This window comes from Arthrobacter sp. ERGS1:01 (assembly GCF_001281315.1).
In the GTDB taxonomy this organism is placed as follows: Bacteria; Actinomycetota; Actinomycetes; order Actinomycetales; family Micrococcaceae; genus Specibacter.
The window spans coordinates 516,556-574,226 of sequence record NZ_CP012479.1 but is presented as its reverse complement, the minus strand read 5'-3'; the positions used below and the strand labels follow the sequence as shown (position 1 = coordinate 574,226).

At 67.5% G+C, this 57,671-nt stretch carries 49 protein-coding genes (2 of these 49 only partly in view); 33 read left to right on the top strand and 16 right to left on the bottom strand.

Going from position 1 to position 57,671, the window contains the following annotated elements; translation table 11 throughout:
• The 5 genes from AL755_RS06520 to ppgK form a co-directional block, all read left to right on the top strand.
• Positions 1–981, top strand: partial view of an ABC transporter substrate-binding protein gene (locus AL755_RS06520; protein ID WP_082369525.1) — the 3' portion only. 291 nt of this gene lie to the left of the window's left edge; the window shows 981 of its 1,272 coding nt (coding positions 292–1,272); its start codon lies beyond the left edge, outside the window; the stop codon is at positions 979–981.
• Between the two features lie 17 nt (positions 982–998).
• The gene (locus tag AL755_RS06515; protein WP_054010315.1) at positions 999–1,943 is read left to right on the top strand and encodes a carbohydrate ABC transporter permease; all 945 of its coding nucleotides are present in this window, start codon (positions 999–1,001) and stop codon (positions 1,941–1,943) included.
• Entirely contained in the window at positions 1,943–2,866 is a 924-nt protein-coding gene (locus AL755_RS06510; protein ID WP_107503819.1) for a carbohydrate ABC transporter permease, read from the top strand. Before AL755_RS06515 ends, AL755_RS06510 begins: the two co-directional genes overlap by 1 nt.
• A 56-nt stretch (positions 2,867–2,922) precedes the next feature.
• Positions 2,923–4,611 carry a glycoside hydrolase family 13 protein gene (locus AL755_RS06505; RefSeq protein ID WP_054010313.1) on the top strand — a complete coding sequence of 563 codons (1,689 nt, stop codon included), beginning with the start codon at positions 2,923–2,925 and terminating at the stop codon, positions 4,609–4,611.
• A 259-nt stretch (positions 4,612–4,870) separates the two neighbouring features.
• Complete coding sequence (ppgK, locus tag AL755_RS06500) at positions 4,871–5,662, top strand: polyphosphate--glucose phosphotransferase (protein WP_054012903.1); 792 nt, start codon at positions 4,871–4,873, stop codon at positions 5,660–5,662.
• Here ppgK and AL755_RS06495 read toward each other — a convergent pair.
• The 3 genes from AL755_RS06495 to AL755_RS06485 all read right to left on the bottom strand — a co-directional run bounded on the left by AL755_RS06495 (position 5,655) and on the right by AL755_RS06485 (position 8,189).
• Positions 5,655–6,392 (bottom strand): hypothetical protein, encoded by a 738-nt coding sequence (locus AL755_RS06495; protein ID WP_054010312.1) that lies wholly within the window; start codon positions 6,390–6,392, stop codon positions 5,655–5,657. The genes ppgK and AL755_RS06495 overlap by 8 nt on opposite strands.
• A gap of 96 nt (positions 6,393–6,488) precedes the next feature.
• Positions 6,489–7,361: an alpha/beta hydrolase family esterase gene (locus AL755_RS06490; RefSeq protein WP_054010311.1), complete on the bottom strand. Its 873-nt coding sequence runs from the start codon at positions 7,359–7,361 to the stop codon at positions 6,489–6,491.
• 3 nt (positions 7,362–7,364) lie between these two features.
• A complete protein-coding gene (locus tag AL755_RS06485; protein ID WP_082368971.1) occupies positions 7,365–8,189 on the bottom strand; it encodes an SGNH/GDSL hydrolase family protein in 825 nt (274 codons plus the stop codon).
• Between the two features lie 303 nt (positions 8,190–8,492).
• On the opposite strand from AL755_RS06485, the gene AL755_RS06480 reads away from it, so the two are divergent.
• Entirely contained in the window at positions 8,493–9,923 is a 1,431-nt protein-coding gene (locus AL755_RS06480) for a reverse transcriptase family protein (RefSeq protein WP_082368970.1), read from the top strand.
• Between the two features lie 287 nt (positions 9,924–10,210).
• Here the strand turns inward: AL755_RS06480 and AL755_RS06475 are convergent, their stop codons facing one another.
• Positions 10,211–11,536, bottom strand: coding sequence for a hypothetical protein (locus AL755_RS06475; protein ID WP_054010309.1), 1,326 nt, complete (start codon positions 11,534–11,536; stop codon positions 10,211–10,213).
• Between the two features lie 125 nt (positions 11,537–11,661).
• Complete coding sequence (locus AL755_RS06470) at positions 11,662–12,048, bottom strand: hypothetical protein (protein ID WP_237762612.1); 387 nt, start codon at positions 12,046–12,048, stop codon at positions 11,662–11,664.
• A gap of 94 nt (positions 12,049–12,142) precedes the next feature.
• Between AL755_RS06470 and AL755_RS06465 the strand changes: the two genes are divergently transcribed.
• The gene (locus tag AL755_RS06465; RefSeq protein WP_054010307.1) at positions 12,143–14,080 is read left to right on the top strand and encodes an HNH endonuclease signature motif containing protein; all 1,938 of its coding nucleotides are present in this window, start codon (positions 12,143–12,145) and stop codon (positions 14,078–14,080) included.
• A gap of 99 nt (positions 14,081–14,179) precedes the next feature.
• On the opposite strand, the gene AL755_RS06460 is transcribed toward AL755_RS06465, so the two are convergent.
• The 3 genes from AL755_RS06460 to AL755_RS06450 are packed head-to-tail and all read right to left on the bottom strand — an operon-like array spanning position 14,180 to position 16,806.
• Positions 14,180–15,259, bottom strand: a complete 1,080-nt coding sequence (locus AL755_RS06460) for an adenylate/guanylate cyclase domain-containing protein (RefSeq protein ID WP_054010306.1) — start codon at positions 15,257–15,259, stop codon at positions 14,180–14,182.
• Positions 15,243–15,857, bottom strand: coding sequence for a PH domain-containing protein (locus tag AL755_RS06455; protein WP_054010305.1), 615 nt, complete (start codon positions 15,855–15,857; stop codon positions 15,243–15,245). Before AL755_RS06455 ends, AL755_RS06460 begins: the two co-directional genes overlap by 17 nt.
• Entirely contained in the window at positions 15,850–16,806 is a 957-nt protein-coding gene (locus AL755_RS06450) for a biotin--[acetyl-CoA-carboxylase] ligase (RefSeq protein ID WP_054010304.1), read from the bottom strand. Before AL755_RS06450 ends, AL755_RS06455 begins: the two co-directional genes overlap by 8 nt.
• A 224-nt stretch (positions 16,807–17,030) precedes the next feature.
• Between AL755_RS06450 and AL755_RS06445 the strand changes: the two genes are divergently transcribed.
• Together AL755_RS06445 and AL755_RS06440 are read left to right on the top strand one after the other, a co-directional pair.
• Positions 17,031–18,614 carry an acyl-CoA carboxylase subunit beta gene (locus tag AL755_RS06445; RefSeq protein ID WP_054010303.1) on the top strand — a complete coding sequence of 528 codons (1,584 nt, stop codon included), beginning with the start codon at positions 17,031–17,033 and terminating at the stop codon, positions 18,612–18,614.
• Complete coding sequence (locus AL755_RS06440; protein ID WP_054010302.1) at positions 18,611–18,862, top strand: acyl-CoA carboxylase subunit epsilon; 252 nt, start codon at positions 18,611–18,613, stop codon at positions 18,860–18,862. Before AL755_RS06445 ends, AL755_RS06440 begins: the two co-directional genes overlap by 4 nt.
• A 24-nt stretch (positions 18,863–18,886) precedes the next feature.
• Here AL755_RS06440 and AL755_RS06435 read toward each other — a convergent pair whose 3' ends face one another.
• Positions 18,887–21,019, bottom strand: a complete 2,133-nt coding sequence (locus AL755_RS06435) for an FUSC family protein (protein WP_054010301.1) — start codon at positions 21,017–21,019, stop codon at positions 18,887–18,889.
• 78 nt (positions 21,020–21,097) lie between these two features.
• On the opposite strand from AL755_RS06435, the gene AL755_RS06430 reads away from it, so the two are divergent.
• Positions 21,098–22,813, top strand: coding sequence for a DUF885 domain-containing protein (locus tag AL755_RS06430; RefSeq protein ID WP_054010300.1), 1,716 nt, complete (start codon positions 21,098–21,100; stop codon positions 22,811–22,813).
• Between the two features lie 101 nt (positions 22,814–22,914).
• Here the strand turns inward: AL755_RS06430 and AL755_RS06425 are convergent, their stop codons facing one another.
• Both AL755_RS06425 and AL755_RS06420 read right to left on the bottom strand, forming a co-directional pair.
• The gene (locus AL755_RS06425) at positions 22,915–23,751 is read right to left on the bottom strand and encodes an SDR family NAD(P)-dependent oxidoreductase (RefSeq protein WP_054010299.1); all 837 of its coding nucleotides are present in this window, start codon (positions 23,749–23,751) and stop codon (positions 22,915–22,917) included.
• Positions 23,748–24,494 (bottom strand): hypothetical protein, encoded by a 747-nt coding sequence (locus tag AL755_RS06420; protein WP_054010298.1) that lies wholly within the window; start codon positions 24,492–24,494, stop codon positions 23,748–23,750. Before AL755_RS06420 ends, AL755_RS06425 begins: the two co-directional genes overlap by 4 nt.
• An 84-nt stretch (positions 24,495–24,578) precedes the next feature.
• Between AL755_RS06420 and AL755_RS06415 the strand changes: the two genes are divergently transcribed.
• The 9 genes from AL755_RS06415 (at position 24,579) to AL755_RS06375 (ending at position 34,993) form a co-directional block, all read left to right on the top strand.
• The gene (locus AL755_RS06415; protein ID WP_054010297.1) at positions 24,579–25,046 is read left to right on the top strand and encodes a MarR family winged helix-turn-helix transcriptional regulator; all 468 of its coding nucleotides are present in this window, start codon (positions 24,579–24,581) and stop codon (positions 25,044–25,046) included.
• A 145-nt stretch (positions 25,047–25,191) separates the two neighbouring features.
• A complete protein-coding gene (locus AL755_RS06410; protein ID WP_054010296.1) occupies positions 25,192–26,616 on the top strand; it encodes a dicarboxylate/amino acid:cation symporter in 1,425 nt (474 codons plus the stop codon).
• Between the two features lie 165 nt (positions 26,617–26,781).
• Entirely contained in the window at positions 26,782–27,165 is a 384-nt protein-coding gene (locus AL755_RS06405) for a YbjQ family protein (protein ID WP_054010295.1), read from the top strand.
• A gap of 111 nt (positions 27,166–27,276) precedes the next feature.
• Positions 27,277–27,906 carry a TetR/AcrR family transcriptional regulator gene (locus AL755_RS06400; RefSeq protein WP_054010294.1) on the top strand — a complete coding sequence of 210 codons (630 nt, stop codon included), beginning with the start codon at positions 27,277–27,279 and terminating at the stop codon, positions 27,904–27,906.
• A gap of 57 nt (positions 27,907–27,963) precedes the next feature.
• Complete coding sequence (locus tag AL755_RS06395; RefSeq protein WP_054010293.1) at positions 27,964–30,648, top strand: MMPL family transporter; 2,685 nt, start codon at positions 27,964–27,966, stop codon at positions 30,646–30,648.
• A gap of 277 nt (positions 30,649–30,925) precedes the next feature.
• Positions 30,926–31,393 carry a hypothetical protein gene (locus AL755_RS06390; protein WP_054010292.1) on the top strand — a complete coding sequence of 156 codons (468 nt, stop codon included), beginning with the start codon at positions 30,926–30,928 and terminating at the stop codon, positions 31,391–31,393.
• A 117-nt stretch (positions 31,394–31,510) separates the two neighbouring features.
• Complete coding sequence (locus AL755_RS06385) at positions 31,511–32,791, top strand: helix-turn-helix domain-containing protein (protein WP_054010291.1); 1,281 nt, start codon at positions 31,511–31,513, stop codon at positions 32,789–32,791.
• Between the two features lie 98 nt (positions 32,792–32,889).
• Positions 32,890–34,413 (top strand): acetaldehyde dehydrogenase ExaC, encoded by a 1,524-nt coding sequence (gene exaC / locus AL755_RS06380; protein WP_054010290.1) that lies wholly within the window; start codon positions 32,890–32,892, stop codon positions 34,411–34,413.
• A 166-nt stretch (positions 34,414–34,579) separates the two neighbouring features.
• Entirely contained in the window at positions 34,580–34,993 is a 414-nt protein-coding gene (locus AL755_RS06375; protein ID WP_054010289.1) for a DUF779 domain-containing protein, read from the top strand.
• Here the strand turns inward: AL755_RS06375 and AL755_RS06370 are convergent.
• A complete protein-coding gene (locus tag AL755_RS06370; RefSeq protein ID WP_054010288.1) occupies positions 34,990–35,748 on the bottom strand; it encodes a class I SAM-dependent methyltransferase in 759 nt (252 codons plus the stop codon). The genes AL755_RS06375 and AL755_RS06370 overlap by 4 nt on opposite strands.
• A 74-nt stretch (positions 35,749–35,822) precedes the next feature.
• Here AL755_RS06370 and AL755_RS06365 point away from each other — a divergent pair, with 74 nt between their 5' ends.
• The 4 genes from AL755_RS06365 to AL755_RS06350 all read left to right on the top strand — a co-directional run bounded on the left by AL755_RS06365 (position 35,823) and on the right by AL755_RS06350 (position 39,354).
• On the top strand, positions 35,823–36,440 hold the full coding sequence (locus AL755_RS06365) for a Maf family protein (RefSeq protein ID WP_054010287.1): 618 nt from the start codon (positions 35,823–35,825) through the stop codon (positions 36,438–36,440).
• A gap of 225 nt (positions 36,441–36,665) precedes the next feature.
• Complete coding sequence (locus AL755_RS06360) at positions 36,666–37,109, top strand: hypothetical protein (protein WP_054010286.1); 444 nt, start codon at positions 36,666–36,668, stop codon at positions 37,107–37,109.
• Entirely contained in the window at positions 37,106–37,426 is a 321-nt protein-coding gene (locus AL755_RS06355; RefSeq protein ID WP_054010285.1) for a winged helix-turn-helix domain-containing protein, read from the top strand. Before AL755_RS06360 ends, AL755_RS06355 begins: the two co-directional genes overlap by 4 nt.
• Before the next feature lie 131 nt (positions 37,427–37,557).
• Entirely contained in the window at positions 37,558–39,354 is a 1,797-nt protein-coding gene (locus AL755_RS06350; RefSeq protein ID WP_054010284.1) for an acetyl/propionyl/methylcrotonyl-CoA carboxylase subunit alpha, read from the top strand.
• A gap of 96 nt (positions 39,355–39,450) precedes the next feature.
• Here AL755_RS06350 and AL755_RS06345 read toward each other — a convergent pair whose 3' ends face one another.
• Positions 39,451–40,860 carry an MFS transporter gene (locus tag AL755_RS06345; RefSeq protein WP_054010283.1) on the bottom strand — a complete coding sequence of 470 codons (1,410 nt, stop codon included), beginning with the start codon at positions 40,858–40,860 and terminating at the stop codon, positions 39,451–39,453.
• A gap of 280 nt (positions 40,861–41,140) precedes the next feature.
• Between AL755_RS06345 and AL755_RS06340 the strand changes: the two genes are divergently transcribed.
• From AL755_RS06340 to AL755_RS06330, 3 genes are all read left to right on the top strand, one after another.
• On the top strand, positions 41,141–42,556 hold the full coding sequence (locus AL755_RS06340) for an MFS transporter (RefSeq protein ID WP_054010282.1): 1,416 nt from the start codon (positions 41,141–41,143) through the stop codon (positions 42,554–42,556).
• Between the two features lie 119 nt (positions 42,557–42,675).
• Entirely contained in the window at positions 42,676–44,823 is a 2,148-nt protein-coding gene (locus AL755_RS06335) for a molybdopterin oxidoreductase family protein (protein WP_237762694.1), read from the top strand.
• Entirely contained in the window at positions 44,820–46,364 is a 1,545-nt protein-coding gene (locus tag AL755_RS06330) for an FAD-dependent oxidoreductase (RefSeq protein ID WP_237762611.1), read from the top strand. Before AL755_RS06335 ends, AL755_RS06330 begins: the two co-directional genes overlap by 4 nt.
• 104 nt (positions 46,365–46,468) lie before the next feature.
• On the opposite strand, the gene AL755_RS06325 is transcribed toward AL755_RS06330, so the two are convergent.
• Positions 46,469–47,896: an NAD(P)H-quinone dehydrogenase gene (locus tag AL755_RS06325; protein ID WP_054010281.1), complete on the bottom strand. Its 1,428-nt coding sequence runs from the start codon at positions 47,894–47,896 to the stop codon at positions 46,469–46,471.
• Between the two features lie 107 nt (positions 47,897–48,003).
• Between AL755_RS06325 and AL755_RS06320 the strand changes: the two genes are divergently transcribed.
• Positions 48,004–48,825: a purine-nucleoside phosphorylase gene (locus AL755_RS06320; RefSeq protein WP_054012901.1), complete on the top strand. Its 822-nt coding sequence runs from the start codon at positions 48,004–48,006 to the stop codon at positions 48,823–48,825.
• 247 nt (positions 48,826–49,072) lie between these two features.
• Complete coding sequence (locus AL755_RS06315) at positions 49,073–50,851, top strand: phospho-sugar mutase (protein WP_054010280.1); 1,779 nt, start codon at positions 49,073–49,075, stop codon at positions 50,849–50,851.
• Between the two features lie 36 nt (positions 50,852–50,887).
• On the opposite strand, the gene nirD is transcribed toward AL755_RS06315, so the two are convergent.
• Positions 50,888–51,301: a nitrite reductase small subunit NirD gene (gene nirD, locus AL755_RS06310; protein WP_082368963.1), complete on the bottom strand. Its 414-nt coding sequence runs from the start codon at positions 51,299–51,301 to the stop codon at positions 50,888–50,890.
• Between the two features lie 255 nt (positions 51,302–51,556).
• Here nirD and nirB point away from each other — a divergent pair, with 255 nt between their 5' ends.
• The 5 genes from nirB to AL755_RS06285 all read left to right on the top strand — a co-directional run bounded on the left by nirB (position 51,557) and on the right by AL755_RS06285 (position 57,304).
• A complete protein-coding gene (nirB, locus tag AL755_RS06305) occupies positions 51,557–54,295 on the top strand; it encodes a nitrite reductase large subunit NirB (protein WP_054012900.1) in 2,739 nt (912 codons plus the stop codon).
• 11 nt (positions 54,296–54,306) lie between these two features.
• Positions 54,307–55,083, top strand: a complete 777-nt coding sequence (cobA, locus tag AL755_RS06300; protein WP_054010279.1) for a uroporphyrinogen-III C-methyltransferase — start codon at positions 54,307–54,309, stop codon at positions 55,081–55,083.
• A gap of 8 nt (positions 55,084–55,091) precedes the next feature.
• Complete coding sequence (locus tag AL755_RS06295) at positions 55,092–56,231, top strand: uroporphyrinogen-III synthase (protein ID WP_054010278.1); 1,140 nt, start codon at positions 55,092–55,094, stop codon at positions 56,229–56,231.
• Positions 56,232–56,288: 57 nt separating this feature from the next.
• Complete coding sequence (gene deoC, locus AL755_RS06290) at positions 56,289–56,996, top strand: deoxyribose-phosphate aldolase (RefSeq protein ID WP_054010277.1); 708 nt, start codon at positions 56,289–56,291, stop codon at positions 56,994–56,996.
• A gap of 83 nt (positions 56,997–57,079) precedes the next feature.
• A complete protein-coding gene (locus tag AL755_RS06285; RefSeq protein WP_054010276.1) occupies positions 57,080–57,304 on the top strand; it encodes a hypothetical protein in 225 nt (74 codons plus the stop codon).
• A gap of 95 nt (positions 57,305–57,399) precedes the next feature.
• Here the strand turns inward: AL755_RS06285 and mfd are convergent, their stop codons facing one another.
• Positions 57,400–57,671: the final stretch of a transcription-repair coupling factor gene (gene mfd / locus AL755_RS06280; protein ID WP_054010275.1), read on the bottom strand. 3,388 nt of this gene lie beyond the right edge of the window; only the last 272 of its 3,660 coding nucleotides appear in the window; the start codon falls outside the window, past its right edge; the stop codon is at positions 57,400–57,402.

The following is a 57,671-nucleotide window of genomic DNA, read 5'->3' as shown; positions in this document are numbered from 1 at the left end:
GCGGACTTCACGGACAAGGGCATTTTTGCCGACCTTTCCGACCTCCCCGCGGCCGCCAACGCCGATCCCAAGGCCCTTGAGCTGATCAACTCCTTTGGCCGGTACAGGGAGGGTGAGCTCAGCGCCCTGCCGTTCTCGCTGGCCGCGGCCGGCGTCATCTACAACAAGGAGCTGTTTGCCAAGCACGGGGTGGCCGTCCCGACCACGTGGAGCGCATTCGTGGCGGCCTGCAAGACGTTCAAGGCGGCCGGGGTGACCCCCATCTACGGCACGTTCAAGGACTCCTGGACGCTGGGACAGCCTTTTGGCTACGCGGCCGGCAGCAGCGTGAACCTCGCCGACTTCTTTGCCAGGATGCCCAAGACCTCTGCGGACTTGAAGGCCGGCCCCACGGTGTCCTTCAGCAAGGACTTCGGGGACGCGACGGCCAAGACCCTCACCCTGTTCTCCTTCATGCAAAAGGACGCCGGCAGCCGCGGTTACACGGACGGCAACGCGGCATTCGCCAAGGGTGCGGCCGCCATGTACCTGCAGGGGCCGTGGGCGTTGTCCGAGCTGATGACCAGCAACCCCAAAATGCAGTTGGGCACCTTCGCCCTGCCCGGCACGGAAAGCCCGGCGGACACGCAGGCCCAGGTCACGCTGGACATGACCTTCTCCATTGCCCGCTCCACCCCGCGGATGGCGGAGGCCAAGCGGTTCGTCAGCTTCCTCATGGAACCCGCCGTGGTCAACGCCTACAACAGCAAGTTCTCCGCGTTCTCGCCGCTGAAGGATTCCAAAGTGGCGGTGAACCCGCAGATCGCGGGCCTGCAGCCGCTCATCGCCGACGGCCGGTACTACCTCAACGCCACCAACTACTTCCCGCCAGCCATCACGTACAACAACTACTTCCAGACGCTGGCCCTGAACCGTGACGCCGGCGCATTCCTGACCACCCTCGACGACGCCTGGCACCGCGTTGCCGCGCGCAACGCCTAGATCCCAAGGAGTCCGCCATGACTGCACCCGCCGACGTCGAATCCCCGGCCCCCACCCGGCCCGCCGGAACAACGCCAACCCCCGCCGCGCCCGTTCGCAAGCGCCCCAAGGTTGATCCCACCTACTACTGGATGATCATCCCGGTCCTCGTCCTCTTTGCCCTGTTCAGCACCATTCCGGCCCTGATTGGCGGCTTCTTCAGCTTCACCAACTACGCCGGTTACGGTGACTGGAAGCTCATCGGGCTGCGCAACTACCTGAACATCTTCACGGATCCGGAAATCCTGCAGTCCTACCTGTTCACGTTCTTCTTCGCCATCGTGGCAACCCTGGTGGTGAACGTGGTGGCCCTGCTGCTGGCCCTGGGTCTGAACTCGAAGATCAAGTGGAAGACCGGCATCCGCGGCGTGTACTTCATCCCCATGGTGCTGTCCGGGCTGATCATCGCCTACGTCTTCAACTACCTGTTCTCCAACACGCTGCCCACGATTGCCGGCAACCTCGGCATCGCACCCCTGGCCACGAGCATCCTGGCCAACGAACACTGGGCGTGGCTGGCCATCGTCTTCGTCACGGTGTGGCAGGCTGCCCCGGGCGCCACCATCATCTACCTTGCCGGGCTGCAAAGCATCTCCGCCGACGTCTACGAGGCCGCATCCCTGGACGGGGCCGGTGCCTGGCGATCGCTGCGCAGCATTTCGCTGCCGCTGATCGCCGGCTACGTGGTCATCAACATCATCCTCGGCTTCAAGGGCTACCTGGGCACCTACGAGGTCATCGTGGCCTTGACCGGCGGCGGACCCGGCACGGCCACGCAGTCCGTGGCCATGCGCATCTTCTCCGGCTTTGCCGGCGGCGACTACTCCTACCAGATGGCCAACGCCATCATCTTCTTCATCATCACGCTCATCATTTCGCTGCTGCAGCTGCAGATTCTGCGCCGCCGGGAGGTTTCACTCTAATGACCACAGCAATGACCGGCACACGCCCGGAAACCCAGGGCCCCGCACCCCTCGACACGCCCCGCCCCTCCCCCGCGGTGCGCACCCGCCGCGCCAACCGCGAGGGCTACAAGATCAACTGGTGGATGACGGCGTTGATGCTGACGGCGTCGCTGACCATCCTTGTCCCGCTGTACTTCACCATCAGCATGGCCCTGAAATCCCCCGAACAAGCCGTCTCCGGCACCGGATTCGCGTGGCCGGCCAACCCGCAGTGGGGGAACTTCGCCCAGGCGTTCGTGCTGACCAACTACCCTGCGGCATTCCTGTCCACGGCCGTCATCACGGTCATCACGGTCCTGGGATCGCTGGCGGCCAGTTCCATGGTGGCCTACGCGATTGTGCGCAACTGGGAGCGGAGGTTCTTCCGGCTTTCCTACATCTACCTGCTCTCGGCAATGTTCGTGCCGTTCCCGGTGGTGATCCTGCCGCTGATCAAGCAAACCGCCATCCTGGGCCTGGACAACCCGATGGGCGTGGCCCTGATCCACATCGTGGGCGGCATCTCCTTCAACTCGCTGCTGTTCATCGCGTTCCTGCGCTCCATCCCGATCGAACTTGAAGAGGCCGCCCGGCTCGACGGCGCCAGCACGTGGCAGACGTTCCGGAAGGTCATCTTCCCGCTGCTGGCACCCATGAGCGCCACCGTGGGCATCTTCGCCTTCCTGGGTTCGTGGAACGACTTCCTGCTGCCGCAGATGCTCATCGCCGACCCCGCCCTGCAAACCCTGCCCGTGGTACAGCAACTGTTCCAGGGCCAGTTCAACACCAACTACCCGCTCGCCTTTGCCTCCTACCTCATGGCCCTGGCGCCCACGCTGGTGGTCTACCTGTTCGCGCAGCGCTGGATCATGTCCGGCGTGATGCGCGGCGCCGTCAAGTAACCCCACTCTTCAAAACAACCAAGAAACCAGCCTTTCAACAGCTAAGGAATGACACCATGACCGAATCCCCCACCGCAGTCCTGACCCTGGACGGCGCCGGCACCGACGCAAACTGGTGGCGCCAGGCGGCCGTCTACCAGATCTACCCGCGCAGCTTCAACGACGCCAACAACGACGGCCTCGGCGACATCAAGGGCATCACGGCCAAGGTGCCGTACCTGAGGGAACTGGGCCTGGACGCCGTCTGGCTGAGCCCGTTCTACCCGTCCGAACTGGCCGACGGCGGCTACGACGTCGCCGACTACCGCAACGTGGACCCCAAGCTGGGCACCCTGGCCGACTTCGATGAAATGGCCGCCGCCCTGCACGCTGCCGGCCTGAAGATCATCGTCGACATCGTCCCGAACCACTCCTCGGATCAGCACGCCTGGTTCCAGGAGGCACTGGCCGCCGAAAAGGGTTCGGCCGCCCGCGCCCGCTACATCTTCCGCGACGGCACGGGCGAGAACGGCGAGCTCCCGCCGTCGGACTGGGGCTCCATCTTTGGCGGCCCGGCCTGGACCCAGGTCGCCGATGGCCAGTGGTACCTGCACCTGTTCGCCTCCGAGCAGCCCGACTTCAACTGGGACAACCGCGAAATCCGCGACGATTTCCTGAAGACCCTGCGCTTCTGGTCCGACCGCGGCGTGGACGGCTTCCGCATCGACGTGGCCCACGCACTGTCCAAGGACCTCTCCGAGCCGCTGCCAAACAAGGCTGGACTTCAGCGCCTGGAGAAGCTGCACAACGGCTCCAACCCGCTGTGGGACCGCGATCAGGTCCACGAGATCTACGCCGAATGGCGCGCCCTGTTCAACGAGTACACGCCGCCGCGCACCGCCGTCGCCGAGGCCTGGGTGGACCAGTCCCGCCGCGCCCGCTATGCCTCCCCGACCAGCCTGGGCCAGGCGTTCAACTTCGACCTGCTCATGGCCGACTTCGAGGCCGCCTCCTTCGCCTCCATCGTCACCAAGAACCTGGCCGAGGCCAACGCCACCGGCGCATCCTCAACCTGGGTGTTCTCCAACCACGACGTCGTCCGGCACGCCACCCGCTACGGCCTGCCCGCGCTGGCCGCCGCCGACAACGCTGAGGATGGGAAGACCCAGGACGGCAAGGCCTGGCTGTTGGCCGGCGGCGACGAATCCGCACTGGACCGCGAGCTTGGCCTGCGCCGCGCCCGCGCCGCCACCTTGTTCATGCTGGGCCTGCCGGGCTCCGCCTACCTGTACCAGGGCGAGGAGCTGGGCCTGCACGAGGTGGCCCAGATTGCCGACGCCGACCGCCAGGACCCGGCCTTCTTCCGCAACAAGGGCATCGAAGTGGGCCGCGACGGCTGCCGCGTGCCCCTGCCCTGGACCGCCACGGACACGTCCTTCGGTTTCGGCGAGGCCACCGCGCACCTTCCCCAGCCGGCCTGGTTCGCCGACGCCGCCGTCTCCGTCCAGGACACCGCGGCGGATTCCACGCTGAACCTTTATCGCAAGGCCCTCGAGCTGCGCCGCCACCTGCAGGGTGCCGAGCAGCTGGACTGGGTGGAGAACGCCAACCCGGACGTACTCCACTTTGCCCGCCCCGACGGCTGGAACGTGGTGACCAACTTCGGCGCAACCGCCGTGGAACTGCCCGCCGGCACCGTTGCCCTCAGCAGCGTGCCGCTCGTTGACGGCAAGCTCCCCGCAGCCGCAACCGCCTGGCTCGTCTAATCCGGTGATGTGTCTTCCCAACCCGCCCCGACGTTGAGGAGACACATCACCCCGGCGGTGGTGCCGGCATTTCCTCGGCCGCTATCCGACTGACGGCCGCGGGCGGCCTCACAGTCTCCTTTACGCGGCCTACGGAAACACCAGCCCCGCCGCCTCTTGAGGGGATGCATCCTTCTGGGGTGTGTCCCCTTTGGGGTGCGTCCCCTCAAAACTATTTGCCACTCAACAGAAGAGGACTCCACCAGTGACCATCACCGCCATGCGCACCCGGCCGCTCGCCAGCCCCACCACGTCGTTGCGGCTCGGGATCGATGTGGGCGGCACCGCCATCAAGTACGGCGTGGTGGACACGGCCGACGGCACGGTGCTGGGCCCGGTCCGGCAGGTCCCCACCCCGCAGCCGGCCACACCTGTAGCCGTGGCGGATGCCCTGTCCGACGTGGTGGCGCAGGTGCTGCTAGAACGGCCCGAGCTTGACCCGGCGGATTCGGGATTGCCCGTGGGCGTGGCGTTTCCGTCGGTGATCCGCAATGGCGTCGCCTTGTCCGCCGCCAACATCAGTGCCGACTGGATGGGGCTCGACGTCAACGCGTTCCTGAGCGACCGCCTCGGCTGCCCGGTGCGGGTGAGCAACGACGCCGACGCCGCCGGCCTGGCCGAGGCCGCCCACGGCGCCGGACACGGAACCGGCGGGGTGATCATGGTGCTGACCCTGGGCACGGGCATCGGATCCGCCCTCGTGGCGGACGGCAAGCTGGTGCCCAACTTTGAGCTGGGGCACTTGGAGCTGGGCGGGACAAAGGCGGAAAGGAAGGCATCCGCCGTCGCCCGTGAACGGGACGGGCTGGACTGGGCCGCCTACGCCGAAAGGCTCCAGGAGTACCTGGCCCATGTGGAGTTCCTGTTTTCGCCGGACTTGATGATCCTGGGCGGCGGCATTTCCGTCCGGCACGGCGAGTTCCTGCCGCACCTATCGCTGCGCACGCCCGTGGTGCCCGCACTTTTGGCAAACACGGCAGGGGTGGTCGGGGCGGCCCTCACCGTCAGCTGATGGCGGTGGTTGGCGGGTTGCCCTCCAGCGAGCACAGTGCGAGGGCTGCCAGAGCCGCCAGGGATTCGTTGTCGTGGGCCTTGCCGAAGCGTCCCGTGGCGACGGCGTCATGGGAAAGTCCGCGCGCACACAGCCGCGTGAAGTCGTAGTAGCTCTTGTAGGGAGCCGCCATGAGTTGGCGGACGTGCTGGTCAAACACGTTGTCGTGCTCCTGACGGGCCCCTCTTTGGGTGCGCTGGAACTTTTCCTTGGATTTCAGCGTCTCAAACCCCGCCTCGGAATCCCCCAAGGGAAAGATCCGCACCGTGGCCTGCTTGCCGTTAGCGAGCGTAATGGCCCAGGAGCCGGGCAGGGTTTCGGCCATGGCCGCGTCCACGACCGGCCGCAATTGCGCACCGCGGGCCGCCCTTTCGGCAAGTTCTGGATCGGCGTTGTCCTCCCGGGCAGCGGCGGCAAGCCGTTCCTGGCCCTCCGCGAACAATGCCGCCATCTTATTGGCCATCCCGTTGGCCAGTCCGGCAGCCGGGCCGGTGGCCGGACCCGCAGCAAAACGGTGCAGGGGTTCCACCTTCGCCACTTCCAAGCCGGTGTAGTCACTGATGACCTGCAGCGGGATGGTGTCGAATGGGCGGCCGGCGGCCTCGAACGGCACCGTGCCCAAGCCCGGCAGGGTGGCGTGCGCGGCGTTTTCCACGAGGTCGCCAACGATCCTCCTCAGGTTCTCAAACACGGCAAGTGCCCCCTCAAGTTTTGGCCCAATGGGCTGATCCTAATCCGGGAGTGCGGGATTATGAAGCGACCGGGATCGGTGAGGCAGCGCCGCAGTTCAGGGGCGCAGTACGGGGAAGAACTCCGCCACGGCGTCCGCGGCGCTGATGTCCCGGGTGTTCCTGCCCAACACCGTCAAAGGGCGGGTGGCGGGGTGCGGCACCACGTGTCCGCCGCCGTGCACGGTGTACAGCAGGACCGGCGGATGCCCGTCCTGGTCGTAACGGGTGCGCTCCACCCGGGTCCACCTGCCGCCCCGGCGGTGCGGCAGCGCATCGTGCACGGGCGCCACCGTGATGCCGTTGCGCTCCGCGAAGTACTGCGCGGTTTCCGGCGCAGACGGGCCGCGCGGACCACCCAGCAGGCCCCACCACTGGGTTTCGCCGCGATACGGCACCACCGTGTCACGGGTGCCGTGCATGAGCAGCACGGGAAACGGCTGGTGCCGGTCCGCAAAATCGAGGCCCCCGGGAAGGGGCAGCGTGGCACTGAGGATCGCTGCGCCGTCGAACATCTCGGGAACCTCGTGGATCAGCCGGATCACCAGCTGGCCGCCGTTGGAGTACCCGGCGATGACAATGGGAATGGGCCCGTGCAGCGCCCGGAAATGGTCCGAGAGCGCCACCATGAAGGCGACGTCGTCCACCACGCGCACGCCCGAGCCGGCATGGTTCCAGCGTCGCCGCAGGCCGTCCGGATAGACGACGGCGACGTGCCCGCCGGACGCCATGGCGTCAAAACTGCCGCCCGTGAACGTGCGCAGCGACCGGCCGGATTGGTGTGAACCATGCAAAAAGATCAACACCGCCGACGGCGCCGGAGCCGCCGGGCCGCCGTCGACCACGAAAAACGTCCGCACATGGCCGGCCACGGCAATATTGTGCCGTGAAGGGACCGGCTCGGCTCCGGCGTCGGTTCGTTGGGTGGCCATGGATTATTTCACCACGGCGGGGGCCGTTGCGGGAGCCGTGGGAGCCTTCGTGACGGCGGGCAGCACGGCCGGCTGGCTGAGGGCCTCCTTGATGAGTTTCTCCATCTGCGCCTTGATGTAGTGCTGGCCGGCCACGGAGGGATGGTCGCCGTCGGGACCGATCAGGTCATCGACGTGCCCCATGATCCAGCCCTGCGCAATGGGATCCACAAACATGGCACCCACGGCCACGGCCGCGTCCTGCACTTCGTCACGGACGGCCAGGCGGTCCGATTCCGGCTGGTCCGTGTACGACGGCGGCCCCACCACCAGCATGACGGCCTGCGGGGATTTGGCCTTGGCCTCGGCAAAGGCGGCGGACGCGGCCGCGCCAATCGCGGCGGGCGCCTGGCCCATGTCGTTTTCCGAACCGAAGAACAACACCAGCTGGGTGTCGGAAGTGACGGCGTCCTTCACCTGCGATCCAAAGGTGGAATTGCCGGTGCCGATTGAGACGTAGCCGCTGCCGTTGGTGGAGGCGTTGAAGAGTTGCAACTGGTCGTCGATGTCGACGGGGTCCGTGTTGATCAGGTTGGGCCAGGCGTCCTGGGCCGTGGTGCCGAATCCGGTGCTGAGGGAATCGCCGATCACCACCACCTTGTGCGGGGCCGCGGGCGCCTTCGCCAAAGCGGGGGGCTGTGCCGCGGCTACTCCCTGGCAGCCGGACAGCGCCAGCAGCAGCGCGGCGGCCATGGCCAGCAGGCCCGCCGCCAACGCCGCCGTTCGACGCCGCGATCCCCGGCGGTCCCGCGTTGTCGATCCGAGCTGTCCTTGGCGGTTATCCGCCATCCATGCCACCTGCCTTGAATACCATTGTGCGCACCGGTCCGGCAGGCCGGGCACTATTAGACATCCACAGTACGCCGCCCACCTTGGCGTTTCCTATGGACCACCGGCCACCCCCGTCCGCTACGCTGGCAGCATGCGACGGATTCCGGATGAGGTGGGTGGGCATTTGCGTGCCCTGCCCTCTCCGGGGATACCCCGGGGGACGAAGAACGACCTCCTGCAAGCACCGCAGCCGCCTCGCAGCGCTCCGCGCAGCAGGGCGGCCGCACAGACTGACGGGTCATCCGGAAGCCGCCGCACCCCATGAAACACACTCCCGACTCCACACGGCCTGGCCCCCTGGCTGACTCCACACCTGGCCCCACTCCGGCGTCGGCCGTGCTGGGCCGCACCCCGCGCCCCTCCCCCAAAACCGTTGCAACGGCCCTGGCCCATGCCTTCCTCGCCGCCGAAAGCTGGTCCAAGCCGGACCTTGTCGAGGCCGGCGCCACCGTCCTGGGTGCTCGACGCCGGTGGCTGGGTCCGCTGGCCGGCCACGTCCTGGCCAGCTACCGCCGTCCCCCGGCGGACGCCCCGCGTGAGCTGACCGCCGTCGTGCTTGGCAGCGCTCCATTCGCCGAGGCGGTGGCGAAGGCCGATCTGCAGTGCAAGCCGATCAGGATCGCCCGGTATGCCGTGCCTCCGGCCGGAATGGGCGAGGCTGCCGGGGTGCCTGCCGGGGTCCCGCGGCTGGACACCCTGGCGGAATTGGCCGCGATCCTGGGCGTGGACGCCGGCCGGCTGGAATGGTTTGCCGATCCCAAACATTGGAACCGGACCACCGGAAATCCCCGGCTGCAGCACTACCGCTACCAGTGGCGGACCCGGCAGGGACGGGTGCCGCGGCTGCTGGAGATCCCGCACCCCCGGCTGCGGGCCGTCCAGCGCACCGTGCTGCGTGAGTTGCTGGCGGGAATACCCCTGCACGCTTCAGCCCACGGATTTGTGCCCGGCCGCAGCGCCGTGAGCGGTGCGGCCCGGCACACGGGACGGGACGTGGTCATCAACCTTGACCTGGCGGCATTCTTTGCGCACGTCACCCCGGGCAAGGTGTACGGGGTGTTGCGGGCGGCCGGCTACCCGGAAAGTGTGGCGCACCGGCTGACGGGCTTGTGCACGCACGCCGTTCCCGTGGGCGTCATCGCCGAGATGCCGCCCGGCGGCAGCGCGGAGGATCGTTTTGCCTTGCGCCAGGCGCTGCGCAAGGCCCATCTTCCACAGGGTGCACCCACCTCCCCTGCGCTGGCCAACCTGACGCTGCGACGGCTTGATTCGAGGTTGCAGGGCTGGGCCGGCGGGTTCGATGCCGTCTACACCCGTTACGCCGACGACCTCGCCTTCAGCGGTGGTCCTGTCCTGGCCCGCCGCGCCGATGCGTTCCTCAAGGGCGCGGCGCGGATTGTTGCCGACGAGGGCCACACCTTGAACGCGACAAAGACGCGGGTCCACAAGGCCGGCGTACGCCAGTCCGTGACGGGCGTCGTGGTGAACCGGCACACGAATGTTTCGCGGCGGGACTTCGACCGGCTCAAGGCGGTGCTGCACAACTGCGTGGTCCACGGACCCGACGGTCAAAACCGGGATGGGCACCCGGACTTCCGCGCGCAGCTCCGGGGCCGGATTGCCTGGGTTGCCAGCGTCAATCCGGGGCGTGGGGCCAGGCTCCTGGCCGATTTCACGTTGATCGACTGGTGATTTTGGCTGGTGAAGATGGCTCGTGATGCAGACTGATTATGCCGGGGTTTCCGGGCATTCGTAACACGCTATACATATTGCGCAGCCATTGGCGCGAATCCACCCGTCCTATCTACGTCTTGCCGTTTCACCTGGTCGGTTCAGAAGGCCAGATACAACCGCCGAGATTCGAGGATAGTCTTGTGTATGCGTTTTCAATGGGCTGCGACGTTCCATGCCTTGCGATGATCTCGGAGCTGGGGGGCTTCCCTTTAGCTTGCGATTTGGATCGAGGCGATCTCATTGGTCTAGTCCATCGTTTCCGGGAGCCATTCCAGTGGGGTATCTGCAACAAGCGAGTTCGTCCAACCCTGGGATCTTGAACTAGGGTAGCCCGCCGGAGGGACTTCCATACTGTAGACCCACTGACTTGGGCCGGCGCCGTTCGCGCCGATACCAAAGTAGTATCCGGATGGTGTTTCTCGATATCCGAACCAAGCTTGTCCGTCCTTTCGAACGCGCACACAAATCCCATGCGGATCTGGGAGCCCCTGGGTTTGGAAGCTACCCATCACTTCAAGAATGTCCGCTTGAAATCTGCCGGTGTTGTGATGACGACTCGTCAAGCAGATTTGCAACCACTCGAGGGCCCGCTTCGTTTCTTCGAACTCTCGGCGGTCCAACTGCCTTCCGGATTCATCTGTGCCTTGAACGTCAGCCAACTCTTCCAGTCTTCTTTTCGCTGCGGCACGTCGATCTTCGCGAGCGCGCTCGTCATTACGGTATTGCGCCACCAGCGACCGCGCGTCAGCAAAGGTCCCCAATCGCGCAGCAGCGTATCCGCATTGCCCTGGGAATCGATCAATAGCGAATAGATCCCAGTTCAAGGATGCGACCAGGCCCAGTACCACCTTTGGTGGTAGGGAATGTCCAGTTGGATACCGACTTAGCCTTGTGGCGAAGAGTTCGTAGGCCCCAATGACGGCGGCAATAAATGCCGCTGGTATCGCGGCAAGGCCCAAGAGAATGGGAAGAAAGAATGCCCTTACGTCGTCGAATACATCGTTGGCCGGATGGAGTATCAGGTCCCTAACGCTTAACACGATAAGAGTTAGGCCCACCATGGCCGCGATTACTACCCAAAACTTCGATCCGCCGGACGCATTATCAGCAGTCGTTGACACCGCCCAGAAGACTGTGAGCACGGCCAATGCTGGAACCAGCCAAAGTTCAGTGCCAATAGCGAATGGTCGAGCTGCGACGGCGAATTCAACGACGGCTACGACTCTGAGCGAGTCGAGGACGGCCCCCTTGAAAAAGTGGTGTTGCTTCGGAGCCTCGGTAACGGCGTTCCCAAGCAAGATGAACCCACTGCCTAGTAGCCAAATGACAGTCCCTCCAAGCAGCTCTTGATCCCAAAGGTGAAGAGACCACATAAGCCACACCGCGCTGGCCAGATACGTCGTGTAGAGGGCGAACGAGAGAGAGACTTTCCAATGCAACATGGACCGAACTGCGTCCTTGATGGATGCCCTCGTTGCGGGCCACAGAAGCAAGACGAGGAGAAGGATCAACGTCCAGATGGACATGGACAATTCCCGGGTAGACATGTAGTCAAGCATTTCGGGCAGCATGCGTTCAGGCTACGACAAGATCTCATTTGCGACTCAGCATATGGGAGGCGACCCGTTCCAATGAGAGGCAACCGTCTAGGTGTACCTGATTGCGTGGGACAACCAGCTTTGGCGAAAGGGCACGGTCAGGCTGCGCGGATTGCCCTGCGCAGGACGTCGAGCTCCGGCAAACCGGCAAGGCCGGTTTCGGTGGCGTAGACCCGGCAGGACACTGCCGGTTCGCCGGTTGCCGGAAAGAGGTCCTGCCCGTCCATCACGAAGCTGGGCGAGCCGTGGAAGTCGGCGGCGGCAGCGTCGTCGTCGTTCTCGATGACCTTGACGGCCAGGCTCCGGGGGTCCAAACCTTCCAGGGCCAGGGCGCGGAGGAACAAGTCCTTTGCGGGCGCCGAGTTGGGACAGTCGTTGATGATCAGCAGCTCAATCATGGCGCTCCGTTCGGGGATGGACGGCTGGTGGACGGCCAAACCGTGCCGTGGTGACGGTATCAAGGGTATCGCCGGGTGCATGTTCATTGATTCCTCCACATCTTCGAGATTAGTTCTAATAGTTATCCACAGTTTCGATTCTTACTCGAAAATTCGGTCGAATCGGAGTAAAATTGAGTACATGGAAGCAACGGCAAGGACGCCGGGACATCCCGGCTCCACGGACGGCAAAAGGGACCTTGGTGGCCATGTTCACCAGGTGTTGGCCCTCGCCGCCGCGCTGTCCCGGGCCGCTGTTCCAACGCCCGCTCATACGCCCGGCTCCGACGAGGCCGATTGCCAGTATTCGACACTGGGTACCCCTTTTGGGCTTGATCTCGGCTCCCTCAGCGATGCGTCGGTGGTCGACTGGGCCCAAAACCTCGAACATTTGGGCCGTTTCCTTGTGGGGATGCAAGTCCAGGCAGCCGGCGAACTCGCGGACCGCGCCCTAGCCGGGCGGTTTGAGCAGGCCGGCGTCAAGAATCCGGCGGAATTGCTGACTGTGTCGCTCAACCTCAGCAAGGCCGAGGCCAATCGCCGGCTTCGCCTGGCCGAACATTTCCTGCCCTCGACCAACTTTCTCACCGCCGTCACCACGCCGCCCGCCCAGCCGGCATTGGGGGCGGCGTTCTTTGCCGGGGACGTGTCCAGCGAACAGGCACTGATCATTTCCGCCTTTACGGACGAAGCCTCCCACCTTGCGGATGCCGGGCGCATCCCCGAGGACAAGGTCCGGGAATTGGAGGAAACCCTCACCGTCTACGCCACAAACGAGCCGCCGGACTTCCTGCGGCGAGTTGGACTGCGGGCCGTGAACCTGCTGGACCCCGACGGTCAGCGGCCCACCGAAGGTGAACTCCTGGCCAAGCAGGGAATCTTCTTCCATCACGCGCGCCGCGGAATGGTTCACTTTGACGGCCACATGACCGTTGCACAATACGAAACCACCATGGCATTCATCGGCTCGTCCACCAATCCGGCCAACCACACCGACTTCAAGGACATCACCCCCGACGCCGATCCCGACTGCGCTACAGACTGTGATTCCGGCGGTACGGGTGTGCCAGAGGACGCCCTCCTGCCCGGCGACGCCAGGAACCACCGCACTGCCATGCCCGGTGACGCAGCGATGCCCGGACAAATGGATATCACCGACTTCGTCCGCCTTGCAGGCGCCGGGATCTTCTCGGCGGGGCCGGAAGCGGCGGGCCGGGCGGCAGCGGAGTCGCAGTGGCCACCGCCCCAAGGCCCGATTCCCGAATGGGCGCGAAGAATCCCGGAGGAGCCAAGGGGTGAATGCGAACCGGAGGACCCGGGAAGCGATTCCGGACCCCACGAACCGGCAGTCGACTCCACACCCGATCAGCCGCCGCCCTGGCCGCACCTGGTCAACGGCATCCCGGTGCCCGAACCCGGAAGTGGCGAAGACCTGCCCGGACTGGACCCCATCGATCCACGCTCCACTGACCCTGCAGTGCAGGACCGCCGAACCCACGGCCAAAAGTTGTTGGACGGGCTCATCGACTGCCTTGGGCTGGCTGCGCGCACCGGCAAGCTCCCCATGAATGGCGGAGCCAAGGCCCAGCTGTTCATCAGCACCACGCAGGCCGAGCTCGATCGGAAGAACGCCGCCGGCGAGAGTTTGGGCATCGCCCTGGCCCCCTACTGCGGGCCCCAACAGTTGGCCGCATTCGAGGAGGCGCTGTGCGACGCCGACGTGACCCGGATTATTTTGGGCGACGGCAGCGACATCCTCAACGTCGGGCGCACCCAACGGCTCTTCACCGCGGCGCAACGGAAGATCCTCATCGCCCGCGACATGGGCTGCACCTTCCCCGACTGCACGGCGCCCGCCTATTGGACCGAGGCGCACCACATCATCCCGTGGAAGGACGGCGGGGAAACCAATATCAGCAACGGCGCACTACTTTGCTGCCTGCACCACCACCTCGTCCACCAAGGTGCATGGACGGTGAGGCTGGACCAGGGCGTCCCACTATTCACCCCGCAGTTCAGCCTCGACCCGTTGCGCCGGGAACGCCGCAACACCTACCACCACGGCCTGGCCAAGGCCTGACGTCGGGTGATCGACCCTGTCGGGATCCGAGACTGCCGCTCTGGTCTCGACAGGCTCGACCATCGGTGATCGAGCTTGTCGAGATCCGGGAGGTAGCTGTCAGTCGACGACGAGGCCCTTGCCGCGACCGCGCTGGAGCAGCACAGGGGAAATTTCGCCAAAGCCGCGCACATGCTCCATCGGCAGTTCCGTGAGGATGAACCGGTCGTCGTCGGCCAGGGCGGCCGCGGTGACGGAGTCGATCAACACGGTGCCGGGTTCGGCCAGCGACGTCAGGCGTGCCGCGAGGTTCACGGTGGGCCCGTAGATATCGCCGAGGCGGGACAGCACACGACCCCACACCATGGCCACGCGGGCCTCGGGCAGGAAGTCGTCGGCCTCCATGGCCTCGGCCAGGGCCAGCGAAATCTGGGCGCCGGCAACGGGCGTTTCACAGTTGAACAGCACTTCGTCGCCAATGGTCTTGACGAGGCGGCCGCCGCCAACGCTGATGATCTCGGCGCAGATGTTTTCAAAGCGCTGCACCAGCTTGGCCAACGTTTTTTCGTTCATGCGCCGCGACAGGGAGGTGTAGCTGACCAGATCGGCAAAGCCCACGGCGCGTGCCAGCGGCAACGGGGTGTCGTCCTCGTCGCCGTCACGGCCCAGTTCGCTGGAGGCGAGCCCTTCCTGGGCGCGAACAGCCAGTCGCTGGATGCCGGCGTTGAGTTGGCGCCGGTAAGAGTAGACCAGCAATTCCTCCAGTGGGGCAATGAGGTTGGGCAGCTCGGACACCACGGCCCGGCGCGCCTCGGCATCGCTGACGCCGTGTTCGGCCACAAGGTCCTCAACGAGCGCCTCGATCTGCCAGACGGCCATGCGGTCGGTCATTTGCCCGATCGAGCGGGTGACGGAGATGGCGGTCTCCTCCGTCAGCAGCCCTTCCCGGACCATGGTGACCACAATGTTGAGGGCCTCCTGGTCGCGCTGGGTGAAGGCGACGTCGTCGTCCCCCAGGTTGGGGAACCCCATGGCGCGCCAAATTTTGCGTGCAGACAGCAGGGAAACACCGGCTCCGGCGGCTACATCACGGCGTTTGAGCGTGCGTTCGCCGCCCAACAGCTGTGTTTCCAATGCTTTTGTCTGGCTCCGCGAGGCGGGTTGGAGCAGCGGCTCGGGTGAATCAATGGTCTCTTCCAAGCTTCCGCAGTTCCTTTCCAATCAATTCATCCTCATCAGCGCCAACGTCCTCAGCGTAGTACCCGGAGCCGGGTGCTTGCTGGAAAGACGCTCGAAACAATTTCATCCATGCCGCGTGGGTCTCGTTGCGAAACGCCTGGATATGCGGCACATCGTGCACGGTCCGCACCCCGCCGCTGGTCATGTGGAAGTCCAGTTCGCCGGCACCGACCATGCGTTGCCGCAGTTTTTGGTGCATGTCAACGCTTTGCACCCGTGCCAGGACGCAGTCCTCCTGGCGGCGGCGCAGGTTGCCCCGGCGGATCACCACCCGCTCGCTGGTGAGGATATACCGCGTGTTGGCCCAACGGACCACCCGCCGCAGCGGGTACGCAATCTCCACCAACAGCACCGCCGTCAGCAGCAGCACGATTGCGGGTTCGCGAAGCTCCAGGGCGTCCGGTGCCCACTGGGAGTACTCAGCGGGCTGCAATTTTGCCAGCGCCGCCGACGTCCCCATGACCAGCAGGAGTCCCACAGCCACCGGAACCACCAGGATTCGCGCGTGCGGACGGACCTGCACCAGCACCTGTTCGCCGTCGGCCAGCCACTTACGCATAACCCACACCGTCGGAACCCGTCCGGCGCAAATGCACCACGTCGCCGGCACTGACCGTGTGCATGGCACCGTCACCGTCCCGGATTTCCAGCTCTCCGCCCGGGCCCAGCCGCACGGCGGTACCATGGAGCATTTGGCCGCCGGGAAGTTCGGCGCGCACCTGCGTTCCCAGGGTGAGCATGAGCCCGGAAGCCAGGGCGTGGACGGACTCGCCGCCGCTGAGCGGGCGCAGGGCATCACCACCCACCGCCACAAAGTCCCGGTACAGGCCGGCAAAGCGGTTCAGGTAGGCCGGCAGCAGCTCGTTCCTGTCCACTGCCGAATCAATCTCCAGCTCCAGCGAGGTGGCCCGGTCCACGGGCAGTTGCTCACGTTGCTGGCTGATGTTCACCCCGGCCCCGACGACGACGGCGGGACCCGGCCCCGCGCCGTCGGCCGCACCTCGGACACCGCCCGCAGACACGCCGGAAGTGACGCCGGCCGGCGGCGGAGCAACCAGCTGGGCCAGGATGCCGGCCAGCTTGCGGCCGTTCAGGAGCACGTCGTTGGGCCATTTCAGCAGCGCGGGGGCGCCTGTTTCGGCGCGGACAGCCTGGCACAGGGCAATGCCGGCCAGCACGGACAGCCAGCCGTAGCCGGTGGGCGCAAAGGCGGGGGCGCCCGGGTGCACGGAAGGGTCGGTGGGGCGCAACAACACGGACGAAATCATCGAGGTGCCGGCGGGAACCTCCCACACCCGGTCAAGCCTGCCCTTGCCGGCGATCTGGGAATTGGCCACCAAAACACTCAGATCGGGCCAGCCGGCCGAATCGGCGGCGGCACTCGTGGCCAGGTCGGTATTGGTGGAGCCGGTTTCGTCCACCACGGACACGCGCCGGAACTGCCCGCGAGGGTGCGTCAGGGCCCCTTCGAGGGCCCGCGTATCCAGTGCGGGAAGTGTGCGGCTCATGCCATCAATCCTATCGGGCGCCACCGACATGGCGGCACGGTGGCAGCCAAATAGCCGGACGGGCCGCACCGCGGTGGAGGAACTGCGATTGTGACTCGCCGACTTTGTAGGGTTTCTACACAGTCATGGGCCAAATCGGTTATTAGACTGTCAGTAGTGTTTGCCCTTTTGTGCAGTTCCTACTTAAGGCAATGCAAGCTGCCACCTACCGAGCCGGAGTACTGATGAGCCACGACCTTTCGACAACTGCAGGCAAAATTGCCGATTTCCGTGACCGTTTGACCCAGGCGGCAGTTCCCTCGGGTGAGGCCGCCGTCGAGAAGCAGCACGCAAAGGGCAAGAACACGGCTCGCGAACGCATTGAAATGCTGGTTGACCCGGATTCCTTCGTGGAGTTCGACGCCCTGGCCGTGCACCGCTCGCACGCCTTCGGCATGGAGAAGAAGAAGCCGCTCGGTGACGGCGTCGTCTCCGGTTACGGCACCGTGGACGGCCGCCTCGTGGCCCTCTACAGCCAGGACTTCAGCGTCTACGGCGGTTCGCTGAGCCAGGTCAACGGCGAGAAGATCGTCAAGGTCCAGGAATTCGCGCTGCGCAACGGCTGCCCCGTGGTGGGCATCAACGACGGCGGCGGCGCCCGCATCCAGGAAGGCGTGGCCTCGCTGGCCATGTTCGCGGACATCTTCCGCAACAACGTCCATGCCTCCGGCGTGGTCCCGCAGATCTCCCTCATCATGGGCCCGTGCGCCGGCGGCGCCGCCTACTCCCCCGCCCTGACCGACTATGTGGTCATGGTGGACAAGACCTCCCACATGTTCATCACCGGCCCCGACGTCATCAAGACCGTCACGGGCGAGGACGTGGACATGGAAACCCTGGGCGGCGCCCGCCAGCACAACACCACCACCGGGACGTCCACGTACTTGGCCACGGATGAGGCCGACGCGATCGAGTTCGTGCGCGAACTCCTGGACTTCCTGCCGTCGAACAACCTGGCCGAGGCCCCCGTCACCGAGCTCGACCAGGAGCTGGAGCTCGACGACGCCGACCTCGCCCTGGACGCGCTCATCCCGGATTCCGCCAACCACCCCTACGACATGCGCCGCGTCATCGAGCAGATCATCGACGACGGCCACTTCCTGGAGATGCAGGCCCTCTACGCGCCCAACGTGATGATCGGCTACGGCCGCATCGAGGGCCACACCGTGGGCATCGTGGCCAACCAGCCCATGCAGTTCGCCGGCACCCTTGACATTGCCGCGTCCGAGAAGGCCGCCCGGTTCGTGCGCCACTGCGACGCATTCAACGTCCCCATCATCACCCTCGTGGACGTCCCCGGCTTCCTGCCCGGCAAGGACCAGGAATTCCAGGGCATCATCCGCCGCGGCGCCAAGCTGCTCTACGCCTACGCCGAGGCCACCGTGCCGAAGCTGACCGTCATCACCCGCAAGGCGTATGGCGGAGCGTACATCGTCATGGGCTCCAAGAAGCTCGGCGCCGACCTGAACCTGGCCTGGCCCACCGCCCAGATCGGCGTCATGGGCGCCCAGGGCGCCGTCAACATCCTCTACCGCCGCGACCTTGCCGCAGTGGAGGCCGACGGCGGCGACGTCGAGGCCCGCCGCGCCGAGATCGTCCGCGACTACGAGGAAGAGCTGCTCAACCCGTACCAGGCCGCCGAGCTTGGCTACGTTGACGCCGTGATTGCCCCCTCCGACACCCGGATCCAGCTCATCAAGGGCCTGCGTGCGCTGCGCGACAAGCGTGCCAGCCTGCCCGCCAAGAAGCATGGGAACATCCCGCTGTGACGGCCGAAAAAAAGCCGCAGGCTGACTCCCCGGTCTCGGCAAGCTCGATCACCGAGCCCTTGCTGACCGTGACCAAGGGCAATCCGAGCGCCGAGGAACTGGCGGCCGTGACCGCCGTCGTGCTTTCGCTCGGAGGCGTGCCGGAGGAGGAACCGCAACGGCCCACCTCCCGACACTGGGCCCGCCGTGCGCAACTGAACCTTGCCCCGAAGCCCGGGCCCGGCGCCTGGCGGCGTTCCGGACGCTAACCGCACGGGCCTGATCCGGAAGGCTCAGGCCCGCGTGGCGGCCGCCTTGGTCTGTTCGCGCAGCAGGTGCACCATGGTGTCGAGCGCGTTGGCGATCCTGTCGGCGGCTTCCAACACTGCCGGCCGCACCGTCCCGGGACCGGGCTGCGCCGCATCCAGGGCTTCCTTGAGGCGCGCATATGAATCGCGCATGTTGACGGCGCCGCGCGGCGCGGCCCCGGCGAGCACGGCGGCCTCGCAGGCCGTGAGGGTGGCCGAGTAGTCATCCACGAAGGGTGCCAGCTTCGCTAACAAGCCCTCCACGGGCTGGCCGTCAACGTGCATGGACAGCCGTGCTGCATCCACCACCATGGCGGCCTGGACCAGCAGGTGGCTCTGTACCAGGACGCCCTCGCCCACATCGAGGGTTTGCTCCCCTGCCACCGGTTCGGCCTGCGTGCGTTGCAAGGACGCCTGCGCGTTGGAACGCGCCAGCCGTGCGGCGCTGCGGGCGCGGTCGAAGTCGGCTGTGCCGGACTCGGGATCCGCCACGGTGACCAGGTACGCGCGGTAAGAGGCCAGGAGTCCGGCGATCCGGGCCGGCAGGTAACTGCGCTCCCACGCGGGCCACACCACCGTCGCGGCCACCGCCAGCACCCCGGCCAGCAGGGTGTCCAGGAGTCGTGGAAGGGCGACGGCGGTGGCCGGGTATCCCGCCAGGTCCAGCAACGCGACCAGGTAGGCCGCCGTCCAGATGCCCATGAAGAATGCGTTGGGCGCGCCGGAGAGCCGCACGCCGAAGACGAAGAGCACCACCAGGGCCACCAGGGCGTAGTGCCCGCCGGAGGCCGCAAGGAAGGTGGCCCCCGTGCCGATGGCCAGGCCCACTATGGTCCCGGCCAGGCGGGCGCTGGTGCGGTGCAGGGTGGCGGCAAAGTCCGGGCGCAGCAGCAACAGCACCATGAGCGAGATCCAATAGCCCCGGTCGCTGCCCGGCAGCAGCCGCGCCAGAGCGTCCGTCACCGTGACCAGGATCGTGAGCCGGACGGCGTGCCGGGCGATCGCCGAATCCCAGTGCAGATTGGCCCGGATGGTTTGCAGCGGTGCCTGGAGGGCAAGCCGCACCCGGCCGACCCGGACGTCGTCCTCCACCACCCGGCCCTCCACGGCCCCGGGGTTCACCATGCGGCCGCAGGCGCGCAGCTGCCCGGCCAGCGCCCGGGCGTGCATGGCGGCAAACCGACCCGTGGGCGAATCCGGGTACCCGGCCATGACCTCCTCCAGCCGGGCCAGCGCCTCCCGCCCCGGGCGCAGCACGTCCGGGTCGAACACCGCGCCCTTGCGCAGGCACCCCGCCAGGGCATCGAGAATGTCCCCCGTGTCGGCCAGCAGACTCTTGACGGCGTCGCGGGGTTCCGGCCACTCCACCCGGTCAAAGCGCTCCACGCAATAGCCCAGGGCGATGATTTCCAGCCGGATCCGCTCGGCCTCGTCCAGCAGGCCCCGGTACGACTGCATGCTGGGCCCGTGCCCGTGGCCAAATCCGGTGATGGTGGCGTGTGCGGTGTCCAGCAGCACGCCCGCGCCGGGGGCCGTCAGGACCGGCTGGGCCGATCGGGTCCGCCGTGCCATGGCCTCAAAAAGCTCGGCCAGCACCTTCCTTTCCGGGGCGTGCCGGTGCAGCGGCCATCCCGCAATGGCGAGGAGGCTTTGCAGCAGGCCGGCGGATATGACAACCACCGCGATGCCAAGGGCCCCGGACGGCGGCTGCGGGAAACGGTTCAGCACAATGGCCACCGCCGTGCCCGCGATCCCGATCTGCGCCACGTTGATCCCGAGCGAAAGCACCATGCCGGTGGTGAAGGAGAAGATCGCGATCAGCAGCAGGGACAGCGGCACCGAGTGGGCGCACAGCACCGACAGGCCACCGCCCAAGCCGGCGACCAGGGACGTCACGCTCATCCGGGCCAGGCGCAACCGGTAGCTGCCGGGCCTGTCGGCAAAGGAGGCGAACATCGCCCCGACGGCGCCAAACACGGAAATTGCAGGGTCGCCCACGGCCAGGCCCACGACCAGCGGCACGCCGACCCCGATCGCGTTGCGCGCCGCAACCACGGGGTCCGACTGGGAAAAATCCAGCCGCAGGGACCGTTTGAAGGTTCCCGAGACCGACTGCATGGCGGACACGATCCTAAGTATTGCAGGCCCCGGCGTTTGGCAACACGGCACCGGCCCGCCGCGTACTAGGCTCGTCCCATGACACTTGATTCCGCCCCACGCACGCGCGCCACGAGCGCCATTGATGCCGCAGCCAACACCTACACCGAACGGCTGCTGGAACTGGATCCGGGCTTCGCCACCGAGCTGGGCCGCCCGGGCCACGAAACCGAATACAAGGACCACTCCCCCGCAGGATTGACCGCCGAGGCTGATGCCGCCCGGGCCGCCCTGGCCGAGCTGGACGGCCTGGACCCGGTGGACGACGTCGACGTTGTCACCCTGCACGCCATGCGCGAACGCCTGGGCCTGGCCCTGGAAAACCATGACAGCGGCTGGCCGCTGGCTGACCTGAACAACATCGCCTCCCCGGCGCAGGGCATCCGGGCCATCTTTGACCTGATGCCCACCGCCACCGTGGCCGATTGGGAGCACATTTCCGGCCGCCTGGCCAACGTCCCGGGCGCCGTTGCCGGCTACATTGAAGCACTGCGTGCCGGTGCCGCCCGCGGCCTGGTGGCGGCCCGCCGGCAGGTTTCCATCGTGATCGACCAGTGCGAACGCCATGCCGCCGCGGACGGTTTCTTCGCCACGCTGGCCTCCGGTGCCGCCCTGGATTCCTCCGCCGCAACGAACGACACCGGCACCGCCCTTCCCGCCGACCTCACCAAGGCGCTGGCCGCCAATGCGGAACTGGCCCGCGCCGGCTACGCATCACTGGTTGACTTCCTGCGCACGGAACTGCTGCCGGCCGCCCCGGCGAAGGACGCCGTCGGGCGGGAACGCTACGCCCTGGCGTCCCGGGAATTCCTGGGCTCCGCCGTCGACCTTGAGGAGACTTACGCCTGGGGCGTGGCGGAACTGGAACGGATCATTGCCGAACAGGAGGCCGTGGCCCAGCAAATCAAGCCGGGTGCGTCCATCGCCGAAGCCAAGGCCGTGCTCAATGCCGACCCCGCACGCACGCTGCACGGCACCGATGCCCTGACGGCGTGGATGCAGGAGCTGTCCAATTCGGCCGTGGCGGACCTTGCCGGCACGCACTTCGACATCCCGGACATCATGCGTACGCTCGAATGCAAGATCGCCCCCACCCAGGATGGCGGGATCTACTACACCGGGCCGTCGGAGGACTTCTCCCGCCCGGGACGCATGTGGTGGTCGGTACCGGAGGGCGAGGACACGTTCACTACCTGGGCCGAAACCACCACGGTCTACCACGAGGGCGTCCCGGGCCACCACCTGCAGGTTGCCACCGCCACCTACAAGAGCGGCCTGCTCAACGACTGGCGCCGCAACGCCTGCTGGGTGTCCGGGCACGGCGAAGGTTGGGCACTGTACGCGGAGCGGCTCATGGACCAGCTGGGCTACCTGGCCGATCCGGGCGACAAGATGGGCATGCTCGACGGCCAGCGCATGCGCGCCGCCCGCGTGGTGTTCGACATCGGTGTGCACCTGGAACTCCAAATCGCGGGCCAGTGGGGCACCGGGACCTGGACGCCGGAGGCCGGCTACGACTTCCTGGCCAAGAACCTGGACATCTCCGCCGGACAGCTCGACTTCGAATTCCACCGTTATCTGGGCTGGCCGGGCCAGGCGCCGTCGTACAAGATCGGCCAGCGCCTGTGGGAGGACATCCGCGACGCCCGCGCAGCACGTGACGGCGACGCCTTCTCGCTGCGCGACTTCCACACCCAGGCGCTGAACCTGGGCTCCGTGGGCCTGGACACGCTCAAGGCGGCGCTCCTGGGCTGAGCCGGCGGTCGAGCTTGTCGGGACCCCTCGGCGATTTGCTGTGCAGTGTTCTGCGCAAAACCCGTGGCGGGTTTTGCGCAGAACACTCTCTGGCGCCAAACTCAGTTCGGGTCCGGCGCCCCTTGGTTCGGCTTGATGTTGAAAGCGGGGACGCCGGCAAGGCGGCCGCCGTCGACCGGCATTACCGTGCCGGTCACGAAGCCGGATTCCTCCGAGCACAGCCACACGGCGGCCGCCGCCACGTCCTGCACCTGGCCGAGCCGGCCCAACGGGACAGCGGCGGCGGCCATCTTTTGGGCACCGAGGCCGGCGGCCGCGAGGCGGTCGGTGAGGATTGGCCCGGGCGCGATCGCGTTGACGCGGATTCCGGCACCTGCGTAATCAAGCGCGGCAACGCGGGTCAGCCCGCCCACGCCATATTTGCCGGCTACATAGCCGCTCAGCCCGCTCACACCCTGCTCGCCGGCGGTCGAGGACATATTAACGATCGCCCCGCCGCTACCGCCTCCCCCGTCTTCCCCGTCAGAGAGCATCAGTTCCAGCTCATATTTCAGGCACAGGAACACTCCGCGCAGGTCCACGGCGACGGCGCTGTCGAACTCGGCGCTGGACCAATCGGCCAGCAGGGCCGGGGGCCGTCCGCCACCGGCGGCGTTGTTGACGGCGGCGTCAAGGCGGCCAAAACGGCGTCGAACCTCGGCCAGAAGACCCTTCACGGAGTCCTCGTCCAGCACGTCGACGGGAAATGCCACGGCCTGCCCACCGCGCCGGGTAATCTCCTCAACGCGCAGGGCCAATGCAGCTTGGTCGCGGGCGGCGAGCACCACCTGGGCACCGGCGTCGGCCATGGCCAAAGCGATTCCGGCACCGATGCCGCGGCTGGCACCAACCACCAGCGCCACCTTCCCGACCAGCAATCCGGCTCCCCGGGCGGTCATGACAGCACTCCGTGGTCACGCCGGGCCGGTTCCCTGCCGGGCACCCTATTGGCCGCCGCCCGGGTGGTCGGCAGCAGGAAGCCCACGGCCACGAGCCACAGCATCCCGCCGAAGCGCCCAATGGGGAGCAGGAATTGGAACGGTTCTACGGCCAGGGACAGGAAGCTCAGCTCGGACAGGGCGGCAATCACCAGCCCGGTCCAGGCAAGCCAACGGGGCACGAACCGCAGGATCAGGGCCGGCACCGCGAGCCCCGCCACCAGCAAGCCGAGTCCGACGACGAAGCCGACGCCGCCCGCCGCGAACCCCAGCAGCGCCAGGGCCTGCGTCACCGGCAGGTTGGCGCTGACCGACGGCTGGCCCAGGACCCAGGTCACCAGGCCGGACACCATAAGGAACACGGCAGCCGCAATGCCGCCAAAGTAGCCGATGGCCGGCCCCGGAACGCGCACGCCGAGCCGGAGCTGGCGGGCGTAGACGGTGGCCGCGAAGATTCCCAACGGCACCGCGGAACCGAACAACAGCATGCCCGACAGCCGTGCTGCACCGGCATTTTGCTGGTAGAACCGGGCCACGTCGGCGGCCGGGGCAAACGGGGAAACAAACACCTGCCCTCCCGTCAACACGGCGCCAAGTGCCAGCGACACCAAAAAGATCCCCAGGCTGACCGCGGCCAGGACTCCCGGGTGCGGTCCGCCGGAGCGGGACCTTCCGACTGCGGGGTTGTTCACATCACCGGACATATCAAGATCATCCTCCCTCAATTGCTTCATGCATTGAATGATTCACCTCTTGAACTATTCTGTCAAGCATGTAATCTTGAAGGCATGGCATCCATTTCCCCCGGCAGGCCCAGACGGACGGCATTCCTGCTGTCCCAATTAGGCGCGCTTGCCTCCGCCCGCTTCGCCGAGCGGACCAAGCCCCTGGGGCTGACCCCCAGCGACGCCGGGACGTTGCGCCTCTTGGGGCGCAATCCGGGGCTGAGCCAGCGGGCCCTCGCGGACAGGCTCGGCGCGGTGCCCAGCCGAATTGTGCCGTTGATCGATTCGCTGGAAACCCGCGGCCTGGTGGAGCGGACGCGCAGCCAGACGGACAGGCGCAACTATGAACTGCAGCTCACGGCGGAGGGCACCGCCATGCTGGGCCGGCTCCGCGACGTGGCCCAGGACCATGAGGCCGAACTGCTGAGGCCGCTCAGCGCCGAGCAGGCCGAACAGTTGGAGGGGCTGTTGGCCCTGCTGGCCGAAGGCAACGCCCTGGATGGGGAGGTCCACCGGGAACTCGGGCACTGACCGGCGCTCCGAATCGCACTCCGGACCGCACACCAAAACGCCGTGGATCCCCCGCGACGCGGTGCGTAATACAGGCCAATTCACAGCCGTAACACGGCGAAACACAAATTCTTTGGTGTTATCGTGCGACATTTACGGTTGAGCAATGACTTCCACAGCAACCACACCCAAGGTGTCGCGGCTCCCCAAGTGGGCCGGCAACTTTGGCGTTCAAATCATCCTCGGCCTGATCGCCGGCCTCGTCCTGGGCCTGATTGCCCGCAATCTGGGCGGGGACCCCAAGACCAACCCCAACGCCCTGACGGCCACCCTGACCACCATCGGCACCAGCTATGTGTCGCTGCTCAAGGCCGCAGTCGTTCCCCTGGTGTTCACCGCCGTCGTCTCCTCGATCGCCAACCTGCGCCAGGTCACCAACGCGGCCCGGCTCGCCTGGAACACCCTGCTGTGGTTCGCCATCACCGCCCTGATCGCCGTGACCATCGGCATCTTCCTGGGCGTCGTCTTCCAGCCCGGCGCCGGCACCGGCCAGGCAACCCCGGCCGACTACACCGGCACCTCCGGCAACTGGTGGGCGTTCCTGACCGGCCTGATCCCGTCGAACTTCATGGGCCTGGGCGCCATCACCACCCCGGGTGACGGCGGCGCCATCACCACCGCGGTCAGCTTCAACGTGCTGCAGGTGCTGGTCATCGCGATCGCCGTCGGCATCGCCGCCCTGAAGGTTGGCAAGGCCGCCGATCCCTTCCTGAAGCTGAACAGCTCCGCCCTCGCCGTCATCCAGAAAGTGCTCTGGTGGATCATCCGCCTCGCCCCGATCGGCACCGTCGGCCTGATCGGCAAGGCCGTGTCCACCTACGGCTGGACCACCATCGGTTCGCTCGGCAAGTTCTCGCTGGCCATCTACGTGGGCCTGGCCATCGTGTTGTTCGTGGTCTACCCGATCCTCGTCAAGTCCCACGGACTGTCCATCAAGCAGTACTTCTCCGGTGTGTGGCCGGCCGTCCAGCTGGGCTTCGTCTCCCGCTCCTCGATCGGCACCCTGCCGCTGACCCAGCGCGTGACCGAACGCAACCTCGGCGTCCCCCGCGCCTACGCCTCCTTCGCCGTACCGCTGGGCGCCACCACCAAGATGGACGGCTGCGCCGCGATCTACCCGGCCGTCGCCGCGATCTTCGTCGCACAGTTCTTCGGCATCCACCTGGACCTGGGCCAGTACCTGCTGATCGTCCTGGTTTCCGTCTTGGGTTCGGCCGCAACGGCCGGCACCACGGGCGCCGTCGTGATGCTCACGCTGACGCTCTCCACGCTGGGACTGCCGCTGGCCGGGGTCGGGCTCCTGCTCGCCGTGGACCCCATCCTGGACATGGGCCGCACCGCGGTCAACGTCGCCGGGCAGGCACTGGTTCCGGCCATCGTCGCCAAGCGCCAGGGCATCCTCGACGAGACGCTCTACAACGCACCGCGCAACGGCAACCCGTTCGCCGATGACAGCACCGAGTCGCTGGCCGCGCTGAACAAGGACGACGCCGGCGACCACGACCCCCAGCGCGAGTTCGCCAACGCCTAAGTCACCGCGGGCAACCACCCCGCAACCCTGCTGTAGGAAATGTTCATAACAGGCTCCCGCCACGAATCCCCCTCGGGGAATCGTGGCGGGAGTTTGCGTTGGGGGCATCGTAGGATGCGATCAGGAATCCTCCCCGGCCACGGCCGGCCAGTGAAAGGTGCACCCATGATCATCGTGACAACCAACGACCTCCCCGGCTACAAGATCGACGCCGTCTTCGGCGAGGTCATGGGCCTGACCGTGCGCTCGCGCCACATCGGCGCCCAGCTGACCGCCGGCTTCCGCGCCCTCGGAGGCGGCGAGCTCCCCGAGATGACCAAGGCCCTGTACGAAAGCCGCCAGGAAGTGGTGGCCCGCATGGTGACGGAGGCCGAATCCAAGGGCGCCAACGCGATTGTCGCCACCCGTTTTGACACCTCGGAAATGGGCCAGAACTGGACCGAGGTGTGCGCCTACGGCACCGCAGTGTTCGCCATTCCGCTGGCCGAGGGGCAGCCCGGCGCCACGGGCCAATCAATCTACCTCTCCCAGAACCCGCAGGCCCAGTAGCCGCAGGCCCAGTAGCCGCGCGAAAATGGCACCTTTTGGGGTGGGTGTGATCTTATAGCACACCCACCTTTTAACTTGCATGGAGTGCAAACTTGCACTTAGTGTAGTTATGTGACCGATTCCCCCGTAACACTCTCCCCCGCGCCCCCGTCCCGCCGTGAGCTGAACAAAGTCGCCACCCGGGACGCCATCGCCGGTGCCGCACTTGAATTCCTGCGCACCAAGGCCCTGAACGAATTCACCGTCGACGAGGTCGCCGCCGCCGCGGGAGTTTCCCGGCGCACCTTTTTCAACTACTTTTCCTCCGTGGAAGCGGCCGTGGCCAGTTTCACCCAGCGCTATCTTGACTCGGTGATCGTCGATCTTGATGCCCGCCCGGCCGATGAGCCGCTCCTGGAATCCGCCCAGCACGCCCTGTCCACCGGTGGAAACCCCCGGGACCTGGCCCTCCTGGCCGAAATCTTCGCCCTCACCCAGGATCCGGCGCTGGGCAGGTTCCAGTTGCAGGCCTGGGAGGAATGCACCGTAAAGATCACCGAGGTGGCCCGGCACCGGCTCCCCGCCGAGACCGACGAACTGTACCTCAACACCCTGGTGGGCGCCGTGACCGGAAGCTGCAAGGCGGCGTTCTCCGTCTGGCTGAGCGAACGCGGCCCGGACACCTCCGAGGAATCGCTGGCCCACCTGCGTTCGTTGCTCGACACCACCATTTCGCTGATCCGCACCGGTTTCAGCTCCTAGGTTTCCACCCTCCGGCGCCTTGCCCGCGCCAACGTTTCAACTCTCTAAGGACGCAACATGGCTCTTTGGCTTTATCGGCTCGGCCGCTTCTCCGCCCGCCGGGCATGGTTGGTGATCGCCTCCTGGGTGGTCATCCTGGGACTCGTGGGCGGCGCTGTGGCGGCGTTCATGGGACCGATGTCCAACAACTTCCAAATTCCCGGCACCGAGACCCAGCAAATGGCGGACAAGCTCCAGGCCGACCTGCCCGAGGCTGCCGGCGGCTCGGGGTCCGTGGTGTTCACGACGGCCAACGGCAAGCCGTTTACGCCGGCGCAGGAAAAGGCCATCTCGGCCGCGCTTGCCACGGTCACCACGGTCCCGACCGTCAAGGGCGCGATTGACCCGTTCGTCACCGAAGCCTCCATCAAGGCCGGCAACGCGAAGCTGGCCGACGGCCAGAAGCAGCTTGCCGCCGGTGAAGCGAAGCTCGCCGAGAGCAAGAAGACCCTTGACGCCTCGAGTGCCCAGCTCAAGGACGGCCAGTCCAAGCTCGACGCCGGCCAAGCCGCGCTGAACGCGCAAAAGAGCCAGATTGCCGCCCTGCCCGCCGGATCCGCGCAGGCCGCCGCGGCGTCCGCCCAACTCGCCGCCGGACAGGCTGCGCTGGACGCCCAGGCGGCACAGCTTGCCGCCGGACAAGCCCAGTTGGCCGCCGGCCAGGCCAAATACGACGAAGGTGCCAAGACCCTCGCCACCAACAAGGCCGAGCTCACCGCGGGCCAGCGCAAGGCCGACGCCGCCGCGGGCGTGAAGTTTGTCTCCGACAACGGCAAGGCCGCGATCGCGCAGATCCAGTTCTCCGAGTCGATGAACGCCGTCACCCCCGCGAATCGCAAGCTGGTCCAGGAAAAGCTGAACACGGTTGCCTCAAGCGGCGTGAGCGTGAACTACAGCCAGGAAATCGTCCAGGACGTCTCCTCCCTCTTCGGCATCGCCGAAGTTCTCGGCATCGTTGTTGCCGCCGCGGTCCTCTTCATCATGTTGGGCACGTTCATCGCCATGGGCCTGCCCCTGGTCATGGCGCTCATCGGCGTGGGCATCGGTGTGGGCGGCACCATGGCGCTGACCAGCGTCATCGAGATGTCCTCCATTTCCCCCATGCTGGCCCTGATGCTGGGACTCGCAGTGGGCATTGACTACTCGCTGTTCATTGTGAACCGGCACCGCCAACAACTGCTGGCCGGAATGGAAATGCGCGAATCCATCGCCAAGGCCACCGGCACCTCGGGCAACGCCGTGTTGTTTGCCGGGCTGACGGTGGTCATCGCCCTGTCCGCACTCTCGGTCACCGGACTGCCCTTCCTGACGGTGCTGGGCCTTGCCGCGGCAGCCACAGTGGCGGTGGCCGTGCTGATCGCCCTGAGCCTGACCCCGGCCATCCTTTCCTTGATCGGCCGCCGGGTCATCGCCAAGCGCACCTGGGCGAAGAATGCGGCCGAACGCGCAGCCCACGACGCCGAAACCACCGCCGGCGGTGCACCTCTGAGCACGTCCGAACGCCAGGCCGCCGACACCGCCAAGGACATTGCCCGCAGCTCGCGCGGATGGGGCGGCCTTGTCACCAAGCACCCCGTCATCTCCCTTGTGACCGCGGTGCTGGCGCTGGCCGTGGTGGCCATCCCGGCCGCCGGCCTGCGGCTGGCCCTGCCCGACGGCGGTTCCGAACCCGTCGGCTCCAGCGCCTATAAGGCGTACACGCTGACCGGAGAAAACTTCGGCGAAGGCATGAACGGCCCCATCATCGTGGTCGGCTCGCTTCCGGCCGGCCTGAACGAGGCCAGCGCCACGGCGCTGAACCTTGACGTGGCCGATCAGTTGAGGTCGGTTCCCAACGTCAAGGCCGCAGTTCCGGTGGCAGTCAGCAAGAACTTCCGCACGGCCGTCTACCAGGTGATCCCGGCGGAGGGTCCGGCGAGCGCCAGCACCGTCCAGGTGGTCCATGACCTGCGCACCGAGGGCGCCACCATCAAGGCCGACCACGATGTGAGCATTGGCCTGACCGGGCAGACCGCCGCGAACGTCGACGTCTCAGCCAAGCTGGGAGCGGCGCTGCCGCCCTACCTGGCAATCGTCGTCGGACTGTCCCTGATCCTGCTCATCCTGGTGTTCCGTTCCATCCTGGTTCCGATCCTGGCGACCGCCGGATTCCTGCTGTCCCTGGTTGCCGCGTTTGGCGGCGTGGTGGCCGTGTACCAGTGGGGCTGGCTTGGCGGCGTCTTCGATGTGGCCAACCCGGGCGCGGTGCTCAGCTTCCTGCCCATCATCCTGATCGGCGTGCTGTTTGGCCTGGCCATGGACTACCAGGTGTTCATCGCCTCGGGCATGCGTGAGGCGTTCGTGCACGGCCAGAATGCCAAGCAGGCGGTGCGGACCGGGTTCAAGCATGCGGCCCCCGTGGTCACCGCTGCGGCGATCATCATGACAAGTGTGTTCTCCGGCTTCATCTTCTCCCATCTGACCATGGTGCGGCCGCTTGGTTTCGCCCTGGCGTTCGGCGTCCTGATCGACGCGTTCGTGGTGCGTATGACCATCATCCCTGCCGCGATGCACCTTTTGGGCAAGTCCGCCTGGTGGATCCCGAAATGGTTGAACAAAGTACTCCCGGATGTGGATGTGGAGGGCGCAAAGCTCGTTTCCCTGGGCGAATCGAGCCACCAGGGCGCCAAGGAAGCCGAGCCGGAACCCGCCACGGCACGCTGACAAGCTGCGGTCGATAATCAGCGGCTGACGGCCGGCAACCACCAATCGGCAGTTTAGAGCGCGGTGTGGGGAATCGAAAGATCCCCCACACCGTGCCTCCGGTCTTTAAGTGACACTCTCCCCGCCGCTCTCCGGGCTCCGTTCCCAGACGCTCCCGGCGCCGTCGTCCGCCGCACAAGCCCATGCACACACCTCGGACCGGATTCCATGTACAGGCGGCTGGCGGACTGCCACAATTGGAGGCACATGCCCCACCCGAGGCGCCGGGAGGAATACCGTGAGTGAGGATCCGCAGGCACGCCAGGAGCTCTCCGTGCGAATTGAGCAGCGCAGATCGGCCGTCAAGGCCTTCCTCAGCACCGCCCGGCCGCGGCGGAGACGGCTCGTTTACATCAGCATCGTGGGCAGCGCCCTGGCGGCCCTCGCCACGGTTGGGCCGGCCGCCGGCGGCTCGCGGTTCACAGTGGCCGTCCAGGGCATCTTTTCACTGGGCGACGATTCGATCGTCTGGCGCATCCTGTGCCTGGCCGCGGTGCTGCTGTCCCTCGCCGCCGCGCTGGCAACAAACCTTGCCAACTCACAGAACGTGGCCTCCCAGGTTTCGGCGGCGGAGGCCTGCAATGCCGAGTTGGACGGCCTCGAAGCCGCTTTGACGTTTGGGCACATGTCCACCGACAACGCCGTTGCCCTGTACCGGCAGTATGTGGCAAAGGTGTCCTTCATCGACGACTCGAGGCGGCACTAGGGCACCCCTTATCAACTATGCTGTGAGTCACACCATGCGGCCTTCGCAGGTCCCCGACTGCCCAGCCCGCCCACCCGTCGATGTCAATGGCCCGGACTTACTGGCCCAGGAGATTTCATGTCCCCGATGCATCCCGTGCTGACCGGGCCGGGCCATGCCCCCGTGCGGGAGCTGGTCCGTGAATCCTGGCAGCGTTCCCTGGACACGTTGGCCTCGCCGGAGGCGGCCGCCCCGCCGCTCGTGTGGGAAAATCGCGAACTGGCGGAGTTCCGGCGCAACCATCCCCTGGCCGCGATCATGCCCGTCATCCAACAATTGCTGGTCCAACCGAGCCACGACACGGGGCTCTTGGTCGCCGTGGGAGACGAGCACGGCAGGCTGTTGTGGGTGGAGGGGGACGCCTCCGCACGTCGGCACGGCGAGGCCATTAATTTCGCCACGGGCGCCGACTGGTCGGAGACAACCGTGGGAACCAGCGCGCCCGGCACCGCATTGGTGCTTGGACGAAGCGTGCAAATCATGGGCGAGGAACATTTCAGCCCCGCCGTGCACTCGTGGAGCTGCACGGCCGTCCCGGTCCACGACCCGGACTCCGGCAGCCTGTTGGGCGTCGTGGACATCACCGGCGACGCCAGGGCGGTGGGCACCAACACTTTGTCCCTGGTCCAGGCCACGGTGGCGGCCGCGGAAGCCCAATTGCGCATCCAGCGCCTGGAACGCCTGGCCTCCGCCGGGCGCGGCACGCCCCGGCCCGCGAGAACGGCAAGCAGGTCAGCCGCCGGAACCGCCGGATCGTCCGGCGTCAAACCCCTCTACCGGGACAGCCTGCAGGTCCTGGGCCGCGAACAGGGCCTGCTGCACCTTGCCGGCGAGGCCATCACGCTCAGTGAACGGCACACCGAAATCCTCACCATGCTGGCCCTGCACCCCAACGGCCTGAGCGCGGAGGAACTGACCGCCATGGTGTACCCGGACGGGACCTCCCTGACGAGCATCCGGGCCGAGATGGTCCGGCTGCGCCGTCTGCTGCACCGGCACACCCCCAGCCTGGTGCCCGAATCCCGCCCCTACCGGCTGCCGCGTTCCCTCGTGGTGGACGCGGACCAGGTGCTCAGCTACCTTGATCGCGGCGCCCACCGGCTGGCCCTGAACATTTACCGCGGCGAGGTCCTGCCCAGGTCCCAGGCCCCGGCCATCGGAACCCTGCGCACCCGGGTGGGGCTGCTCCTGCGCGAGGCCATCCTCAACGATGCGAGCCCCGAGGTGGTGCTGGCCTACCTGCAGCTTCCCGAGGCCGCGGACGACGCCGAGGCCTGGCACTGTGCCCTGCGCCTGCTGCCGCCGCGCTCACCCCGGCGGGCCGCCGTCGTCGCCCATCTGGAGGCGCGGGAGGCCTGACGCCGGGCGGATCCGGGCATGCAACGTAGCTGCAACGTTGCAGCACGTACGCTTCTGGGCAAGGACACCGACGTCCCCCACGCAGAGGAGTAACAGCCATGACTGTTTATGCACAGCCCGGCCAGCCAGGAGCCAAGGTCACCTTCAAGGACCGCTACGAAAACTGGATCGGCGGCGAATGGGTTGCCCCCATCAAGGGCGAGTACTTCGAGAACGTCTCCCCGGTCAACGGCAAGGTCTTTTGCGAGGTGGCCCGCGGCACCGCCGAGGACATCGAGCTGGCCCTGGACGCCGCCCACAAGGTGGCCCCGAGCTGGGGCAAGACCTCCCCCACCGAGCGCGCCGCCGTGCTGAACAAGATCGCCGACAGGATCGATGAAAACGTCGAACTGCTCGCCGTCGCCGAGACCTGGGACAACGGCAAGGCCGTCCGCGAAACCCTCAACGCCGACATCCCGCTCGCCGCGGACCACTTCCGCTACTTCGCCTCCGTGGTCCGTGCCCAGGAAGGCCGGCTGACCCAGCTCGACGACAACACCACCGCCTACCACTACCACGAGCCGCTCGGCGTCGTGGGCCAGATCATCCCCTGGAACTTCCCGATCCTGATGGCCGTGTGGAAGTTGGCGCCGGCACTCGCGGCGGGCAACGCCGTGGTCCTCAAGCCCGCGGAGCAGACCCCGGCATCGATCCTGGTGCTCATGGAACTGATCGCAGACATCCTGCCCGCCGGCGTGGTCAACGTGGTCAACGGCTTCGGCGTGGAGGCCGGCAAGCCGCTCGCCTCATCCAAGCGCATCCGCAAAATCGCCTTCACGGGCGAGACCACCACGGGCCGGCTGATCAGCCAGTACGCGTCCCAGAACCTGATCCCCGTCACGCTGGAGCTGGGCGGCAAGAGCCCGAACATTTTCTTCAACGACGTCATGGATGCCGACGACGCGTTCTACGACAAGGCACTGGAGGGCTTCACCCTCTACGCCTTCAACCAGGGCGAGGTCTGCACCTGCCCGTCGCGCGCCGTCATCCAGGGCGGGATCTACGATTCCTTCATGGCCGACGCGATTGCCCGCACCGAGGCCATCATCCAGGGCAACCCGCTGGACACCGACACCCAGATCGGCGCGCAGGCCTCCAACGACCAGATGGAGAAGATCCTCTCCTACATCGACATCGGCAAGCAGGAGGGCGCCAAGCTGCTCACCGGCGGCGAGCGCAACATCCTCGAAGGGGACCTGGCCGGCGGCTACTACGTCAAGCCCACCATCTTCGAGGGCACCAACGACATGCGCATCTTCCAGGAGGAGATCTTCGGCCCCGTGCTGGCCGTGACGAAGTTCGACGACTACGCCGATGCCCTGCACATTGCCAACGACACCCTCTACGGCCTCGGTGCCGGCGTCTGGTCCCGCAACGGCAACGTCGCCTACCGCGCCGGCCGCGAAATCCAGGCGGGCCGCGTGTGGGTCAACAACTACCACGCCTACCCGGCCGGCGCGGCGTTTGGCGGCTACAAGTCCTCCGGCATCGGCCGCGAGAACCACGCCATGATGCTCGACCACTACCAGCAGACCAAGAACCTGCTGGTCAGCTACGACGAGAACAAGCTCGGCTTCTTCTAAACCCCGGGCGCGGTGGTTGGGCCTGTTTCGGCAGGCTCAACCACCGTTCGACGCCGTATCACCTTTGGCGCACTTTCCCCCGACGCCGTATCACCTTTGGCGCACTTTCCCCCGACGCCGTATCACTTTTGGCGCACTTTCCGTCCAATCCACAAGGAGCAGTCCAATGGCCAGTGCGAGTGATGTCCTGGATGCCGCCATCACCATCCTGGGCGAGACCGAGCCACGGGTCGCGCTGACGGGGACCGCCGTCGAACTTTTGCAAAAGATGTGGGGCATCCACGGCCCGCTCATGTTCCACCAGTCGGGAGGCTGCTGCGACGGCTCCTCCCCCATGTGCTACCCAGCCGGAGAGTTCATCACGGCCGAGGCCGACGTCCTACTGGGGCTCTTTGAACTGCCCGAATGCGGGCCGTTGGAATTTTGGATGTCGAAAGAGCAGTTCAACTACTGGTCGCACACCCACTTGACGGTCGACGTCGTGGCGGGGCGCGGCAGTGGCTTCTCGGTCGAGGCCCCGGAGGGCAAGCGCTTCCTGATCCGCTCCAGGCTGGTGAATGGGTTCACCCCCGCGACCTAGGGCTTGCGGGCCTCGATGAGGAACCGGGTGGTGGTGGCGGAGAACTTGCCGTCACGCTCGATGATCGCATGCAGTTCGCGCAGCTTCCCCTCGTGCTCCTCCACGGTAAATCCGGGCACCATCCAGATGACCTTGCGCAGGAAGTAGATCACGGCGCCAATGTCGTAAAACTCGGTCCGCAGGGACGCCGTTTGGAGGTCCACCACTTCCAGGCCCGCGGCGGTGGCGTCAGCGACGGCGTCGTCCCAGTGCCGGCCCCGGCGCACCGATTCCGGTTGGGTACCCAGGAAGAACTCCACGAGTTCAAACACGCTGGCCGGACCCACCTGCTGGGACAAATACGTCCCGCCGGATTCCAGCACCCGGTGGATCTCCGTCCACCAGGCCTTGACCGGGTGGCGGCTGGTAACAAGGTCAAAGGAATCGCCCGCAAAGGGCAGCGGAGGTTCGTCGTTGTCGGCAACCACCACAATGCCGCGCGGGTGCAGGAGCCTGGCGGCGACGGCCACGTTGGGCGGCCAGCCTTCCGTGGCGACGGCCAGGGGTGGCACAACGGCGGCGCCGGCCAGCACCTCTCCGCCGCCGGTCTGCAGGTCAAGGGATGCCCGCGCCGCCGCCATCCGTTGCGCCATCAGCTGTTGGTAGCCCCACGGCGGCCGTTCCTCGAGTGCCCGTCCGTCCAGCCAGGAAAAATCCCAGCCGTCCACTGACACGGCGGTCGCCTCGGCCACGAGCTCGTCAAAACTTTTGCGCATGGAACCAAGCCTAGTGCGCGGGCCCCGGCAAGCCCGCGCCGCGCCGGGCACCACCTGACCTTTAGGCTTGAGGCATGACCTCCGACGCACAGCTGATCCTCGCCTCCGCCTCCCCGTCCCGCGCCAAGTTGCTGACGGACGCCGGCATCACACACCGCGTCCTGGTCTCCGACGTTGACGAGGACGCCGTGACGGCAGCCGCCGGCCCCGTCAGCCCGGCCCAGACGGCCCTGCTGCTGGCCCGTGCCAAGGCGGAGGCCGTTGCCGCCACGGTCACGGACGGCTTGGTGCTTGGCTGCGACTCCGTCTTTGAATTTGCCGGCGAGCCCTACGGCAAGCCCTGGGAGCCCGAGGTGGCGCGCGACCGCTGGCGCATGATGCGCGGCTCCTCCGGCACGCTGCACACGGGCCACTGGCTCATTGCCAAGTCCGACGCCGGCCCTGACTTTGGGCACGGAGAGCTCACCAGCGCCGTGGTCAGCTTCGAGGAGGTATCCGATGCGGAGATTGACGCCTACGTGGCGACGGGCGAACCGCTCCAGGTAGCCGGCGCGTTCACGATTGACGGCCTGGCCGGGGCGTTCATCACCGGCGTGGACGGAGATCCGCACACCGTGGTGGGGCTGTCCCTTTCCACGCTGCGCCGCCTGCTGGCCAAAACAGGGGTGTCCATCACGGACTTGTGGGCCTAGGACTTCCCCCATGAGCAGGACTCGCCGCGGGTTCGGCGCATGGCCCACGGGGCTTTTCTTATGCGCAGGACTCGCCCGCATGCCTTGCGCACACACGGGGGCTGCGCAACGCCGCGCCGGGAACACTGCGCATTAGAAAACCGGATCACGAAAGTACTTGACGCAATAGAAAGTACTTTCATATGCTGATGACACCACCTCAAGTACACCAGCGAAAGGCCCATCATGAGCGAAGCAAACGGCACCCCATCGGCCGCAGAGGCGCAGGAACTCCTGGCGAAAGCCCAAAGTATCGGCACCTCTGCCACCAGCGCAGCCAGCTGGCCCACTGCCATGACCTTCACGAGCCTGGCCATCATTGGCTCCATGCTCATGATCGGCCTGCACATTGTGGCCCACACGGGCTACGGCGCCCCGCTGCTCACCATTTCGGTGGCGGTCTGGGCATGCCTCACCGCCTTCATCTGGCCCATGTTCCAGTTGTCCACCAAGGCCGGCTACACCAAGAGGTTCCTCACCTCGCTTTTTGTCTACTTTGCGCTGTACGCTGCGGCACTAACCATCGGCGTTCTGGCCTTCCGCAACGGCAGCATCGCCTACTACGCATCGGCCGCCGCCGTTTTGGCCGCCGTCGGACTCGCCGCAGCATTCCGTGAGCTGCGCGCATGAGCCAGGACCAGGACAACAGCACAGAGCCGCATCCGCGCCTGGAACTGAGCGAAATTCTGCACCAACCCGTACGGTTCTCCATCATGGCAGCCCTGGACCACGCCGAATCCATGGATTTCAAGGACATCCGCGCCACGGTGCAGGTCAGCGATTCCGTGTTGAGCAAGCAACTGGCCGTGCTGGAAAAAGCCGGTTTTGTGGCGATCAAGAAAGCGTTCGTGGGCAAGTTCCCGCGCACCTCGGCCAAACTGACGGTCGACGGCAAAACTGCATGGGCGCGGCATCTGGACACGCTGCGACGGATCGCCGGCGCTTAATAAGGCCGGCCTCGTCACAATTTGTAGATACCCCACAAAAGATCATGGCCGCACACGCCGAAACAGCATGATGTATGGGCTAAAACCTCACAATCACGCTAGGCTCTTGCGAAGAATAGAAGGAGTCTCGTGTGACCAACTCACAGCCAAGCGGTGCAACCACGCTCACCAAAGTCCTGATTGCCAACCGCGGCGAAATTGCCGTCCGCATCATCCGGGCGGCCCGCGATGAGGGAATCGCATCCGTGGCAGTCTACGCAGACCCGGATCGCGAGGCATTGCACGTCCGCCTGGCCGACGAGGCCTTCGCCCTCGGCGGTGCCACGGCCGCAGACTCCTACCTGGACATGGACAAGGTGCTCGCCGCAGCGGCCGCTGCCGGCGCCGACGCCGTCCACCCCGGCTACGGCTTCCTGGCCGAAAACGCCGACTTCGCCCAGAAGGTTATCGACGCCGGCCTGATCTGGATCGGCCCGTCCCCCGCCGCCATCGCGGCACTGGGCGACAAGGTCCAGGCCCGCCACATCGCCGAAAAGGTGGGCGCCCCGCTGGTTCCCGGCACCAAGAACCCGGTGGAATCCACCCAGGAAGTTCTCGACTTCGCCGACGAATTCGGCCTGCCCCTGGCCATCAAGGCGGCCTACGGTGGTGGCGGACGCGGCATCAAGGTGGTCCGCAACCGCGAGGAAATCCCCGAACTGTACGAATCCGCCGTCCGCGAGGCCGTGGCCGCGTTTGGTCGCGGCGAGTGCTTCGTCGAACGCTTCCTCGACTCCCCCCGGCACGTCGAAACCCAGTGCCTGGCGGACGCGGCGGGCAACGTCGTGGTCATTTCGACCCGCGACTGCTCGCTGCAGCGCCGCAATCAGAAGCTCGTCGAGGAGGCCCCCGCGCCGTTCCTGAGCGCCGAGCAGAACGCCCGCCTGTACGAGGCCTCCAAGGCGATCATGAAGGAAGCCAAGTACCAGGGCGCCGGCACCTGCGAGTTCCTGGTGGGCACCGATGGCACCATCTCCTTCCTCGAGGTCAACACCCGCCTCCAGGTGGAACACACCATCTCCGAGGAAATCTCCGGCATCGATCTGGTCCGCGAGCAGTTCCGGCTGGCCCGCGGCGAGGAACTCGGCTATGGCGACCCCGAAATCCGCGGCCACTCCTTCGAGTTCCGCATCAACGGCGAAGACCCGGGCCGCGGCTTCATGCCCGCCCCCGGCGTCGTCACCTCGCTGAAACTGCCCACCGGCCCGGGCGTGCGCGTCGACTCCGGCGTCGAGGTCGGCGAAGTGATCGGCGGCAACTTCGACTCCATGCTGGCAAAGCTGATCGTCACCGGCGCCACCCGCCGCCAGGCCCTGGAGCGCGCCAGCCGTGCACTGGCGGAAATGGAAATCGGCGGCATCCCCACGGTCCTGCCGTTCGACCGCGTCGTGGTGGTGGACCCCGCGTTCGCCCCCGCCGGCGACGCCCCGTTCAGCATCCACACCCGCTGGATCGAAACCGAGTTCAACAACACCCTCCCCGCCTTCGACCTCGCAGGCACCGGCACCGCGGACGACGACGGCACCCGCCAAAGCGTCACCGTCGAGGTTGGCGGCAAGCGCCTTGAGGTGACGCTGCCGGCGTCGTTGGCTGTTGGCACGGCACGCGCCGCCGGCGCCAAGAAGGCCAAGAAGGCCGGCCGCGGACGCACCTCCGGTCCGGCCGCAGCGAACGGCAACGCGCTGACTTCCCCCATGCAGGGCACCATCGTGAAGGTGGCCGTGGCCGACGGCGACGTCGTGGCCGAGGGCGACCTCATCGTGGTCCTGGAGGCCATGAAGATGGAGCAGCCGCTCACCGCGCACCGCTCCGGCACCGTGACGGGCCTGAGCGCCGCCGCGGGCGACACCGTCTCCGCCGGCGCAGTCCTCGCCACGATCGAGGACTAAACCGCACACGCAAAAAGGTCCCGGTGGGATCGGCCATGACTGGTCGAGCCCGCCGGGACCTTTTGCTATTGGGTCCTGGTCGGGGAGGAGTAGGCGTCAGCTGACGTTGGCGTTGTAGTCCAGGTCGCGGGTTTCCTTCATCAGGAACAGGGCGATGAGCGTCAGCACGGCCATGGAGGACAGGTACACGCCCACCAGGACGGGGCTGCCGCCGGCGGCCTGCCACAGGGCCACAGCGATGAACGGCGCCACGGCCGCACCGAGGATGCTGGACATGTTGTAGCTGATGGCCGATCCCGTGTAGCGGACGTTGGTGGGGAACATTTCGGGCAGCAGCGCACCCATGGGTCCAAAGGTCAGGCCCATCAGGGTGAAGCCGATGATCAGCAGCGCCATGACGCCCACGATGCCGCCGCCAAAGAGCGGCACGAACGCCAGGCCGAAGGCGGTGATGGCACCGGTGACCCAGAGCAGCATCTTGCGGCGACCGTACTTTTCGGCCAGCGGCCCGGAGACCAGAGTGAAGATGCCGAAGAACACGACGCCGACGATGAGCATGATCAGGAACTCGTTGCGCGTGTAGCCCAGCCCGGCCACCCAGGAGTCGATGGCCGCCTCCGTCATGGGCTTGCCGGCCGCAACAGCCTTGGCCTTGGCGGCCGCAAGCGTGGCGGGGGCCGTGCCGTAGGACAGCGTGAACGTGGTCATGAGGTAGAACAGCACATAGGTGGCCAGCATGACGAAGGTGCCAAGGATCAGCGGGCGCCAGCTGGTCTTGAAGACCCGGCCCACGGGGAGCTTGGACACCTCGCCCTGGTCGATGACCTTTTGGAAGGCGGGGGTTTCAACGAGCTTCAGCCGGACGTACAGGCCGATGATGACCATGACGGAGCTGAGCAGGAACGGGATGCGCCAGCCCCAGGCGGAGAACTGCGCGGTGGTCAGCCCGAAGCTGAGGGCCAGGAAGAGGGCGTTGGCCAGGATGAAGCCGATGGGAGCCCCCAGCTGGGGGAAGGTGCCGTAGATGGCGCGCTTGCCGGCAGGGGCGTTTTCGGTGGCCAGCAGGGCCGCACCGCTCCACTCCCCGCCCAGGGCCAGGCCCTGCGCGAAACGGAATACCACCAGCAGCGCCGGCGCCCAGAACGTCCAACCCGGGACCAGGGCCGTGGGCAGGCAGCCGATCAGGAACGTCGCGATGCCCATGGTCAGCAGGGAGGCCACGAGCGTTCCCTTGCGGCCGATCTTGTCGCCAAAGTGGCCAAACACGATCGAGCCCAGCGGGCGGGCCACGAACGCCACGCCAAAGATGGCGAAGGAGCTCAGCAGCTGCGTGGCGGCGTCGGCGTTGGGGAAGAACAAGGCGGGGAAGACCAGGACGGCGGCCGTGGCGTAGACGTAGAAGTCGTAGAACTCGATCGTGGTGCCGATGAGGCTGGCCACTATCACCCGGCCCCGGCTGTTGGCTGGTGGAATGACCACTGACTCGGCTTGTTGGGGTGAAGACATAAGGGTGGGCGGCTTTCTGTTGTGCCGTCCCCAAGATGTGCTGGTAAACCAATCCGGACGACGGCGGTTCACGGTATTCGTGTCAACTTTAGTCAATCTGTCCGCCTGTCGGACAACCGGCTCCACCATATGGACAAAAGGGTTGGGTGGAATCCGCGCCCTAACGGCGGCCCCACAAGGCTGATAGGGAAACGTCACAGGGATTTCACACCCGGAGACCGCCGCCGAAATGGCCTCTCCCTAGCGTTGGAAATACGACAACGCGACAGGAAGGCAAGCCATGACTGTGGACAATGTGAACGGCGCAGACCTTGAAGGCGTGCGCACCCAGGCACCGGCACCCGCCGGTGCAACGGTTCCCACCCGGGCGCCGGGACGGTGGCTGCACTACTGGGATGCCGAGGACACGCTGCAATGGGAGACGGCCGGCCGGGCCATCGCCAAGCGCAACCTGGCCTGGTCCATCGCCTGCGAATTCCTCGGCTTCGTGGTGTGGCAGCTGTGGTCGATCGTGGTGGTGTTCCTGCCCGCGGCCGGATTCTCCTTCAGCTCCGCCGAATTGTTTTGGCTCATCTCCATCCCGTCCCTGGTGGGCGCCACGCTGCGGATCCCGTACACGTTCATGGTGGCGCGGTTCGGCGGCCGGAACTGGACCATCTTCTCCGCCCTGCTGCTGTTGATCCCCACGCTCGGCATGGCGTGGTGCGTGGGCCGGCCGGACACGCCGTTCGGCGTCATGCTGGCGGTGGCCGCGCTGGCCGGATTGGGCGGGGGCAACTTCGCCTCCTCGATGGCCAACATCACCTACTTCTTCCCGGCCCGCGAGAAGGGCTGGGCACTGGGACTGAACGCGGCCGGCGGAAACCTGGGTGCCGCCGTCGCGCAATTCGCCGTCCCGCTGGCCGTGGCGCTCCTGGCCGCCGGCACGGTGGGCCTGCCGCTGGCCGGGCTCATGTGGGTCCCGCTGATCCTGGTGGCCGCATGGGGCGCCTGGAAATACATGGACAACCTGGCCAGCGCGAAGTCGGACATCGCCGGCTCGCTGGCGTCGCTGCGGGAACCGCACCTGTGGATCCTGGCGCTGCTCTACATTGGCACGTTTGGCTCGTTCATCGGGTTCTCGGCCGTGTTCCCCAAGCTGATCATGGACTCCTTTGGACCCGGCGTGGGCATCGACATTGGCCCGGCCGTGATCTCGCTGGCGTTCCTGGGCGCCCTGGTCGGTTCCCTCTCGCGTCCCCTGGGCGGCCGGCTCGCCGACCGGTGGGGCGGGGCCCGCGTCACCGTGGCCTGCTTTGGCGTCCTGGCCCTGGCCGCCCTGGCCCAACTGGCCACCCTGGCGCTGGGCAGCTTCCCGCTGTTCCTGGTCCTGTTCCTTGTACTTTTCGCGGCGGCGGGCGCGGGCAACGGCTCCACGTACCGCATGATTCCCATGGTCTTTGCGCTCCGATCCACGGCCGACGACGGCGGCCGCGTCAGTGCCGCCCGCAAGGCGTCGGCGGCGCTGGGGATCATCTCCGCGATCGGCGCGTACGGCGGCTTCCTGGTCCCGCAGGTCCTCAACGCCTCGCGCCAGGCCACGGGCGGTTACGCCGGCGCGTTCATCGGCTTCGTGGCCGGCTACCTGGTCCTCATGGCGATCACCTGGGCCGTGTACCTGCGCCCAAGCTCGGCCGCAGCATTGGGGAAGGTGTGATGCCGGGCCTGGCCGGCCCTGCCGCGGTTTCGGCGGCGGGGCCGGCAGTTCCGATTCCGGCGGCGGTTCCGGCGGCGGGCACGGACACGCACTGCCCCTACTGTGCCCTGCAATGCGCCATGACGGTGACGCCCACCAACGCCGAACCCGCGATTGCCGGCCGGGAGTTCCCCACCAACCGGGGCGGGCTGTGCCGCAAAGGCTGGACGTCCGCGGCCCTGCTGGGGCACCCCGAACGGCTCACCACTCCCCTGCTGCGCGGCCCCGACGGCGTGCACCGGCCCATCTCCTGGGACGCTGCCCTGCAGCTGGCCGCGGACCGGGTCCTCGAAACCCGGGCCTTGCACGGGGCGGACGCCGTGGGCGTGTTTGGCGGCGGCGGGCTGACGAATGAGAAGGCGTACCAGTTGGGCAAGTTCGCCCGGCTGGCCCTGGGCACCTCGCGGATCGATTACAACGGCCGGTTCTGCATGTCCTCGGCCGCGGCCGCCGGAAACCGCGCCTTTGGCCTGGACAGGGGCCTGCCGTTTCCCGTGACGGACCTCGACTCCGCCCACACCATCTTGCTCCTGGGCTCCAACGTGGCCGAGACCATGCCGCCGTTTGTCCAGCACCTGGCCGGCGCCCGGGCAGCCGGCGGGCTCGTGGTGGTGGATCCGCGGCGCACGGCCACCGCCGAGTTCACGGCCGACGGCCCCGGCCTGCACCTGCAGCCCGTCCCGGCCACGGACCTGGCCCTGCTGCTGGGCCTGGCCCACATCGTGATCCAGGAGGGCCTGGCCGACGCCGGCTACCTCGCCGAACGCACCACGGGCTATGCGGAACTGGCCCGCAGCGTGGCGCCGTGGTGGCCCGAACGGGTGCAATCCGTCACGGGTGTCCCCACCCACCTGCTGCGCGAAACGGCCCGGCTCCTTGCCGACGGTGCCCGCCGGGGCGGCAGCTACATCATCACGGGGCGCGGCGTGGAACAGCACGTGGACGGCACCGACACCGCCACGGCGGCCATCAACCTGGCCCTGCTGCTGGGCCTGCCGGGGTCCGCCGCCAGCGGCTACGGCACGCTGACCGGGCAGGGGAATGGCCAGGGCGGGCGTGAGCACGGGCAAAAGGCGGACCAGCTGCCCGGCTACCGCAAGATCACCGATCCGGCCGCCCGGGCGCACGTTGCCAAAGTGTGGGGCGTGGTTCCGGAAACGATCCCCGGACCCGGGCTGCCCGCCGTCGAACTTTTGGCATCCCTGGGAAAGCCCGGAGGCGTGCGCACCTTCTTCATCCACGGCGCCAACGTGGCCGTCTCGGCACCCAACGCCCGCGAGGTGGTGGCGGGCCTGCGCGGCCTGGACTTTTTGGTGGTGGCCGACTTCTTCATGTCGGAGACCGCGCGGGAGGCGGACCTGGTACTGCCCGTGCAGCAATGGGCCGAGGAGGAGGGCACCGTCACCAATCTGGAGGGGCGGGTGCTGCGGCGCCGGGCCGCCGTCACCGCGCCCGCGGGCGTGCGCTCGGAGCTGTGGATCATGGCCGAGCTGGCCCGGCTGCTGCAGGCGCCGTCGACGTTCAGTGCGGACCCGCAAACGGTGTTCACCGAGCTGCGCGCCGCCTCGGCCGGCGGGCTGGCCGACTATTCGGGCATCGACTACGCACTGCTGGATTCCGGTGCGGAGGCCTACTGGCCATACCCGGCGGGCAGTGCGGGCACGCCCCGGCTGTTCCGGGACTCCTTTGCGCACGCCGACGGCCGGGCCAGGCTGGTTCCCGTGGCCCCCTCGGCAATCACGGACCGGGACCCGCTCTTTGGCGGTGCATCGCTGGCCCTGGTCACGGGACGGCTGCTGGAACACTACCAATCCGGTGCGCAGACCCGGCGCGTGGCCGAACTGGCCGGGACCGTGCCGCACGCACAGCTGCTCATCCACCCCCTGGCCGCGGCCGCGCGCGGAATTGCCGACGGCGGCTTCGTCACCGTGGCGAATGGGCGCGGCACGGTGCATTGCACGGCCCGGATCAGCACCACGGTCCGGACGGACACCGTGTTCCTGCCGTTCCACTTCGCGGGCACCGAGTGCGCCAACCTGCTCACGAGCCAGGCCGCCGACCCCATCTCCGGTATGCCCGAGTTCAAGGCCAGCGCCGTCACCGTGACGGCGCTGGTCGTTGGGATGGCAGGGCCCGACGCCGTGACGGATCTTGGCGCGGCCGTACGGGCCGGCCTGGCCGACGCGGGCATGTCCGACGCCGGCCTGTCGGGGCGGGAGGCGTCGTGAGCGGCGCCGGCGGGCCCGTGGTGGTCATTGGCTACGGGCCCGTGGCTGCCCGGCTCGTGGACGAGCTCCTCCCCGCGGTGCGCCGGGGCGATCTGCTGGTCACTGTCATTGGCGAGGAGTCGGCCGCGGCCTACAACCGCGTACTCGTGGCTGATCTGGGCGTGGGCCGCACCACGGCGTCCGCCATCAGCGTGTCCGATCCGGCCGGGCTGGAGGCTGCCGGGGTCCGCGTGCTGATGGATGCCCGCGTGCTGCGGGTGGACCGGGCCCGCCGGCGCGTGCTCCTGGCCGACGGCACCTGGGTCCCCTACGACACCTTGGTGTTTGCCACGGGTTCGCGCCCGCTGGTGCCCAAGCTGCACGGGCTCAATCCGGACCCCGCGGCGTCCGTTCCGCTGCCGCCCGGTGTCACGGCGTTGCGCGACCTCGCGGACGCGGCGGTGCTGCGGCAGGCGGTGGAGCAGCAGCGCAAAGTGGTGGTGCTGGGCGGCGGGATCCTGGGACTGGAGGCTGCATTGGCCGCCGCGGACGAGGGCGCGTCGGTCACGGTGGTCCACCACGGGGCGCACACGCTGGGCCGCAGCATCGACGCCGGCGCCGGGTACACCCTGGCGGCCGCACTGCGCGCCCGGGACATTCGGGTGGTGGCTAATGCCCGGAGCATCGGGATACGGCTGGATGCCGAGTCCGACGCCGGCCCCGCGTTCTCGGCGCTGCTGCAGGAAAGCGGTGCGCCCGTTGAGGGGGATCTGTTGCTGCTCTCCTGCGGCGTGCGCCCCCGCACGGAGGTGGCCGCCGGAGCCGGCCTGGTCACCGCCCGCGGCATCGTGGTGGACCACGGGCTGGCGGCCCTGCACGATCCCAACATATTCGCCATCGGCGACTGTGCCGAGATCAAGTGCCTGGATCCGGACTGCGCCGACTGCGCAAAGTCCGCGGGCCCGTCCGGCCTGATCGGGCCCGGCTGGCGGCAGGCCGAATGGCTCGCCGCATTCCTGTCGGGGCGCGACGGCGCCCCCGCTCCCCTGCCGGCAGAGCGGGCACCGGTCATCATGCTCAAGGCCCGGGGCGTGGATGTTGCGGCCGCCGGGGACATCACGGCCGGCCCGTTCGACGCAGCGCCGGACGGTGCGGAGGGTTCGCCGTATGCCCCGTCCGTGAGTGTGTGGGCCGATCCCGAACACGGCAAATACGTGAAGATGAGCACCCGCGGCGGCGTCCTGGCCGGGTTCATCAGCGTCGGCATGCCGCGTACGGCGGCCGAGCTGACCCTCTTGTTTGAACGGGGCGCGGAACTGCCCGCGGACAGGTCTGCCCTCTTGCGGCTGGACGGCCCGGACCGGCCAACCACCACGGCACCCGACCCCGCACGGACCGTGTGCCGCTGTGCCGGCGTCGACCAGCAAACCATCTCCGCCGCGGCCGCCGCGGGCTGTGCCACGGTGGAGGAGATCTCGGCCGAAACACGGGCCGGCACCGGTTGCGGCGGCTGCCACGGCGACCTGCGGGAGTTGATCGAGGCGCACTTCGCCGCCGCTTAGTTTCCCGTCAACTATGTTGCAGTTGTTGGACGCGGAAAGCGCTTTCGGGCGTTTTTTGATCGAACAACTGCAACACAGTCGGTCAGTCCGGGAGGAGCTGGGGACTACATGTGGACGTGCAGGCGGCGGGCGGCCTCGGCGATGGATCCGGACAGGGACGGGTACACGGTGAAGGTGTTGGCGACGTCGTCCACATGGAGTTTCTGGGTGACGGCCAGGGCGATCGGGAAGATCAGCTCGCAGGCGCCGGCGCCCACCACGACGCCGCCAATGACGGTTCCGGAGCCCTTGCGCGCAATGATCTTCACGAAGCCTTCGTTGACGTTGCGCATCTTGGCCCGGGGGTTGGTGGCCAGCGACAGCTTCACCACGTCGCCCTGGTATTTGCCGGAGGCGAGGTCGGCCTCGGAGACGCCCACCGAGGCGATTTCCGGGGACGTGAAGATGTTGGAGGACACCTGTGTGAGCTTCAGGGGGCGCACGCCGTCGCCGCCCATGTGGGCCACGGCGATCCGGCCCTGCATGGCGGCCACGGAGGCGAGCGCAAAGACGCCGGTGCAGTCACCGGCGGCGTAGACGTTGGGGGCGCTGGTGCGGGAGACGCCGTCGACCTTGATGTGGCCGCTGGAGGTCAGTTCGACGCCGGCCGCCTCGAGCCCGATGTCCTTGGTGTTGGGGATGGAGCCAACGCACACCAGGCAGTGCGTGCCGGTGACGGTGCTGCCGTCGCCGAGCGTGACGATGACACCGTTTTCGGTGCGCTCCACGGCTTCGGCGCGGGACCGCGAGAGCACGCGCAGGCCGCGGCGTTCAAAGGCGTGCTCCAGCACGGCGGCGGCGTCGGAGTCTTCGCCGGGGAGCACCTGCTCGCGGCTGGAAATCAGGGTGACCCTGGAGCCCAGGCCGTTGAAGGCGGAGGCGAATTCGGCGCCCGTGACGCCTGAGCCGACCACGATCAGTTCCTCGGGCATCTCGTCGAGGTCGTAGAGCTGGGTCCAGTTCAGGATGCGTTCGCCGTCGGGCTGGGCCGTGGCGAGCTCGCGCGGGTGGGCGCCAACGGAGATCAGGACGGCGTCGGCCTTGACGATTTCCTTCGTTTCGCCGCGGTCCACCTCGATGGTGCGCCCGTCCAGCAGCCGGCCGGTGCCGATCACGATCCGCACGCCCAGTGCCTCCAGGGCGTTGCGGATATCGGTGGACTGCTCCTTGGCCAGGCGCAGCACGCGCTCGTTGATGAGCTTCAGGTCCGCGCGCATGATGGTCTTGGGGTCGCCGTCCTGGCCCGAGAAGCTCACGCCCAGCTCGGCGGAGTCGACGCTGCGGTTCATGGACTCGGCCGTCGCGATGAGGGTCTTGGAAGGCACGACGTCGGTCAGCACGGCGGAGCCGCCCAATCCGGCGCGCTCCACGATGGTCACCTCGGCGCCCATGGAGGCAGCCACCATCGCGGCTTCATAGCCGCCGGGTCCACCACCAAGGATCGCCAGGCTGGGAACGGCAAAGGGGCTGAGTGGATCTTGTTGGCTCGTCACAATTGATCATTCTCGCCTATCCGCCCGCTCACTCCAAGTTCCAGGCCGGGTTTTCCCTGCCGGACCATGCCGTGTCCAACACGCAGCAAAGCCGGTATGTTGGTTCGGTGACTACACCTGATAACAATTCATCGATCGATCCCACCGAACTAGCGCACGCCGCTGCCGCCTACATCGCCGCAGCCACCGGCGTCGAAAAGCATGACCTTGCCCTTGTCCTGGGCTCCGGCTGGGGTGAGGCGGCCGGGCTCATTGGCGAGACGACCGCCGTCGTCAACGCCGCGGACGTCCCCGGTTTCTCCGCCCCCGCCGTCGTGGGCCATGTGGGAACGCTGACCTCCATCCGCACGCCCGACGGCAAGAACGTCCTCGTCCTGGGCTCCCGCACGCACTTCTACGAGGGCAAGGGCGTCCGCGCCGTGGTCCACGGAGTACGCACCGCGGCTGCCGCGGGAGCAAAGACCATCGTGCTGACCAACGGCTGCGGCGGGCTCAACGAGGCCTGGACCCCCGGCACCCCCGTGCTGATCAGCGACCACATCAACCTGACGGCGGCCTCCCCGCTGGAAGGCGCCACGTTCGTGGACCTGACGGACCTGTACTCCTCGCGCCTGCGCGCCGTGGCCCGCGAAGTGGACCCGTCCCTGGATGAGGGCGTCTACGCCCAGTTCACGGGCCCGCACTACGAGACCCCCGCCGAGGTGCAGTACGCCAAGCGGATCGGCGCCGACCTGGTGGGCATGTCCACGGCACTGGAAGCCATTGCCGCCCGCGCCGCCGGCATGGAGGTCTTCGGGATCTCGCTGGTCACCAACCTGGCCGCCGGCATCAGCCCCGTCCCGCTCAGCCATGGCGAGGTCCTCGAGGCCGGCCAGGCTGCCGGTCCGCGGATCTCCCGTCTGCTGGCGGACATCATCGCCAAGCTGTAACGCGTTTCGCGTTCGACGGGCGTTTCCTTATGCGCACAACCCATGCTGGGTTCCGCGCATAAGGAAACGTCCGTTTTGTTATACGCAAAACCCGCGGCGGGTTTTGCGCAGGACACTGCCAGGCGCAAAACTCGGCTCCGGTTTGGCGCACAACGCTCCGCCCCGCCTACCCTGCGGACCGGTCTGCGACTACATTTATCTGGTGACACATTCCTATGACACCCCTTCCGAGTCCATCGACGCACTCGTGACCCCTGTCCCTGTGACCACCGAGCTGGAGGTTGCCGCGTCCCAGTGGGCCTCCCACGACCCCGATCCGGTCACGGCCGCACAGTTGCGGGCCCTCATCGCGGCGGCACCCACCGATTCAGAGGCAGCGGCCGAGTTGGCCGACAGTTTTGCCGGCAACCTGCAGTTTGGCACCGCCGGGCTGCGCGCCGTCATGGGGCCGGGCCCGAACCGCATGAACCGGGCCGTGGTGCGCCGCGCCGCCGCCGGCCTGGCCGCGCACGTGCTGGATCTGGCGTCCGACGCCGGTGCCTCCGCCCAGCCCGAGCGCGCCACCGGCTACCGCCCGCGCGCCGTGGTGGGATTCGATGCCCGCCACAACTCCGCCATCTTTGCCCGGGAGTCGGCCGCCATCCTTGCCGCCGCGGGCATTGAGACGTTCCTGCTCCCGTCGGCCCTCCCCACCCCCGTGCTGGCCTACGCCGTCCGGGCGCTGAACTGTGAGGCCGGCGTGATGGTCACCGCCAGCCACAACCCGCCCAAGGACAATGGCTACAAGGTGTACCTGGGCGGCCGCGCCGTCGAGGCCGCCGCCCGCGGCGTGCAGATCGTCGCCCCGCACGATTCCGGCATCGCCGCCCACATCGCACGGGTCTCCGCCACGGTCGAGGCCGGCGACACCTCCACCATCGCCCTGGCCGCCGACGGCTGGACCGTACTTGGCGATGACCTGGTGGCCGGCTACCGGGCGGCCGTAGGCGGGCTGGCCGACCCGCAGGCCTTCCCCGCACGGGACCTGCGCATCGTGCACACGTCCATGCACGGCGTCGGCAACGACACCGCGCTCCAGTTGCTTCGCGACGCCGGCTTCGACGACGTCCACGCCGTGGCCGAACAGTCCGCCCCGGACCCGGAGTTCCCCACCGTCTCCTTCCCCAACCCGGAGGAGCCCGGCGCCATGGACCTGGCGTTCGCGTTGGCACGCACGGTGGGCGCCGACGTCATTTTGGCCAACGACCCCGACGCCGACCGCGCCGCCGTGGGAGTCCTTGACCCGGCCACCGGTGACTGGCACAAGCTCCACGGCGACCAGGTGGGAGCCCTGCTGGGTGCGCATTTGGCAGCCCGCGGCGGCAGCTCCACGCATTCCGCCGACGCCCCGGTGTTTGCCAATTCGATTGTTTCCTCGCGGCTGCTCTCGCGGATTTCCGCAGCGGCCGGCTTTGCCCACAGCCAGACGCTGACGGGGTTCAAGTGGATTTCCCGCGTGCCCGGGCTGACGTTCGGCTATGAGGAGGCCCTGGGCTATTGCGTGGCGCCCGAGGTGGTCCGGGACAAGGACGGCATGTCGGCAGGGTTGCTCGTGGCCGAGATGGCCGCGAACCTCAAGGCACAGGGCCGGACCCTGCTGGACGTGCTCGATGACCTTGCACTGGAGCACGGCCTGCACGCAAGTGACCAGATCAGCATCCGGGTGGAGGACCTGAGCGACATCACCGCCATGATGGCCCGGCTTCGCGCCCAGCCGCCGGTATCGTTCGACGGCTCCGCAGTGGCCGAATCCACGGACCTGTCGGTGGGGACGCCCGAGCTGCCCGCAACGGACGGCCTGCTGTACCTCACCGAGAATGACACCCGCGTGATTGTGCGCCCCAGCGGCACGGAGCCAAAGCTCAAGTGCTACCTGGAGGTCATCGTGCCGGTGGCTGGCCGCGAGCAGCTGTCCGCCGCCCGTGACGAGGCTGCCCGTGCATTGGCCGCCGTGTCCGCAGACATCAAGGCCGCCCTGGGAAAGTAGACCTGGGAAAGTAGCCGGGCTAGAGGGGCCGGGCCGCTAGAGGGCCACCTCCACCATGCCTTCGACCAGGCGCACCGGGTAGGTGCCCAGGCGCAGGTCCGGGCGCCCGAAGCACTCACCCGTCGCCAGGCTGTAGACCTCCTTGTGGAGCGGTGACGCGATGGTGTGGGTGCGCCCCCGCGTGCCCACCAGGCCCCGGGCCATGACGTGTGCGCGAGTGGCCGGGTCGGCCTGGGCGACGGCGAAAACGGCGTCCGCACCCACCCGGAACAGGGCCACCTGGCGCCCGTTGATGAGCGCCGCCTCACCCCAGGAGTCGTCCAACTCGGCGAGCCGGCAGACTCGGAACCACTGCGCCGCAGGGTGGCCGGCGGCGGTTCCACGCTCGCGGCGTCCGCTGCCCGGCGTCTCCGCGACTGTGCCAGTGGCTGAGCCAGTGAGCTTGTCCATGAGGGTTCCTTCCGTTGCCTGAGTTCCCCGCAGCCGTGGCACAACTGCGTGGCACCCACGCTAGGGGCGGCGTGTTTCCCCGGCCCGCCCCGAATGTGTCGGGCCGGTAAATCCCGTATCACCGGTGGTTCCGGGCAGCCGCGAGGCAGATGTTAAACGCCCGTTACACGAGCGAAACGGCGGGGCAATCCCGGATTCATAGCATGGAAGCACACGTTGGCGCCCGGATGGGCCAACCAAGCGGAAGGCCACGGCATGAACCAGGCACCCAGCAAGGACGGAATTTTCCAGGACGATACCACGGCGGTGCGCCGGATCGTGGTGGCCGGCGGCGGGCCCGCGGCGCACCGCTTCGTCGAGGCCATGCACGCCCGCGGGCTCGCCGGCTGGCAGCTGACGGTGCTCACCGAGGAGGCCCACGCCCCCTACGATCGCGTGGCGCTGAGCCGGGCCCTGGCGGACGCAGGCACTGACCTCACGCTGGGCGATCCGGCGCTGTGGGAGCACCCCTCCATCTCCCTGGTCCGCGGCACCGCCGTCACGGGCATCGACCCGGCCAACCGCACCGTCCTGGCCACGGCGGACGGCGGCCCCATCCGCTTCCCATATGACGAGCTGGTGCTGGCCACCGGATCAGACGCCGCCAGGCTGCCCATCCCGGGCGCCGAACACACCCATGTCTACCGCACCCTGGACGACGTGTGGGCCCTGAACGCTCAAGTGGCAAGACTGGGCGAAAAACTGGGCCGCCCCGTGAACGCCGCCGTCATTGGCGGCGGCTTGCTTGGGCTCGAGGCCGCGGCCGGCCTGATCACGCTCGGCGCGGCAGCCGTGGTCATCAACGGCGGCAACTGGCTCATGAACGCCCAACTCGACGAGGGCGCCGGCCAGGCCCTGGGCCGGCTGGTCGCCGCCAAGGGCATGGCCGCCGCAACCGGCGTGTACCCGGCCGGTATCCGCACGGATGACGCCGGCCAGGTCACCGGGGTGATCATGGCCGACGGCGCCGTACTGGACGCCGACCTGGTGGTGGCCGCCATCGGGATCCGCCCGCGCGACGAACTGGCCCGCGGGGACGACGGCGCCGCCCTGCACGGCTTCGAACTGGGCCCCCGCGGCGGCGTGGCCATCACGGACGGCTGCGCCACCACGGTCCCACACGTCTGGGCCATCGGCGAAGTTGCCAACTTCGACGGCATGTGCCTGGGCCTGGTGGCCCCCGCCAACACGATGGCGGAGATTGTGGCGGACCGGTTGCACGGCGGCACGGCCACGTTCCCGGGCTTTGACACGGCCACCAAGCTCAAGCTCTCCGGCGTCGACGTGGCCAGCTTCGGCGACGCCTTTGCCCGCACGGAAGACAGCCTTGAGGTGGTGTACGCCGACCCCGCCCGCGGCGTCTACCAAAAGATCGTGACGAGCCCGGACGCGAAAACCCTGCTGGGCGGCATCTTCGTCGGCGACGCCACCCCGTACACGAGCCTGCGCCCGCTCCTGGGCCGGGAGCTGCCGGGCGAGCCGGGCGCGTTCCTGACGGCCGCCGGCGGAGGGGACGCGCCCGCCGTCGAACTTCCCGACGACGCCATCCTGTGCTCATGCAACAACGTCACCGCCGGCAGCATCCGCGACGCCGTCAACGGCTGCGGCAGCTGCGACGGCGCCGCACCGGTCCAGGACCTGCCCGGGTTGAAGGCGTGCACCCGCGCCGGCACCCAATGCGGCTCCTGCGTGCCCCTGCTGAAGAAGGTCATGGAGGGTGAGCTGGCCAAGTCCGGGATCGCCGTCTCCAAGGCCCTGTGCGAGCACTTCGCGATGTCCCGCCCGGAGCTCTTCGAGGCGGTGCGCGCCCTGGAACTGGGCAGCTTCCCCGAGATCCTGGCCCGCTTCGGCGTCGATGAAACGGCCAGGGAGGGCCGCGGCTGCGACATTTGCAAGCCCACGGTGGCCAACATCCTGGCCAGCCAGAACAGTGCCTACGTGCTGGACGACGGCCGCGGCACGTTGCAGGACACCAACGACCGCGCCCTGGCCAATATGCAAAAGGACGGCAGCTACTCCGTGGTCCCGCGCATCCCCGGCGGAGAGATCACCCCGGACAAACTGGCCGTGATCGCCGCGGTCGCCCAGGAATTCGGCCTGTACACGAAGATCACCGGCGGCCAGCGGATCGATCTGTTCGGCGCCCGGTTGGAGCAGCTGCCACAGATCTGGAAGATCCTCATCGACGCCGGCATGGAGTCCGGCCAGGCCTACGGGAAGTCGCTGCGCACCGTGAAATCCTGCGTCGGCTCCACCTGGTGCCGCTTTGGCGTCCAGGATTCGGTGGCCATGGCGATCCAGCTGGAGCTGAGGTACCGGGGCCTGCGCAGCCCGCACAAGATCAAGCTCGGCGTCTCCGGTTGCGCCCGCGAATGTGCCGAGGCGCGCGGCAAGGACGTGGGCGTCATCGCCACCGCGGACGGCTGGAACCTCTACGTTGGCGGCAACGGCGGGGCTACTCCGGCGCACGCGCAGCTGCTGGCCCAGGACCTCGACGACGCCACACTGATCAGCTACATCGACCGCTACCTGATGTACTACATCCGCACGGCCGACCGGCTGCAGCGCACGGCCCGCTGGCAGGAGGAGCTCGACCCTTCGACAGGCTCAGGAGGGGCCGGCGGGCTGGAGCACCTGCGCGACGTGGTGGTCCGTGATTCCCTGGGCATCGCGGCGGATCTGGAGGCCGCCATGGCGGCCCATGTGGACAACTATGAGGACGAATGGGCCGCCACCTTGGCCGATCCGGAACGTCTGCGCCGCTTCCGCTCCTTCGTCAACGCCCCGGAGGTGGCCGACGACTCGATCACCTTCGTCCCCGAACGCGGCCAGATCCGGCCCGCCACGGACGCCGAGAAGACCGGCCTCGGCCAATCCTCCGAAGGCCAGGCGCCCGGACCGGTCCTGATCGCCACCCACATTCCCGTCCGCGGCGCGGACGCCGGCAACAATTGAAGGCGGGCACCATGGCACGCGAACGACGCACGGGACACATCACCCTGGTGGGCGGCGGCCCCGGCCCCGCCGACCTGCTCACGGTCCGGGCTGCCCGGGCACTGGCCGCGGCCGACGTGGTCTATTTCGACCGGCTCGGGCCCACCGAGGACCTCGCGCAGCTGGCTCCGCGGGCCACGTTCGTGGATGTGGGCAAGACGCCGGGGCATCACAAGGTGGCCCAGGAGGACATCACGGCCCGGATGATCGACGGCGCCCGGGCCGGGCTGCACGTGGTGCGGCTGAAGGGCGGGGACCCGTTCGTGTTTGGCCGGGGCGGTGAGGAGATGGCCGCCGCCGTGGCCGCGGGCATCGCCGTCACGGTGGTCCCCGGAATCTCCAGCGCCATCGCCGTCCCGGGCGCGGCCGGCATCCCCGTGACGCACCGCAACGTCAGCCACCTGTTCACGGTGGTTTCCGGCCACGCCCCGCTGACTACCAGTGAATTCACGCACCTGGCCGGACTGGGCGGGACCATCGTGGTGCTCATGGGCATCGGCACCCTGCCGTCCCTCGTGGCCGGCCTGCGCCTTGCCGGGCTGACGAATGTTACGCCGGTGGCCGTTGTTGAACGTGGATTCAGCCACTCACAGCGCACCACCACGGCCACCCTCGGTAGCATTGTCAACGCATCCGCGTCGTGCCGCAACCCCGCGGTCATCGTCATCGGGGACGTGGTGTCCGTGGCCGGAGCGAACGGCTTGGCGGCCGCCGACTTCCTGACGGATGCACGGTTGCAGTCAGCTTGAAGGAGCCCATGAACGATCCCACCGGGACCACCCCCGCCCAGCCGTTGCACGGATTCCGGATCGGCGTCACGGCCCACCGCCGCGCCGGGGACCTGATCGAGGCGCTGGAACGCCGCGGCGCCCAGGTGCTCCATGCCCCGGCACTGAAGATCGCCCCCGTCGCGGATGACACCGTGCTGCGCGACGAGACGGCCGCCGTCATTGCGGCCGCCCCTGACATCGTCATGGTGACCACCGCTTATGGGATGCGGCGCTGGTGCGAGGCCGCCGACGCAGCGGGCCAGGGCGAGGAGTTGCTGTCGGTGCTGGCGGGAGCGGAGATCTTCGTGCGCGGGCCCAAGGCGCGCGGCGCCGTCCGGGCCGCCGGGCTGGACGACGTCGGCATTAGCTCCGACGAGACCACCGCGACGCTCACCGGCCTGGTCATCGCCGCCGGGGTGGCCGGCAAAACCGTGGCCGTGCAGGTCCACGGCTACACCGACGTCGCGTCCCTGCAACGCCTGCGCGACGCCGGAGCCACGGTGTTGACGGTGACCCCGTACCGTTGGGTCAACGCCGAGGACGGGGACAAGCTGCCGCAGCTCATCGATGCCGTTGCCCGCCGGGAACTGGACGTCCTGACGTTCACCAGCGCCCCCGCCGTCGACGCCGTGCTGAGCGCGGCCGCCCAACTGGGGCGCGGCGAGGAATTCCTGGCCGCCCTGCGCGGCGACGGGCCGGGCACGGTGCTTTGCGCCGCCGTCGGGCCCGTCACGGCCGCCCCGCTGATCCACGCCGGGATCACGCCGCTGGTGCCGGAGCGGTTCCGCATGGGAGCCCTGATCCGCCTGGTCTGCGAGCACCTGGAGCAGACCGGCGTGCTCCGGGCCGAGAGCGCGGGAGGCCTGTTGGAGGTGCGCGGGCAGTCGTTGCGGATCGACGGCGTCGACATTCCGCTGGCTCCGGCACCGTTGCAGCTGCTGCGGGCCCTGATGGGTGCCGGCGGCGCCGTCCGCTCGCACGCGGAACTGGCAGCGGACATGGGCCTGGCCGAGTCCGACCATGCCCTCCACATGACCATCAGCCGGCTCCGGGCGGCCCTGCCCGAACCCTCCATCGTGGAAACCGTGGTCAAGCGCGGCTACCGCCTCCGCGCAGCGAGCAGCTGACGGCGGGCATGTGACACCATTGGGGGAACGATTCACCCCACTAGGAAGGCCACACCAATGACGACGAACGCCTCAACCACATCCCCGGATGCGACTTCCGAGCTCGCCGCCTACATCGACCACACGCTCCTGAAGCCCGAAGCGTCCGAGGCCGACATCCTGCGCGTCTGCCAGGAAGCCGCCCAGTACCACTTCAAGTCCGTCTGCGTGAACCCCGTCTGGGTCAAGACCGTCAACCGCGCGCTGCAGGGCACCGGCGTGCTGACCTGCGCCGTGGTCGGTTTCCCGCTGGGCGCCAGCAACACCGACGTCAAGGTCTTCGAGGCCCGCGGCGCCACGATGGACGGCGCCGACGAAGTCGACATGGTCATCAACATCGCCGCGGCCCGCGCCCTGGACAAGGAGTCCCTCATCGCGGACATTTCGGCCGTGGCCGAGGTGGTCCACGCCGAGGACTCGATCCTGAAGGTCATCATCGAGACGTCCCTGCTCAGCGACGCCGAGAAGGTCCTGGCCTGCCAGGCAGCCGTCGAGGCCGGCGCCGACTTCGTCAAGACCTCCACAGGCTTCAACGGCGGCGGCGCCACGGCTGCCGACGTCGCCCTGATGCGCCAGACCGTGGGCCCTGACCTGGGTGTCAAGGCCTCCGGCGGCGTGCGTTCCCTGGAGACCGCCAAGGAGATGATCGCCGCCGGCGCCACCCGCATCGGCACGAGCTCCGGCATCGCCATTGTCTCCGGAACCACGGGCACCTCGAGCTACTAATCCGTACTAAGATCGTGGGTAGATAAGAGCGCCGATTCCCGGTGCACCCACCCAAATCCCCGCTTGTGGGGTAAGGAGGACCCGTGTCCAACGGCAGCTACCAGCGTGAGAACAGCCTTACGCAGACCATCATCTTGTTCGTGATCTTCTTCGCCTTGTTCCTGGGCGGCATCTTCTCGATGTCGTTCTGGGACATTGGCAGCGCCAACGCGGCATTCATGCCCGGCATCATCGGCATCGGACTGTGCTTCCTTTCCCTGGTCATCCCGTTGACCTGGATCGGCCGCTCCAACTCCGCCGGCGAGTAAATCCTTAAGGCAAAAGGCCCGTCCCGGCGTCGAACTTCCAGGTTCGACGCCGGGACGGGCCTTTTGTGTTTGTGCCGCCTTGCGTGCCGGCCGGCTCAGGCGGGGGTGGCCACGGCGGCCGGGGCGACGTCGAAGATGGCCTCCAACACGCCCTCGGCCCAGCTGAGCACCTCGGCGTCGGCCAGGTCGCGGCCGCCGATCCGGGCCGTCTTGGGCTTGGGGATCAGGATTGCGTCCAGGGCGGGCTTCACCATGGCGCCGGGGTACATGCGGTTCAGCCTCATGACCTTCGATTCCGGCAGGTCCGCCGGGGCGAACTTGATGAAGTTGCCCTGCAGCGCCACGTCCGAGAGCCCGGCGGTACGGG

What these genes read in the sequence shown, in the direction of transcription:
- AL755_RS06515 (WP_054010315.1), top strand. Translation starts at nt 999, where the DNA reads ATGACTGCACCCGCCGACGTCGAATCCCCGGCCCCCACCCGGCCCGCC.
- AL755_RS06510 (WP_107503819.1), top strand. Translation starts at nt 1,943, where the DNA reads ATGACCACAGCAATGACCGGCACACGCCCGGAAACCCAGGGCCCCGCA.
- AL755_RS06505 (WP_054010313.1), top strand. Translation starts at nt 2,923, where the DNA reads ATGACCGAATCCCCCACCGCAGTCCTGACCCTGGACGGCGCCGGCACC.
- ppgK (WP_054012903.1), top strand. Translation starts at nt 4,871, where the DNA reads ATGCGCACCCGGCCGCTCGCCAGCCCCACCACGTCGTTGCGGCTCGGG.
- AL755_RS06490 (WP_054010311.1), bottom strand. Translation starts at nt 7,361, where the DNA reads ATGGCCACCCAACGAACCGACGCCGGAGCCGAGCCGGTCCCTTCACGG.
- AL755_RS06485 (WP_082368971.1), bottom strand. Translation starts at nt 8,189, where the DNA reads ATGGCGGATAACCGCCAAGGACAGCTCGGATCGACAACGCGGGACCGC.
- AL755_RS06480 (WP_082368970.1), top strand. Translation starts at nt 8,493, where the DNA reads ATGAAACACACTCCCGACTCCACACGGCCTGGCCCCCTGGCTGACTCC.
- AL755_RS06475 (WP_054010309.1), bottom strand. Translation starts at nt 11,536, where the DNA reads ATGCTGCCCGAAATGCTTGACTACATGTCTACCCGGGAATTGTCCATG.
- AL755_RS06470 (WP_237762612.1), bottom strand. Translation starts at nt 12,048, where the DNA reads ATGAACATGCACCCGGCGATACCCTTGATACCGTCACCACGGCACGGT.
- AL755_RS06465 (WP_054010307.1), top strand. Translation starts at nt 12,143, where the DNA reads ATGGAAGCAACGGCAAGGACGCCGGGACATCCCGGCTCCACGGACGGC.
- AL755_RS06455 (WP_054010305.1), bottom strand. Translation starts at nt 15,857, where the DNA reads ATGCGTAAGTGGCTGGCCGACGGCGAACAGGTGCTGGTGCAGGTCCGT.
- AL755_RS06450 (WP_054010304.1), bottom strand. Translation starts at nt 16,806, where the DNA reads ATGAGCCGCACACTTCCCGCACTGGATACGCGGGCCCTCGAAGGGGCC.
- AL755_RS06445 (WP_054010303.1), top strand. Translation starts at nt 17,031, where the DNA reads ATGAGCCACGACCTTTCGACAACTGCAGGCAAAATTGCCGATTTCCGT.
- AL755_RS06435 (WP_054010301.1), bottom strand. Translation starts at nt 21,019, where the DNA reads ATGCAGTCGGTCTCGGGAACCTTCAAACGGTCCCTGCGGCTGGATTTT.
- AL755_RS06430 (WP_054010300.1), top strand. Translation starts at nt 21,098, where the DNA reads ATGACACTTGATTCCGCCCCACGCACGCGCGCCACGAGCGCCATTGAT.
- AL755_RS06425 (WP_054010299.1), bottom strand. Translation starts at nt 23,751, where the DNA reads ATGACCGCCCGGGGAGCCGGATTGCTGGTCGGGAAGGTGGCGCTGGTG.
- AL755_RS06420 (WP_054010298.1), bottom strand. Translation starts at nt 24,494, where the DNA reads ATGTCCGGTGATGTGAACAACCCCGCAGTCGGAAGGTCCCGCTCCGGC.
- AL755_RS06415 (WP_054010297.1), top strand. Translation starts at nt 24,579, where the DNA reads ATGGCATCCATTTCCCCCGGCAGGCCCAGACGGACGGCATTCCTGCTG.
- AL755_RS06410 (WP_054010296.1), top strand. Translation starts at nt 25,192, where the DNA reads ATGACTTCCACAGCAACCACACCCAAGGTGTCGCGGCTCCCCAAGTGG.
- AL755_RS06405 (WP_054010295.1), top strand. Translation starts at nt 26,782, where the DNA reads ATGATCATCGTGACAACCAACGACCTCCCCGGCTACAAGATCGACGCC.
- AL755_RS06395 (WP_054010293.1), top strand. Translation starts at nt 27,964, where the DNA reads ATGGCTCTTTGGCTTTATCGGCTCGGCCGCTTCTCCGCCCGCCGGGCA.
- AL755_RS06385 (WP_054010291.1), top strand. Translation starts at nt 31,511, where the DNA reads ATGTCCCCGATGCATCCCGTGCTGACCGGGCCGGGCCATGCCCCCGTG.
- exaC (WP_054010290.1), top strand. Translation starts at nt 32,890, where the DNA reads ATGACTGTTTATGCACAGCCCGGCCAGCCAGGAGCCAAGGTCACCTTC.
- AL755_RS06375 (WP_054010289.1), top strand. Translation starts at nt 34,580, where the DNA reads ATGGCCAGTGCGAGTGATGTCCTGGATGCCGCCATCACCATCCTGGGC.
- AL755_RS06370 (WP_054010288.1), bottom strand. Translation starts at nt 35,748, where the DNA reads ATGCGCAAAAGTTTTGACGAGCTCGTGGCCGAGGCGACCGCCGTGTCA.
- AL755_RS06365 (WP_054010287.1), top strand. Translation starts at nt 35,823, where the DNA reads ATGACCTCCGACGCACAGCTGATCCTCGCCTCCGCCTCCCCGTCCCGC.
- AL755_RS06360 (WP_054010286.1), top strand. Translation starts at nt 36,666, where the DNA reads ATGAGCGAAGCAAACGGCACCCCATCGGCCGCAGAGGCGCAGGAACTC.
- AL755_RS06355 (WP_054010285.1), top strand. Translation starts at nt 37,106, where the DNA reads ATGAGCCAGGACCAGGACAACAGCACAGAGCCGCATCCGCGCCTGGAA.
- AL755_RS06345 (WP_054010283.1), bottom strand. Translation starts at nt 40,860, where the DNA reads ATGTCTTCACCCCAACAAGCCGAGTCAGTGGTCATTCCACCAGCCAAC.
- AL755_RS06340 (WP_054010282.1), top strand. Translation starts at nt 41,141, where the DNA reads ATGACTGTGGACAATGTGAACGGCGCAGACCTTGAAGGCGTGCGCACC.
- AL755_RS06335 (WP_237762694.1), top strand. Translation starts at nt 42,676, where the DNA reads ATGACGGTGACGCCCACCAACGCCGAACCCGCGATTGCCGGCCGGGAG.
- nirD (WP_082368963.1), bottom strand. Translation starts at nt 51,301, where the DNA reads ATGGACAAGCTCACTGGCTCAGCCACTGGCACAGTCGCGGAGACGCCG.
- nirB (WP_054012900.1), top strand. Translation starts at nt 51,557, where the DNA reads ATGAACCAGGCACCCAGCAAGGACGGAATTTTCCAGGACGATACCACG.
- cobA (WP_054010279.1), top strand. Translation starts at nt 54,307, where the DNA reads ATGGCACGCGAACGACGCACGGGACACATCACCCTGGTGGGCGGCGGC.
- AL755_RS06295 (WP_054010278.1), top strand. Translation starts at nt 55,092, where the DNA reads ATGAACGATCCCACCGGGACCACCCCCGCCCAGCCGTTGCACGGATTC.
- deoC (WP_054010277.1), top strand. Translation starts at nt 56,289, where the DNA reads ATGACGACGAACGCCTCAACCACATCCCCGGATGCGACTTCCGAGCTC.